Origin of the sequence: Pauljensenia sp. 20925_1_25 (assembly GCF_041433955.1) — a bacterium.
GTDB lineage: Bacteria > Actinomycetota > Actinomycetes > Actinomycetales > Actinomycetaceae > Pauljensenia.
The window spans coordinates 57,672-115,182 of record NZ_JAPWCL010000002.1 but is presented as its reverse complement, the minus strand read 5'-3'; the positions used below and the strand labels follow the sequence as shown (position 1 = coordinate 115,182).

At 64.3% G+C, this 57,511-nt stretch carries 52 protein-coding genes, 2 tRNA genes and 2 pseudogenes (2 of these 56 only partly in view); 50 read left to right on the top strand and 6 right to left on the bottom strand.

Features of this window, described 5'->3' with window-relative positions; genetic code table 11:
* The 7 genes and pseudogenes from O3932_RS01820 to O3932_RS01790 form a co-directional block, all read left to right on the top strand.
* Nucleotides 1-911, top strand: the 3' portion of a protein-coding gene (locus O3932_RS01820) for a UTP--glucose-1-phosphate uridylyltransferase (protein WP_198002824.1). Its footprint begins 13 nt before the window's first position; only the last 911 of its 924 coding nucleotides appear in the window; its start codon lies beyond the left edge, outside the window; its stop codon occupies nucleotides 909-911.
* Nucleotides 912-916: 5 nt separating this feature from the next.
* Entirely contained in the window at nucleotides 917-2,143 is a 1,227-nt protein-coding gene (glp, locus tag O3932_RS01815; RefSeq protein ID WP_314735930.1) for a gephyrin-like molybdotransferase Glp, read from the top strand.
* Nucleotides 2,140-2,838, top strand: a complete 699-nt coding sequence (locus tag O3932_RS01810) for a GNAT family protein (RefSeq protein ID WP_314567423.1) — start codon at nucleotides 2,140-2,142, stop codon at nucleotides 2,836-2,838. The genes glp and O3932_RS01810 overlap by 4 nt, the downstream gene beginning before the upstream one ends.
* Nucleotides 2,839-3,399: 561 nt before the next feature.
* Complete coding sequence (locus tag O3932_RS01805; protein WP_371535788.1) at nucleotides 3,400-4,209, top strand: hypothetical protein; 810 nt, start codon at nucleotides 3,400-3,402, stop codon at nucleotides 4,207-4,209.
* Between the two features lie 225 nt (nucleotides 4,210-4,434).
* Nucleotides 4,435-4,510: transfer RNA gene (locus O3932_RS01800), tRNA-Ala, on the top strand.
* A 331-nt stretch (nucleotides 4,511-4,841) separates the two neighbouring features.
* A pseudogene (locus tag O3932_RS01795) lies at nucleotides 4,842-5,954 on the top strand (IS1249 family transposase).
* Between the two features lie 33 nt (nucleotides 5,955-5,987).
* A pseudogene (locus O3932_RS01790) lies at nucleotides 5,988-6,440 on the top strand (NAD-dependent deacetylase); the annotation flags it as partial.
* Nucleotides 6,441-6,640: 200 nt separating this feature from the next.
* Here O3932_RS01790 and O3932_RS01785 read toward each other — a convergent pair.
* Complete coding sequence (locus O3932_RS01785; protein ID WP_048727176.1) at nucleotides 6,641-6,880, bottom strand: hypothetical protein; 240 nt, start codon at nucleotides 6,878-6,880, stop codon at nucleotides 6,641-6,643.
* A gap of 169 nt (nucleotides 6,881-7,049) precedes the next feature.
* Between O3932_RS01785 and O3932_RS01780 the strand changes: the two genes are divergently transcribed.
* From O3932_RS01780 to O3932_RS01770, 3 genes are all read left to right on the top strand, one after another.
* Nucleotides 7,050-8,789 carry a cytochrome c biogenesis protein CcdA gene (locus tag O3932_RS01780; protein ID WP_371535786.1) on the top strand — a complete coding sequence of 580 codons (1,740 nt, stop codon included), beginning with the start codon at nucleotides 7,050-7,052 and terminating at the stop codon, nucleotides 8,787-8,789.
* Between the two features lie 103 nt (nucleotides 8,790-8,892).
* Nucleotides 8,893-9,453: a sigma-70 family RNA polymerase sigma factor gene (locus O3932_RS01775; RefSeq protein ID WP_371535784.1), complete on the top strand. Its 561-nt coding sequence runs from the start codon at nucleotides 8,893-8,895 to the stop codon at nucleotides 9,451-9,453.
* Nucleotides 9,450-10,364, top strand: a complete 915-nt coding sequence (locus O3932_RS01770; RefSeq protein WP_371535781.1) for an anti-sigma factor domain-containing protein — start codon at nucleotides 9,450-9,452, stop codon at nucleotides 10,362-10,364. Before O3932_RS01775 ends, O3932_RS01770 begins: the two co-directional genes overlap by 4 nt.
* A gap of 773 nt (nucleotides 10,365-11,137) precedes the next feature.
* On the opposite strand, the gene O3932_RS01765 is transcribed toward O3932_RS01770, so the two are convergent.
* Together O3932_RS01765 and O3932_RS01760 are read right to left on the bottom strand one after the other, a co-directional pair.
* A complete protein-coding gene (locus tag O3932_RS01765) occupies nucleotides 11,138-11,998 on the bottom strand; it encodes an IS3 family transposase (RefSeq protein ID WP_371535779.1) in 861 nt (286 codons plus the stop codon).
* The gene (locus O3932_RS01760) at nucleotides 11,998-12,510 is read right to left on the bottom strand and encodes a transposase (protein ID WP_371535777.1); all 513 of its coding nucleotides are present in this window, start codon (nucleotides 12,508-12,510) and stop codon (nucleotides 11,998-12,000) included. The genes O3932_RS01765 and O3932_RS01760 overlap by 1 nt, the downstream gene beginning before the upstream one ends.
* Nucleotides 12,511-12,938: 428 nt before the next feature.
* Between O3932_RS01760 and O3932_RS01755 the strand changes: the two genes are divergently transcribed.
* The 8 genes from O3932_RS01755 (at nucleotide 12,939) to O3932_RS01720 (ending at nucleotide 24,942) form a co-directional block, all read left to right on the top strand.
* Nucleotides 12,939-13,235: a hypothetical protein gene (locus O3932_RS01755; RefSeq protein ID WP_371535774.1), complete on the top strand. Its 297-nt coding sequence runs from the start codon at nucleotides 12,939-12,941 to the stop codon at nucleotides 13,233-13,235.
* Nucleotides 13,236-14,254: 1,019 nt separating this feature from the next.
* A complete protein-coding gene (locus O3932_RS01750; RefSeq protein ID WP_371535771.1) occupies nucleotides 14,255-14,950 on the top strand; it encodes a molecular chaperone GrpE in 696 nt (231 codons plus the stop codon).
* The gene (locus tag O3932_RS01745) at nucleotides 14,947-16,551 is read left to right on the top strand and encodes an Hsp70 family protein (protein WP_371535768.1); all 1,605 of its coding nucleotides are present in this window, start codon (nucleotides 14,947-14,949) and stop codon (nucleotides 16,549-16,551) included. The genes O3932_RS01750 and O3932_RS01745 overlap by 4 nt, the downstream gene beginning before the upstream one ends.
* Before the next feature lie 31 nt (nucleotides 16,552-16,582).
* Entirely contained in the window at nucleotides 16,583-19,318 is a 2,736-nt protein-coding gene (locus O3932_RS01740) for a hypothetical protein (RefSeq protein ID WP_371535765.1), read from the top strand.
* Between the two features lie 3 nt (nucleotides 19,319-19,321).
* Nucleotides 19,322-20,533, top strand: coding sequence for a hypothetical protein (locus tag O3932_RS01735; RefSeq protein ID WP_371535762.1), 1,212 nt, complete (start codon nucleotides 19,322-19,324; stop codon nucleotides 20,531-20,533).
* Between the two features lie 4 nt (nucleotides 20,534-20,537).
* Nucleotides 20,538-22,970 (top strand): hypothetical protein, encoded by a 2,433-nt coding sequence (locus O3932_RS01730; protein ID WP_371535759.1) that lies wholly within the window; start codon nucleotides 20,538-20,540, stop codon nucleotides 22,968-22,970.
* Nucleotides 22,967-24,727 (top strand): hypothetical protein, encoded by a 1,761-nt coding sequence (locus O3932_RS01725; protein WP_371535756.1) that lies wholly within the window; start codon nucleotides 22,967-22,969, stop codon nucleotides 24,725-24,727. The genes O3932_RS01730 and O3932_RS01725 overlap by 4 nt, the downstream gene beginning before the upstream one ends.
* Nucleotides 24,724-24,942, top strand: coding sequence for a hypothetical protein (locus O3932_RS01720; RefSeq protein ID WP_371535753.1), 219 nt, complete (start codon nucleotides 24,724-24,726; stop codon nucleotides 24,940-24,942). Before O3932_RS01725 ends, O3932_RS01720 begins: the two co-directional genes overlap by 4 nt.
* A 48-nt stretch (nucleotides 24,943-24,990) precedes the next feature.
* Here O3932_RS01720 and O3932_RS01715 read toward each other — a convergent pair whose 3' ends face one another.
* Nucleotides 24,991-26,994 (bottom strand): DUF262 domain-containing protein, encoded by a 2,004-nt coding sequence (locus O3932_RS01715; protein ID WP_371535750.1) that lies wholly within the window; start codon nucleotides 26,992-26,994, stop codon nucleotides 24,991-24,993.
* 200 nt (nucleotides 26,995-27,194) lie between these two features.
* On the opposite strand from O3932_RS01715, the gene O3932_RS01710 reads away from it, so the two are divergent.
* Nucleotides 27,195-28,052, top strand: coding sequence for a fructosamine kinase family protein (locus O3932_RS01710; RefSeq protein ID WP_371535902.1), 858 nt, complete (start codon nucleotides 27,195-27,197; stop codon nucleotides 28,050-28,052).
* 77 nt (nucleotides 28,053-28,129) lie between these two features.
* Here the strand turns inward: O3932_RS01710 and O3932_RS01705 are convergent, their stop codons facing one another.
* Nucleotides 28,130-29,872, bottom strand: a complete 1,743-nt coding sequence (locus tag O3932_RS01705) for a pyruvate dehydrogenase (RefSeq protein WP_371535747.1) — start codon at nucleotides 29,870-29,872, stop codon at nucleotides 28,130-28,132.
* Between the two features lie 140 nt (nucleotides 29,873-30,012).
* On the opposite strand from O3932_RS01705, the gene O3932_RS01700 reads away from it, so the two are divergent.
* The 4 genes from O3932_RS01700 to O3932_RS01685 all read left to right on the top strand — a co-directional run bounded on the left by O3932_RS01700 (nucleotide 30,013) and on the right by O3932_RS01685 (nucleotide 38,216).
* Nucleotides 30,013-30,086, top strand: a tRNA-Ile gene (locus O3932_RS01700).
* A gap of 146 nt (nucleotides 30,087-30,232) precedes the next feature.
* Complete coding sequence (locus O3932_RS01695) at nucleotides 30,233-30,424, top strand: hypothetical protein (protein WP_371535744.1); 192 nt, start codon at nucleotides 30,233-30,235, stop codon at nucleotides 30,422-30,424.
* A gap of 397 nt (nucleotides 30,425-30,821) precedes the next feature.
* Nucleotides 30,822-34,298, top strand: coding sequence for a DNA-directed RNA polymerase subunit beta (gene rpoB / locus O3932_RS01690; protein WP_009649082.1), 3,477 nt, complete (start codon nucleotides 30,822-30,824; stop codon nucleotides 34,296-34,298).
* A 15-nt stretch (nucleotides 34,299-34,313) separates the two neighbouring features.
* Nucleotides 34,314-38,216 carry a DNA-directed RNA polymerase subunit beta' gene (locus O3932_RS01685; RefSeq protein WP_371535741.1) on the top strand — a complete coding sequence of 1,301 codons (3,903 nt, stop codon included), beginning with the start codon at nucleotides 34,314-34,316 and terminating at the stop codon, nucleotides 38,214-38,216.
* A 452-nt stretch (nucleotides 38,217-38,668) separates the two neighbouring features.
* On the opposite strand, the gene O3932_RS01680 is transcribed toward O3932_RS01685, so the two are convergent.
* Entirely contained in the window at nucleotides 38,669-39,742 is a 1,074-nt protein-coding gene (locus tag O3932_RS01680; RefSeq protein ID WP_371535740.1) for a hypothetical protein, read from the bottom strand.
* A 709-nt stretch (nucleotides 39,743-40,451) separates the two neighbouring features.
* On the opposite strand from O3932_RS01680, the gene rpsL reads away from it, so the two are divergent.
* The 27 genes from rpsL to O3932_RS01545 form a co-directional block, all read left to right on the top strand.
* Nucleotides 40,452-40,826, top strand: coding sequence for a 30S ribosomal protein S12 (rpsL, locus tag O3932_RS01675; protein ID WP_003790639.1), 375 nt, complete (start codon nucleotides 40,452-40,454; stop codon nucleotides 40,824-40,826).
* The gene (gene rpsG, locus O3932_RS01670; RefSeq protein WP_003790637.1) at nucleotides 40,826-41,296 is read left to right on the top strand and encodes a 30S ribosomal protein S7; all 471 of its coding nucleotides are present in this window, start codon (nucleotides 40,826-40,828) and stop codon (nucleotides 41,294-41,296) included. Before rpsL ends, rpsG begins: the two co-directional genes overlap by 1 nt.
* Nucleotides 41,297-41,376: 80 nt before the next feature.
* Nucleotides 41,377-43,500, top strand: a complete 2,124-nt coding sequence (gene fusA, locus O3932_RS01665) for an elongation factor G (protein ID WP_009649097.1) — start codon at nucleotides 41,377-41,379, stop codon at nucleotides 43,498-43,500.
* Between the two features lie 149 nt (nucleotides 43,501-43,649).
* On the top strand, nucleotides 43,650-44,837 hold the full coding sequence (tuf, locus tag O3932_RS01660) for an elongation factor Tu (RefSeq protein WP_009649075.1): 1,188 nt from the start codon (nucleotides 43,650-43,652) through the stop codon (nucleotides 44,835-44,837).
* 1,105 nt (nucleotides 44,838-45,942) lie between these two features.
* The gene (gene rpsJ / locus O3932_RS01655; RefSeq protein ID WP_003790631.1) at nucleotides 45,943-46,251 is read left to right on the top strand and encodes a 30S ribosomal protein S10; all 309 of its coding nucleotides are present in this window, start codon (nucleotides 45,943-45,945) and stop codon (nucleotides 46,249-46,251) included.
* Between the two features lie 11 nt (nucleotides 46,252-46,262).
* Nucleotides 46,263-46,928 (top strand): 50S ribosomal protein L3, encoded by a 666-nt coding sequence (gene rplC / locus O3932_RS01650; protein WP_009649101.1) that lies wholly within the window; start codon nucleotides 46,263-46,265, stop codon nucleotides 46,926-46,928.
* A 2-nt stretch (nucleotides 46,929-46,930) separates the two neighbouring features.
* Nucleotides 46,931-47,575, top strand: coding sequence for a 50S ribosomal protein L4 (gene rplD / locus O3932_RS01645; RefSeq protein ID WP_009649086.1), 645 nt, complete (start codon nucleotides 46,931-46,933; stop codon nucleotides 47,573-47,575).
* Nucleotides 47,572-47,877, top strand: a complete 306-nt coding sequence (gene rplW / locus O3932_RS01640; RefSeq protein WP_003790626.1) for a 50S ribosomal protein L23 — start codon at nucleotides 47,572-47,574, stop codon at nucleotides 47,875-47,877. The genes rplD and rplW overlap by 4 nt, the downstream gene beginning before the upstream one ends.
* A gap of 22 nt (nucleotides 47,878-47,899) precedes the next feature.
* Entirely contained in the window at nucleotides 47,900-48,736 is an 837-nt protein-coding gene (gene rplB, locus O3932_RS01635; protein WP_009649090.1) for a 50S ribosomal protein L2, read from the top strand.
* Nucleotides 48,737-48,752: 16 nt separating this feature from the next.
* On the top strand, nucleotides 48,753-49,034 hold the full coding sequence (rpsS, locus tag O3932_RS01630) for a 30S ribosomal protein S19 (RefSeq protein ID WP_003790621.1): 282 nt from the start codon (nucleotides 48,753-48,755) through the stop codon (nucleotides 49,032-49,034).
* Nucleotides 49,035-49,063: 29 nt separating this feature from the next.
* Complete coding sequence (gene rplV, locus O3932_RS01625; protein ID WP_003790620.1) at nucleotides 49,064-49,435, top strand: 50S ribosomal protein L22; 372 nt, start codon at nucleotides 49,064-49,066, stop codon at nucleotides 49,433-49,435.
* 1 nt (nucleotide 49,436) lies between these two features.
* Nucleotides 49,437-50,246: a 30S ribosomal protein S3 gene (gene rpsC, locus O3932_RS01620; protein ID WP_009649095.1), complete on the top strand. Its 810-nt coding sequence runs from the start codon at nucleotides 49,437-49,439 to the stop codon at nucleotides 50,244-50,246.
* Nucleotides 50,247-50,251: 5 nt separating this feature from the next.
* The gene (gene rplP / locus O3932_RS01615) at nucleotides 50,252-50,671 is read left to right on the top strand and encodes a 50S ribosomal protein L16 (protein ID WP_009649094.1); all 420 of its coding nucleotides are present in this window, start codon (nucleotides 50,252-50,254) and stop codon (nucleotides 50,669-50,671) included.
* On the top strand, nucleotides 50,671-50,904 hold the full coding sequence (gene rpmC / locus O3932_RS01610) for a 50S ribosomal protein L29 (RefSeq protein WP_009649092.1): 234 nt from the start codon (nucleotides 50,671-50,673) through the stop codon (nucleotides 50,902-50,904). Before rplP ends, rpmC begins: the two co-directional genes overlap by 1 nt.
* Before the next feature lie 5 nt (nucleotides 50,905-50,909).
* Nucleotides 50,910-51,176 (top strand): 30S ribosomal protein S17, encoded by a 267-nt coding sequence (rpsQ, locus tag O3932_RS01605; protein WP_003790611.1) that lies wholly within the window; start codon nucleotides 50,910-50,912, stop codon nucleotides 51,174-51,176.
* Between the two features lie 88 nt (nucleotides 51,177-51,264).
* Nucleotides 51,265-51,633: a 50S ribosomal protein L14 gene (rplN, locus tag O3932_RS01600; RefSeq protein ID WP_003790609.1), complete on the top strand. Its 369-nt coding sequence runs from the start codon at nucleotides 51,265-51,267 to the stop codon at nucleotides 51,631-51,633.
* A 3-nt stretch (nucleotides 51,634-51,636) separates the two neighbouring features.
* Nucleotides 51,637-52,068 (top strand): 50S ribosomal protein L24, encoded by a 432-nt coding sequence (gene rplX, locus O3932_RS01595; protein WP_009649081.1) that lies wholly within the window; start codon nucleotides 51,637-51,639, stop codon nucleotides 52,066-52,068.
* Nucleotides 52,069-52,070: 2 nt separating this feature from the next.
* On the top strand, nucleotides 52,071-52,616 hold the full coding sequence (gene rplE / locus O3932_RS01590; protein WP_009058550.1) for a 50S ribosomal protein L5: 546 nt from the start codon (nucleotides 52,071-52,073) through the stop codon (nucleotides 52,614-52,616).
* A 3-nt stretch (nucleotides 52,617-52,619) separates the two neighbouring features.
* Entirely contained in the window at nucleotides 52,620-52,805 is a 186-nt protein-coding gene (locus O3932_RS01585) for a type Z 30S ribosomal protein S14 (protein WP_003790603.1), read from the top strand.
* Nucleotides 52,806-52,867: 62 nt separating this feature from the next.
* Entirely contained in the window at nucleotides 52,868-53,266 is a 399-nt protein-coding gene (gene rpsH, locus O3932_RS01580; RefSeq protein ID WP_009649076.1) for a 30S ribosomal protein S8, read from the top strand.
* A gap of 15 nt (nucleotides 53,267-53,281) precedes the next feature.
* A complete protein-coding gene (rplF, locus tag O3932_RS01575; RefSeq protein ID WP_009649093.1) occupies nucleotides 53,282-53,824 on the top strand; it encodes a 50S ribosomal protein L6 in 543 nt (180 codons plus the stop codon).
* Complete coding sequence (gene rplR / locus O3932_RS01570; RefSeq protein WP_009649074.1) at nucleotides 53,824-54,195, top strand: 50S ribosomal protein L18; 372 nt, start codon at nucleotides 53,824-53,826, stop codon at nucleotides 54,193-54,195. The genes rplF and rplR overlap by 1 nt, the downstream gene beginning before the upstream one ends.
* A 28-nt stretch (nucleotides 54,196-54,223) precedes the next feature.
* The gene (rpsE, locus tag O3932_RS01565) at nucleotides 54,224-54,913 is read left to right on the top strand and encodes a 30S ribosomal protein S5 (protein WP_009054680.1); all 690 of its coding nucleotides are present in this window, start codon (nucleotides 54,224-54,226) and stop codon (nucleotides 54,911-54,913) included.
* A complete protein-coding gene (gene rpmD, locus O3932_RS01560; protein ID WP_034505670.1) occupies nucleotides 54,913-55,098 on the top strand; it encodes a 50S ribosomal protein L30 in 186 nt (61 codons plus the stop codon). Before rpsE ends, rpmD begins: the two co-directional genes overlap by 1 nt.
* 2 nt (nucleotides 55,099-55,100) lie before the next feature.
* On the top strand, nucleotides 55,101-55,565 hold the full coding sequence (rplO, locus tag O3932_RS01555) for a 50S ribosomal protein L15 (RefSeq protein ID WP_009649091.1): 465 nt from the start codon (nucleotides 55,101-55,103) through the stop codon (nucleotides 55,563-55,565).
* A gap of 256 nt (nucleotides 55,566-55,821) precedes the next feature.
* Complete coding sequence (secY, locus tag O3932_RS01550; RefSeq protein WP_009649087.1) at nucleotides 55,822-57,114, top strand: preprotein translocase subunit SecY; 1,293 nt, start codon at nucleotides 55,822-55,824, stop codon at nucleotides 57,112-57,114.
* Nucleotides 57,111-57,511, top strand: the 5' portion of a protein-coding gene (locus tag O3932_RS01545; RefSeq protein ID WP_009649085.1) for an adenylate kinase. The gene runs 175 nt beyond the window's last position; the window shows 401 of its 576 coding nt (coding positions 1-401); it begins with the start codon at nucleotides 57,111-57,113; its stop codon lies beyond the right edge, outside the window. Before secY ends, O3932_RS01545 begins: the two co-directional genes overlap by 4 nt.

The following is a 57,511-nucleotide window of genomic DNA, read 5'->3' as shown; positions in this document are numbered from 1 at the left end:
ACCAGCCTGTAGTGCACGCCGTTGTCCCCTCGGCCGGTCGCGGAACCCGCTTCCTGCCCATCACGAAGTCGGTCCCCAAGGAGATGCTTCCCGTCGTTGACCGCCCCTCGATCGAATACATCGTTCGTGAGGCCACCGACGCTGGCATCGAAGACGTCCTGTTTGTCACCCGCGCGGGTAAGCAGGCCATCGAAGACTACTTCGACGCTGAGCCCGGCCTCGAGGCCGACCTCGAGAAGGCAGGCAAGGAAAAGGCCCTCGAGTACGTGAACGAGTACAAGAAGTACGCGCGCGTCCACTCCGTGCGCCAAGGGCACCCCCTCGGCCTCGGCCACGCGATCCTCCAGGCGAAGTCCCACGTGGGCGACGCCCCCTTCGCGGTCCTACTGCCGGACGACCTCATGGAACCCGGCTCGCAGCTGCTGCGCAAGATGATCCAGGTCCGCGAGGCCCTGGGTGGCAGCGTTGTCGCCCTGCTGAAGGTCACGCCCGAGCAAGCCACCGCCTACGCCTCTACCGCGGTCGAAGTGCTGCCCGTGCCCGAGGGCGTCGACCTGGAGGAGGGCCAGCTCATGCGCATCACCGACGTCACCGAGAAGCCCCCGCTCGACGAGGTCAAGTCCGAGTACGCCGTCGTCGGACGCTACCTGCTGGACCCGGCCGTGTTCACTGCCCTCGAAAACATCGAACCGGGTGCCGGCGGTGAGTATCAGCTCACAGATGGGTACGCGCGCATGATCGGCCTCCCCGAAGAACAGGGTGGAGGGTTGTACGGTGTAGTCATTGACGAGCGTCGCTTCGATACCGGGGACAAACTCGGCTACCTCGAAGCGAACGTGACGCTCGCCCTTGAGGACCCGGCGCTTGGAGGGGAACTCAGGGAGTTCCTGCGCTCCAAGCTCGAGGACTAAGAACTATGCGAAGCGTTGCCGACTTCTACCAGGACTGCCAGGCCGTCGCTCACGCGGTGCCCCCGCTCGACGTCAAGCTTGCCGACGCAGTGAGCTGCGTGCTCGCGGAGGACGTGCAGGCACCCTTCAACCTTCCGGTCGCCGACCTGTCCGCGTGCGACGGGTACGCCGTGCGCGTGCGCGACTGTGAGGGAGCAACCCTGGAGACGCCGGTGACGCTTCCCGTCACCGAGGAGATCCGCGCCGGGGCCGTCGACCCCGCCGCCCTCGTGCCCGGCACTGCGATCCGTATCGCGTCCGGCGCGCCCATGCCCACGGGTGCCGAGGCCGTGGTTTCCCTCGAGTTCACCGACCATGGAGTCGCTCAGGTCGCCCTGCGCACCGCCCCCGCCAGCGGAGAGAACATCCGCCGCCGCGCCGAGGACGTCGCGCAGGGCGAGACCGTGCTGCGCGCCGGTACGCGTATCGGCGCGCGCCAAATGGCGCTCCTGGCCGGCGTGGGCCGTGACCACGTGCTCGTTCACCCGCGACCGCGCGTCGTCATCATCTCCATTGGCGACGAGATCGTCGAACCCGGCGGCGAGGCTCGCCCCGGCACCGTCTTCGACGCCAACGGTCACGCCCTGGCCACGGCCGTTGCTGACGCCGGCGCTGAAACCTTCCGCGTCGCCGCCGTCCCCGACGAGCGAGGCCGCCTGCGCGACACGATCGAGGACCAGCTAGTGCGCGCCGACCTCGTCCTGACGACCGGTGGCATCTCGTACGGCAGCGGCGACACCGTCCGCGAGGTCCTCGGCGCCCTCGGTACCGTCCGTTTCGATAGCGTCGCCGCCTGGCCCGGCCACATCATGGGCGTGGGTACCGTCGGTGGCGACGATGAGCGCCCCGGCACCCCCATCGTGTGTCTGCCCGGTGACCCGGTGTCCGCGCAGGTCTGCTTCGAGGTCTTCGTCCGCCCCGCGCTGCGCCACATGCAGGGGTGGACCACCGTCAACCGTCCGGTCGTGCGAGCCGTCATTGACCGCTCCTGGTACTCGCCGCGCGGTCGCCGCGAATTTGTGCGCGTTCGCCTCACGGGTTCCCCGCGCGCCGGGTACAACGCCTCCGTCATGGGGACCCCGGCCTCGTTGCTGCTCTCCGCGCTCGCGGACTCTAACGCGCTGGCCGTTGTCCCCGAGGACGTGACGAACGTGCGCGTGGGGGATACCCTGCAGTGCCTGGTCCTCGAATGAGGTGTCTGCTGCGGCGCTCCACGTGCGTGTGGGGGCGCGATATCGAGATGCTCACGCTGCGCGTGACGGATCCTGTGGGGCGTGGGTTTTTGCGCCCCGACCCTGCGGGTGGCCCGAATCCGCGGGAGCTGGTCATCCGCCCCGTGCGCGGCCAGGAGCACCGCGACCTTGATGCTGTGCGCCGCGCTGACGGGCACTGGCTGCGTCCGTGGGAGGCGACTCTGCCCCCGGACACGCTCGAGCATATTCCCACCTTCTCCCAGTACATGCGTCGCGCTGATCGCGACCACCGCGAGGGGACCGGCCTGATTTTTGGCGTCCGAATCGACGGTCGCTTCGTCGGGCAGTTCAGCATTTCGAATGTCCATTGGGGCGCGATGTCGTCGGGGATGCTGGGCTACTGGATTGTGTCGAATTGGGCAGGACGAGGGCTGGGGTCCCTGTGCGCGGCCCTTGTCCTTGATCTGGTGGTGGGGGAGCTGGGCCTGCATCGGGTTGAGGTGTGCGTGCGCCCCGAGAATGAGCGTTCGCTCGGCGTGTGCCGAGGCCTTGGCCTGGTCGAGGAGGGGCTGCGCCCTCGTTTCATGCACATCGCGGGCCAGTGGGCCGACCATGTTGCGTTCTTTATCGACTCCGAGTCGCTGCCTGAGGGGGGCCTCGTGCAGCGGCGGTGGGGAAGTCCCGCGATTTCCTGAGCGGAGTGGGTGCGTCTTTCCGTGCTTGACGCCGTGCGGTTGCTGCGCGCGGGCGAGTGGTGGAGGTGACGTCGTGGTCATGCGGTGTTTTCTTGCGACACCGACCAATTGTGAGGATTGCCGGGCGCGTTACTGTGGCGTTCTTCCTGTTTGACGACTGTGTGATTATGGTCGCGCTCGGGGTGTTCGCGGCGCTGATCACCACCGTCTCGCTGATGCGCATAGTGCAGGTGTTATGAACGCGACAGTTATTGCTTATTTCATACTTACCACTAGGTTTAAGAGTCCGACACGCCCGATTTCGGCGAAGTTGCTACTCGCTAACCATCCTACGTTGAAAGGGTGGAAATTGGTGGACTCGTCATCGCAGCGGTATTTGTGTCGCTTCTCGCGACCGTACCGCAGTTGGTTGAACGCAGAATGGCCATCGTTGAGTCGCGTGAGATCGACCGATTCTCCCCGAGCCTGCGCATGATTCACATGGATGCGTCAGAATTGGACATGTGTGATCGTGCCACCGGAACGATCTTGGCGCGGCGCGCACTGACGAGCGGAGGAAGCATGCATACAGTCGCCACTGGACGCACTCGGCCCGTCATTGACCGCCGCAACAATAAGGCTGTCCGAGACATCGCCCGGCTGCGCGCGCGCCGTGCTGCTCGCCTGGCCGCTGAGATCGCTGCCGGCCGTCGCCGCATGGTGATGACGGGTATTTGCGCGCTGTCCACGGTCATCCTTACCATCGTTATTGCTGCCACCTCGATCGCGTGGACCTGGATCCTTGTCCCGATTGCCGCGCTGGTGGCGTCGCTGTCCACCTCCCGCGTCGCGGCCGTGCGTTCGCAGCGTGCGTCCGAGCGTGAGTTCGAGCAGCTCACGAAGCTGCGCGCCGACGTGCGCGGTGGGCGACCCGCGTCGTTCGCCCCTCAGGCTCGCAAGGCTGAGGCCGTGAAGGCTAGCGACGAGGCTGTGGTTGCTCCGCGCGTGTCCTCGTCGTCCGCTGCCCCTGCTCCGTCTGCGTCCGCTCCTCGTGCTGACGGTGCCGAGCCTGCAACCCAGACAGGTTCCGTTCCCTCCCTCGTGTTCAACGTCGAGGTGCCAGAGGCCGTTGAGGTTGCCGACACTCCTGCTCGCGCGTGGACCGTCGCCCCGATCCCCGCGCCCACCTACGCGTCGCGTGATCGCATTCGCGGTCGCATCGTCCACGCCGACACCGACCTGCGTGGTATCCCGCGTATCACGGCCGCTATCCCGGCGCGTCCGATCGCCCAGACCGCCCAGGTGGGTGCCCGCTCCACTGAAGAGGTCGTCGCCGACCAGATCGTGGCCCTCGACCTGGACGCCGTTCTGGATGCGCGTCGGGCCCAGTAGGGCTGCTGATTGCTGTCGTTGCCGCGCCGCGAGCCCCGGGCTCGCGGCGCGGCTCTTTCGCGGCACCTTGGCGGCGCTGGGGGAGTGGGGTGTCTTGCTCGGTATCGTCTTCTGTGCGGAATCTTCGGTGCGGCTGCTACGGCGCGGGAGCTACGGCGCGAAGGCGTGCTGATTTCGGTCGGCTTGCGTGATCGTCTGAGAGGGTGCTAAGGTATATCCGTCCTTGGGGCTATGGCGCAGTTGGTAGCGCGTCTCGTTCGCAATGAGAAGGTCGGGGGTTCGAATCCCCCTAGCTCCACCACACACCGACATCCGATTGTGGATGTCGGATTTTTATTTGCCCGGACGCGCTCCGCCTCGCGGATAGGTTACGAGCATGCGGATAGGTTACGAGCATGCGGATAGGTTACGAGCATGCGGATAGCCACATAACCTATCCGCGAAAGCAGGGTTAAAGGACAAAACGTGTTGGTTTTATGGTGACTTTTCGGCTTTTTGGTGCGGAAAAATCGGTATTGAAGTTGGTGGGAGCCAACTTGAAGGATGGACTAAACGTGTTGGTTTTGTAGCGACTTTTTGGCTTGCTGGTGCGGGAAAATCCACATTGAAGTTGGTTGTTTCATCGTGGGGGTATGAATACCCCCAAATGTCCGGCGTGCGGGCGAGTGATGACCAGGTATGGGCACTCAGCGTCAGGGGCGCAGCGATGGCGCTGCTCCCTGTGCAATATCAGCCAGGTCAGCCGCATTAATTCCACGGCGAAGCATCTTGATGAGTTCTTGGCGTGGCTCCTTGGAAGGCGCCGTCAGGCGGACATGCCGGGTTGGGGTCGTTCGTTTCGTAGGCGTTGTGAGCCGTTGTGGCAGTTATGGCCGTTTAGCCCGATCGTCGATGAGGTTCATGACGTCATCTTCGTCGACGGCATCCACCTGGGTTGAGGCGCTGTGGTCCTTATCGCCCAAACACCCGATTGCGTGCTGGGCTGGTACGCGGCCAGGAGTGAGAACTCTCGGGCCTGGGGCGCGCTCATGAGCCGGATCGCGCCCCCGGCTTTGGTCGTGACCGACGGGGGCAGCGGGTTTGCGAGGGCGTGCACGAAGGTCTGGCCGACTACGCGTGTGCAACGCTGCACCTTCCACGCGTATTGCCGTATTCGCCAAGCCACTACGACGCGCCCCAAACTGGCGGCCTCACAAGGTTTATACGCTCTTGGGCAACAACTCTTGCATGTGGAGGGCCGAGAAGATGCTCAGGAATGGATCGGTGCCTACCAGGACTGGTGCGCGCGCTGGAAGGACTTCCTGGAGGAGAAAACACGCAGGCTTGACGGAGGATGGGAATACACCCACGAGAGGCTTGTTCAGGCTCGTAACAGCCGCAACAAGCTCATCAGGCAAGGTCTGTTGTTCACGTACCTGGACCCCACCTGGGACCACCCGATGCCCGCAACAACCAACCAGATCGAAAGCACGAACGCTCGCCTACGCCAGATGCTGCGCGACTACCGCGGCATGCGCCTGACCCGACGCATCAAAGCCGTGTTCTGGTGGTGCTACACCCACTCTGCGCACCCACAGCCAGCAGCCCGCATCCTCGCCACCATGCCCACCGACACATACCTCGAAAACGCCTGGCAACAAGCCGCGCAAAACCACCAAGCCACCGCCATCATCCCCGGCTGGGGCGACGCAATCTGCTTCAACGAACTCCACCACACCACCCCCTACCACAACACCTGGGACTAACCCCTCAACCAACACGTTTTGTCCTATAACCCGAAACTGAAGGCGGTGGTCACCCAAAACATCGACGGCCTCCACCAGGCCGCGGGCTCCAAGCGCGTGCTCGAGCTCCACGGGAACTGGACGAGGCTGGAGTGCACGGGGTGCGGCGCGCGCTCCACCATCGACGACTTCGACGAGGCCCGGGCCGGGCGCGTGCCCCACTGCCCGTCGTGCTCCGCCGTGGTGCGCCCGGACATCGTGTTCTACGGCGAGGCTCTGGACCCGGCGACGCTGGAGGGGGCCGTCCTGGCCATAGCGGGGGCGGACATGCTGATCGTGGGCGGCACGTCGTTGGCGGTCTACCCGGCGGCCGGGCTCATCGACTACTACCAGGGCGGGCGCCTCGTCCTCATGAACGCGACGCCCACCCCCTACGACGGGCGCGCCGACCTGATCATCCGCGAGGCCATCGGCCGCGTCTTCGCGCAGATCCAGGAGCACGTGTGAGCAGGCGCCACAGTGCGGCCAGAGTAAGTGGCGGCGTGAGGCAGTTTCGCACCCGGTGCCCACAGCGCTGACTCACGCAACAGCACCCGCTCGCCCCACTGCGCCGCCAGCGCCCATCGATAGGCCCTGGGCGGCGGGACATCACATGGATCAGCCCGCCGCCCTTGGGATTCTGGGACGCCCCGAGCCGCGGCCTACTGCTACCCCTCCTTCCCGTCGTCCATCTTGCCGTCGTCCATCTTGCCGTCGTCCATCTTGCCGTCGTCCATCCCCCCCTTCATGCCATCGCCCGACATCGAGTTCTCCATCTTCGTGTCCTGCGTCATCGACGGCGACGACGGGTTCTCCATCTTGTCGTTGGCGGAGTTCCCACAGGCCGCCAAACCAGCGGCGAAGACGACGGACAGGGCGGCTGCCAGAGCCGCGCGGCGAATACTCATTGCGTGATTCCTTCTGTTGACGGGCGCTCCGTTAGCGCCTTCACCCTCCTATTCGGCGCGAACAGCGCCACGGATCACCCAGCCATCAGTGACATGCAACACACGACATCCACTGATCCACGACTGCGACTGCGACGAATCAGGAGTAGCACCACACGAAAGGAGCATCATGACAACCCTGGTCCTCATCGGATTCCTCGGTGGCCTCATCACGGGCATCTCCCCGTGCATCCTCCCCGTCCTCCCCGTCATCTTCATGGCGGGTGGCGCCGCTTCGGCGCGCCCCTCCCCTTCCTTCGCTGTTGCTCCGGGCACCGGCATCTCCCTCGGGGGGACTTCCGGCGCACAGGAAAACCACCGCGCGACACGGCCAGTGCCCCGCGCCCCCTCGAAATGGCGGCCCTACCAGGTCGTCGCGGGACTGGTCCTCAGCTTCACAGCATTCACGCTGCTCGGCTCGACACTGCTCACGGCGCTCCACCTGCCCCAGGACTTCATCCGGTGGGCCGGGGTGGTCCTGCTGGTCCTCATCGGTGTGGGCATGATCGTCCCACGGTTCATGCACGTCCTGGAGAAGCCCTTCGCCGTGTTCTCCAAGGCCGGTAGGCGCACGGGGACCAACGGCTTCGGCCTTGGCATCGTCCTCGGCGCCGCCTACGTGCCCTGCGCGGGACCCGTACTGGCGGCGGTGATCGTCGCCGGCTCCACCGGCCGCATCGGGGCCGACACCGTGGCCCTGGCGCTCTCCTTCGCCGCGGGCACAGCGATCCCCCTCCTGGCCTTCGCCCTAGCGGGGCGCCGCCTCACCGAGCGCGTCTCCGCGTTCAGCCGCCACCAGCGGCGCGTGCGCATCGCCGCGGGCGCCACCGTCCTGGCGTTGGCCGCCGGGATCGTCACCGACTTGCCCGCCGTTCTCCAAAGGGCGCTGCCCGACTACACGTCAGCGCTGCAGCGCAGCGCCGATCCGGGTCTGAGCAGGGGCGAAGGCCAGCGCTCAGCCTGCGTCGACGGCGCGACGACCCTGGCGGACTGCGGCGCGCTCCCCTCCTTGAAACCCACCGCGTGGCTCAACACGGACGGCGGGGCGGCCCCCCAGGGCAGTGGAGCGACCCTGGTCGACTTCTGGGCGTACTCGTGCATCAACTGCCAGCGCTCCATTCCCGGGATCGAAAGGCTTTACGAGGCGTACCACCCCTACGGGCTCCAAGTCATCGGCGTCCACTCCCCCGAGTACGCCTTCGAGAAGGAGACCGCGAACGTCCAATCCGGGGGCGACAAGCTGGGCATCACCTACCCGATCGCCGTCGACTCCGACCTGGAGACCTGGACGGATTTCGACAACCACTACTGGCCCGCCCAGTACCTGGCGGACGCGCACGGGCAACTGCGCTACACGCACTTCGGAGAGGGCGGCGAGGCGACCCTGGAGTCACTGATCCGCCGGCTCCTGGCCGACCAGGGCAACGCGCTGCCCGACCCGCTCTTCACCGACGACGGCGTCGAAGGAGTGGCCTTTCACCGCACGCCCGAGACCTACTTGGGCCACGAACGTGCAGCAAGCTTCGCGGGGACGGAGGCCTACTCCGCCGGGACGCGCGACTACGCGGCCCCGGCCTCGTTGGGCGCGGACCGCTTCGCCCTGCAGGGACGGTGGACCATCGGCGCCCAGTCGATCAGCCCCGCCGACGACGAGGCGGAACTGCGCCTCATGTGGCGCGGACGCCGCGTGGACCTGGTGGTCTCGGGCGAGGGCGACCTCACCTGGGAGATGGACGGCCAGTCCCACACCCAGCATGTGAGCGGCACCCCGAACTCGATGACGCTGGTGAGCGGTGACACCGATTCCTCAGGGCTGCTCACCGTCACGGCCAGCAAGGGTTTGGCGCTCTACTCCTTCACCTTCGGGTGACGGCTTGGCCGCGGAGGAACAGGTGGCCTTCGCGGCGCCGCCCCGGCGGAGACCCCGCCCGGCGCCGGGCGTCCCCCGGCACCGGGCGCCACGGCGTTCTATCATGAGCACCGTGAATGACACCGCCGCAGGCGACCTGGGCCGCGAAGACCTGCAGTTGGTCGCCGAAGGGGACAAACGGGCGTTCGCGAGGCTCTACGACGCCTGGGCGCCCACGCTCTTCGCGCTCATCAGCTGCGTCCTCAAGGACCGCGCCCAAGCAGAAGAGGTCCTGCAGGACACGTTCCTCCACGTGTGGAGGCGCGCCCCCTCCTACGACCCCGGCCGCGGCAGCGTCCGCGCCTGGCTCACCACCATCGCCCGCAGGCGGGCCATCGACCGGGTGCGCTCGGCCCAGGCGGCGCGCGACCGCGAACTCGCCTCGCCCCCGGACGTGGACTGGGACCAGACGGCGGAGGAGGCGGAGTCCCGCATCGCGGGCGGAGACGTCCGCCGCGCGCTCGGCTCCCTGGGGGAGCCGCAGAAGACCGTCATCCTCCTGTCGTACTTCGGGGGACTGAGCCATTCGAGGATCGCCGACGCGACGGGACTGCCGCTCGGCACCGTGAAAAGCACGATCCGCCAGGCCCTCGCCCGCCTGCGCACCATCTTGGAGGAACGATGAGCGACCACATCCTCGACGACGACGAGACCGCTGCCCGCCTCGGCGCCTCCCTCGCCCCCGTCGAGCCGTCGGCGCGCGTGCGCGACGCCCTCCTGGCCGCGATCGAGGAGGTCGAGCAGGAGCGGCGGACGGGGGCCCCTGAGGAGGCCGCAGCGGAGGACGGCCCCGGCGCCGGCCCGCGCCTCGTCCGCATGGCGGCGCCCACTGCGGCGGGGGCAGGATCAGAGGCGGGCTCCGGCTCCGGGGTGGCGGCCGAGACCGGGGCGGACTCCGGATCCGGAAGCCGCGGAGGTGCCCACGGGAAGGCCCCCGCGCGCGACCGCAGGGCCATCCCCATGTTCGCGCGCGTCCTCGCCGCGGCGGCTGCGGCGGTCGCGCTCTTCGCAGCGGGGATCGGCGTGGGCCGGTGGACCACGATGACCTCAATGGAGTCCACCAGTCACTACGCCGCCCTCAACCAGGCGCAAGACGTACGGCGCTCCACCGACACCATGCCCGACGGGCACGTTGTCACCCTCACCTGGTCACCGGAAATGGGGATGACCGCGATCACCACGCCCTCGGCGCTGCGGGCACCCGAGGGACAGGTGATGCAGGTGTGGGCGCGCCACGGAAACACCGTCGAATCCTTGGGCGTTTACGAGCGGCGGGGCGGGGACTACTCCTTCGTGGACATCATGCCCCAGCCGGGCAGTGAGATCTTCTTGACCTTCGAGCCCCAGGGCGGGTCCGCCCAGCCGACGGGCGAGCCCCTGGTGGTCCTGCGCGTCGGGGCCCCGGACCCGGCCCCCACCCCGGGAGGGGCGCCCACACCGGACAGCGGACCGGCCCCGGGAGGGGCGCCCTCCCCCTCAACCGCGCCCACCTGGGACGGGGGACGATCATCTGACGGGCAATCGGGCGCAGTGTAGACGGCGCCGCGCAGCCCCGTTTTACGCACACAAGGATCGGAATTACGCAACATGCGACCGCGTACAAGGGCGGAATCAAGCCGTTGTATGCGCAGTGTGTTTCGGAAATCAGTCCCCTTACGTGCGTGCCCGACTAGGCCGTGTTGTCTGATTCCGGTCCTTTTGTGTGCGTGGTTGTGGGGAGGGGCTGCGTGTGCGGCTCGTTGTCGATGCTTTGGGCGGCTTCGTACGCTGTGCTGCGGGATTCGCTCGCGGTTGCGCGGCTTCGTGCGCCGCTTCACCACTTAGCCCGCCGTTGCACCACTTAGCGCACCGCTACACCACTTAGGGCTCCACTGCGCCACTTAGGCCCAAATGGGCCCTGGTTCTCCCGGCGTGTCGGGGGCCTAAGTGGTGCGGGCAATGCCCAAGTGGCGCAGACGCGGGCGCGCACCCGGACCCAGGCGCCCTTGGGCCAGGCGCAGCCGTGCCGCCGCACCACAGCCGCGCCCTCCAGTGCCCAGCGGACGACACTGGGGCAGGAAACCAAGCATTGGGGCAGGTTAGCCCTCATTGGGGCAGGTTACCAACCTGCCCGAATGACCTGTTTCCTACCCCAATGCGGAACAACGCTTGCAAAACAGCCCGCCGGGTCGGGTCACCTCGCCGACCGGCCACCTGGTCGGGTCGTCGGGAGCCGAGGCCGCGGCATGGCGGGCGCGAGGCCTGGCGCGGGCACCCCCGCCGGAAGTGTGAACTGCGTCCCGGAACTTGGACGCGTTTAATGGTAGCCGTTATGCGGCTTGCTGGAGGGCCTGATCTCGGTATTCTGCCGGGGTCAGGCCCTTGAGCTTTACTTGGCGTCTTTGTGTGTTCCAGTAGGTGATGTAGGCGTTGAGGTCGGCTTTGAAGCTCTCGAAGGTTTGCCAGTCTTGGCCGCGGAAGAATTCGTCCTTGAGGTGCCCGAAGACCTGTTCGGTGGCGCCGTTGTCGATGCAGTTGCCTTTGCGTGACATGCTCTGGATGAAGCCGTTGTCAGCGAGCGTTCTGATGTAGGTCTCGTGTTGGTACTGCCATCCCATGTCTGAGTGCAAGATCGGCTCGGCTCCTTGGGGCTTGGCGTCCATGAGTATCTGGAGCATCTCTTGTTGTTGGGCGAGGTTGGGGTGCATGGAGATGGAGTGGGCCACGATCTCTTTGCTGGCGAAGTCGTAGACCGGAGCGAGGTAGGCCTTACCGAAGGAGAGCGTGAACTCGGTGACATCGGTACCCAGTTTCTGCCAGGGCCCATCGGCCTTGAAGTCGCGGCCGATGATGTTGCCGAAGCTTTGCCCCACGTTCCCCTTGTAGGAGTTGTACCTGTGGTAAGCCCGCTCGCGGCGTATGCCGCAGCGCAGCCCCATCTCGCGCATCATCTTCAAGACCGTCTTGTCGGCGATGCGTGCTCCTTCTTCGGCGCGCAGGCACATGGCTACCTGCCTGTGACCGCACCCGTTGGGAGTGCGCGAAAAAATCTGAGCGACCTTGGGCCGCAGATGCGCTCTGGTTGGCAGCTGGGGGTGAGCCAGCGCGTAGTAGTAGCTCGACCTGGCAAGACCGGCCGCCTCAAGGAGATCGCACACCGCATGTCCGCGCCCTGAAAGCTCGGCGACCACTAGGGCTTTGTCCCGGTTTGGGAGCGCCTCTGCGCCTTCAGGGCAATCGATTTTTTTAGATACACCACCTGCGCCTCAAGCTTACGCACGCGCTCCTGGAGCTCCTCCTCACGCGTTGGGGCCACCGCCCGCACCGACCCCTTCGGCCTGCCCTTAGGCTTGGGCTTGAGCGCCTGCGCGCCGCCCTCGCGGTACAGCCTGCACCACCGCTTCAACGGAGTCGCACTCGCAATACCAAAACGCACCATCGCCTCAGGCTTACTCATCCCACCATCAACCACGGCCCTGGCTGCGGCGACCTTGGTCTCATAGTCGTATCTGGTCTGCTTTACTCCCATGGCAAGAAGCCCATCCTTCCCAATTGCGCGGTACGTCTTCTGCCAGTGTCGCACGGCCTCAGCAGGCACACCCAGCCTCTTGGCGGTCAAACGATAGCCAAATCCCCTCTCAAACATCTCCACCGCTTGCTCACGAAGCAAACGATCATGCCTCAACCGCAGATCCACAGGCACGAAAAGCCTCCCATTCCCAGGACTTCAATTTCGATGTCCAAGAAACGGGAGGCAGTTCACGGGGGCAGCGGGTTTGCGAGGGCGTGCACGAACATCTGGCCGACCACGCGCGTTCAACGCTGCACTTTCCATGCGTATTGCCGTATCCGCCAAGCCACCACAACGCGCCCCAAACTGGAGGCCTCACGCAGCTTATACGCTCTGGGGTGCCAGCTCACCCACGTGACAGACATTGAAGGCGCCCAGGAATGGATAGGCGCCTACCAGGGGTGGTGCACGCGCTGGAAGGACTTCTGGGAGGAGAAAACACGCAGGCCGGGAATACACCCACGAACGTCTCGTGCGGGCTCGTAACAGCCTCAACAAGCTCATCTCCCAGGGGCTCCTTTTCACCTACCTGGACCCCCTGGGCACATCAGATGCCCGCGATGACCAACCAGATCGAAAGCACGAACGCCCAATTACGCCAGATGCTGCGCGACCACCGCGGCATGCGCCTGACCCGACGCATCAAAGCCGTGTTTTGGTGGTGCTACACCCACTCAGCTCACCCGCAACCAGCAGCGACGATCCTGGCGACCATGCCCACCGACGAAGCCCTCGAAAATGCCTGGTACCACGCCAGCCAAACACACCAAGCCACCGGCATCATCCCCGGCTGGGGCGACGCAATCTGCTTCAACAAACTCCACCACACCACCCCCTACCACAACACCGGGGACTAACCCCAGCAACACGAAATGTCCTATAACCCCCGTCTCCCTCTTCTGCACGTGAATCCGGGATTATAGGACACTACGTGTTGTTGGAGGGGTAACTTTGGGTTAAAGGACAAAACGTGTTGGTTTTGTGGAGACTTTTCAGCTTGCTGGTGCGAAAAAGTCGGTGTTGAAGGTGGTGGGAGTCAACTTGGAGGGTGGACATATCGTGTTGCTGGGGTGGTGACTTGTCGGCTGTGTTGCGCGGGAAAGTCGCTGTTGTGGGTGGTCGTGTTTGCCGTGTTTCTGGATTTGCCCAAATCGCAGACCACCTCACCCAAAACAGCCCATTTTTGCCGTTTTTCGGCGAGGTGGTCTGCACTTTGGGCGACACGCTCCCGTATGAGAGTCACTCGTGCTGGTGATGTGCCGATTTGACGCTTCTCATGCCACCACGACCCCAACCACGCAGACACCGGGTACCACAGGGCACGAGAGTGTAGCTCCAGTGCCCAACGGTGGCCAGGTCCAAAGCTGATACCCCGCGGCCACAGCGCAAACAACGAGCGGAGCACCAGACCGTGCGCTGGCCTGACATCTAGCGATGCAACACGGCAACACCACGTGTCCAATAGCCTAAACCCGCTAATTGGAGCGTGGGCGAGGCTGCCCGCATACGGAATAGCGGGCCTGCGTGCGGACGAGAGGACCCAGCTTCGGAATAGCAGGCCCGCGTGCGGACGAGAGGAGTCCTTCGATAAGAGCGTGGCGGGGGTCTCTTCTCCGACCTCGAGCCGCAGCAGTCGGATCGTGTGCTAGCGGATAGGTCCAGTCTCGTGTTGCTGGGCGCGAGGGGTACGTTTCCTGGGCGCAATGGTGGGTCGGTTGTGTGTCGCTGTGGTGACTAAGGTGGCGGCGTTCGCGCCGTTGTGTCCCGCTGTCCGAGGTTTGGATGAGGTCGTCGTCACACGGAAGTCAAGAGTTAAACTGAATGGTCTGAAGAAAAGCTCAAGTCATTGCGACGATGCCGTAACTGGAGGAAAAACGTGTCTGACGTGCAAGGAGAGGCCTTCGGGGAGGTAGTACCTGCGCCCGGCGTGGCAGATGAGGTGCTCGATAGCTCCATAGCAAGTGACGGTGGGGACAAGCGCCCATCAAGCGCTCACGTGGATAAGGCGTGTGGCACTGTGACCAACGCTGAGATCGCGGAGCTGCTTGGGGGCTTGGATGAGAACGTGCGAGCATTTACCGATCGGGCTGAGTTCTACGAGAATTTGGTGCGTAAGCTGCAGAACCGTGTGGAGTCCCTGCAGGTTGACCAGGTGCAGCAGCTTCTTGGACCCGTATTGACGCGGCTTGCCATTCTCGTCACCCAGTCCGCGGACGCTGCGCAGCTCGCACGGATACACGGGGAGGGATACCGGGCCGACGTCGAGTTTGAGTATTTCCACGACGCACTCATTGAGACACTCGACCTTATCGGAGTTGAATCCGTTGGAGCAACACCCGGGGCCGCGTTCGACAGATCGGTGCATGCGTCGCGCAAGACTGTGCGGACAGGAGACCAGGCGCTGGACTGGACGGTCGCGAAGGTACTCCGACAAGGCCTCGTCCGTCCGGGTTCGGAACGTGCATTCTTACCCGCACAGGTGAGCGTCTACCGTTACGACGCGAACCTCGACAGATCGGCTGACGAACCACACACGAACCAGGAATCAGATCAGGAAGGAACCCTCGCATGAGCGACAAGGTGTATGGCATCGACCTGGGAACGACGTACTCCGCGGTGGCCATGATCAGTGACATCGGTATGGCGGAAATCGTCAAGAACTTCGTTGGGGAAGACACGACCCCCTCGGTCGTCTACTTCAACGACGATGGCACTGTCGACATCGGCAGCCAGGCCAAGCAGACACAGGTGAGCGACCCCGACAACGCCTGCTCACTCATTAAGCGTCACATAGGTGAGGAATACCCGCTCGAATTTCGCGACCAGGAGTACACACCTGAGTCTATTTCTGCGCTGATCCTCAAAGAATTGGTGAACAACGCCAACAGCCAGAACGGCCTGGACATTAACAAGGTCGTCATCACGGTTCCCGCGTACTTCGGCACGCAGGAACGCCAGGCCACCAAGCAGGCCGGCGAGATTGCCGGCCTGGAAGTCGTTGGCATTATTCCCGAACCGGTGGCAGCCGCCATCGCTCTGTGCGCGCGCCAGGAGGAAGAACAGACACTACTCGTCTTCGACCTCGGCGGCGGTACCTTCGACACGACCATTCTCAAGACGCGCGCCGGCGAGGTCGAGGTCATCGCTATCGACGGCAACCGTCTGCTCGGCGGTGCTGACTGGGACCAGTGCTTGGAGGACATTTTCCTGCAGCGTTTTATCACGCAGGCGGGCCTTGACGACGATAACGACCCCTCCATGGACGATGACTTCATGACCGAGCTGCGCGTTGCCGTTGAGGACGCCAAAAAGATGCTGACTGTGAGGCCGTCGACCAATCTGCTCTTGCGCTACGAGGACAAGAAGGAACGCGTCGAAGTGACCCGAGAGGAGTTCGAGGCGGCTACCTCGCACCTGGTGACCCAGACGGTAGATATTACGCGTCGAGTCATCGACACGGCGCGCGCCAAGTTCCCCGGTCTGACGATCGACCGCTACCTCCTGGTTGGCGGATCCTCGCGCATGCCCATGATCAGGAATGCACTGACCGGGGCTGGATTCACCGTGGAAAACACTGACTTCGATCTGTCCGTTGCGAAGGGAGCGGCAATCTTTGGGCAGGGCGAGATCCCCACGCCGGAGTTTGCCGACATGGACAGCGGAACAGAGGCGAGTGCCTCGGGATCGAGCGCCCTGCCGAGCCTCGGGCCGCGTCGCACCGTGGTGACTAACGTGTTGTCGCGCGGACTGGGGCTTGAACTCGCCAGGGAAGAATCAGCCGGTTCCTACGTGCAGTACGTGCACTTCCTCGCGCACGCGAACGAGACGCTGCCGCTGACTGCCTCGATGACGGGTGGCATTCTCTTCGATGGCCAAACGAGCGTCGAGTCTGCACTCTACGAGCAGGGCGGCGAAACAGAGTCTGAGAATCCGGCGGACAACAAGGCCATGGTGTCCGGTCCGAGCACGACCGTTGATGGCCTGCCTCCCATGCGTAAGGGTGACCCGCTCGAGATCACCCTGGAGATTTCCGAGGAAGGTGTTGCCACGCTGGTTCTCGTCGAACCGACGACGGGTAAATCCTTTAGGGCGCAGGCTGCGGTGTCCATCCTGACGCAGGAGGACGTGCAAAAAGCGAAGAAGCAGATCGCTGGGATCACGACCCGGTCATAGGATCAACGAGAAGGAGTAGGCGACGAGCACGGTGTTTGACAAAAAAGTCTATCGGGACTCTGTCCTTCAGCCCTACAAGGCTAATTCGGCCTGGCAATCCTCCGTTGCGGATGCGCTGCGAGCGCTGAGTGATACGAGCGACCGAAACGCCCAGATCCAGGCATTGGCCAAAGCGGATGCCACCGCGCTCTTCGCCCTTACTCCCGGCATGTCGAGTGCCGAGCTTACCAAGCACATCAAGAGCGTCGACATGTTCCTCAACAAATCGAGGATTCCCGTCGTACTCTCGATCAGTCAGCTCCTCAAGGCCGTGAAAACGGCACTGGGGGAGTCCTTGTACGACCCGGCGCTGTGGGCTGCTGTGTGCAAGCAGGTGTCTGTGGCGGGCAAGGAGGAACTCGACGCCTTCGTGCGGGCCCTCAAACAGGACAATCCGATCGGCGTCCTAACTGTTGAGGAACTGCGCCGCGCCGCAACCTCAAGCGGCATCGGTTCGACTCTGACGGATCGGGATTTGTCTGCGGCGGCCGCCGGGCAGGGGATCCGTGTGTGCCCGCGCGTGGATGTCTCTGAGGAACGGAAGGCTGCTCTGGCTTCGAAGATCAGGCTGCATCCCTCGTTTCGAAACGTTGTGGATGTGCTGGTGATGCACGAGCGGTCGGCGCGACCGACGGATATTCGTGTCATCGATGAGCTGAGTGCCGTCGTGGGTTCCAACAGGCGTCGCGTGATAGGTATGGCTGATGTGCGCCAGTCGAAGTCGGCTGCCAATGCGCGCTCGGATGATGCCTCAGAGAGTGCGAAAAAGACGCTCACGGCACTCGAAGAACAGTGCTCGACCGATGCGGATGTGCGTGCATGCGTCCTGGCGTGGTTCGCCGATCAAGCGGAGCAGTTGCGACGTCGGGGACTCACTCAGACCTTGGCGCTAGGCCGCCTGACGTCCATGGGACTGACCGATTTGGATGCGCGACGCCTGCTCACGCGGATTCCGACCAGCGAGCCGACGCCGGATTTCGCCAGTGTCACGGACATGATTGCCGCAGGGGCGCTCGCACGCGCGCGCAGAACCTACACCGTTCTAGCCGCCAGCCCCGGGGATGAGTCGACGAGTTCATTGGCTACCCAGGTGGGGGAGGCGCTTGCGGCTGCAGAAAGCCGCAAGAGCGCGGCGATGGACGCCTACCGCCGCGCGTTTGCGGTGAAGGATTACGCCGGTGCGAGGGCGGCGTTAGCCGACGCACGTGCGGTCGATCGTGAAGACGAGGAGATCACGGACCTCCTGTTCCATATCCCGCCTGACCCACCAACTGAGGTGAGCGCCGCGTACGATCCCGATAGGGGCGGCGTCCTCGTGTCGTGGAGGGGTGCCCGGGACGACGGCGTGTGTTTCACGGTGGTTCGCAGTGACGCGGGAGTTCCCGCGAATCCGACGTCTGGCTGTCAGGTCGCGTCAGCTGTGCGCGACCAGCAGGTTCTCGACAGGAAACCCGTGGTGGCCAGGGATGTTCTCTACGCGGTGTTTGCCTCCCAGCAGGGGGGTGAGTGTTCTGCTCCCGCGACAGCCCGGGTGACTGTGCTGCCACCCCCCTTCGAGACCGGAGTCGTTGTGACGGCGACGGAGGCGACTGTGTTTTGGCGGACACCGGATGAAGCGACCGGAGTATCGGTGGAGCTTGTTGGTGCGAACGGGTGCCGACGCACCTTCCCGGTGTCCACGAAGGGACGGCAGCGCCTCGATGGTCTGCGTCTGGGACAGACGTATACGGCGCTCCTTCAAGCCCGTTACATTGTCGGTGGGCGATCTGCGCTCTCGGAGACGGTGGCGTTGCCCGTGACTCCGCGCGGCCTCGTCCGCCCCGTGGAGGACCTGCGCTTGGGGAACACGCGGATGCCGAACGGCAAGCCCGGGATTCGCGCCGAGTGGACGGACATCCCCGGTTACACGACGGATGTGTGGGCGCTTCCCGCCGATGCTCCCGTGTCGGAAGGGGATCGGCTGACGGTGACGCGTCTCGAGGAGCTGAGCGGTACGCGGGTCGTCGGCGTGATCCGCAGCAGCGGTAACCGGCAGTCGATGGATATCCACGAGCAGCCGGGTGTGCGTCTGTATGTTCCGCTCACGTGGGATGGGGACGAGGCCGTGGCCGGCCGGGCGGTCATCGCTGGAATGGCACCTCCACCACGTGATGTCCGGGTGGAACGTTTTGGGACACAGTTGAGCGTCTCGTGGGTCTGGCCGAGTGGGGATTACCTGATGGACGTCGTGTGGTCGAGTGCCGATGGACGCACGGACCGCATGAGGGTCGACAAGTTTTCCTACAGGCGAGACGGCGGTGTTCGCATCGTCGACGCGGATACGGTGACCGAGGTGTCGGTCGGCACGGTCGTCGTCGGCGTCGGCCACGAGAGGGTGTGTTCGCCGGTTACGGTTGAGCTGGAGGCTCTGGCACCCGCAATGTCGTACGAACTCAAGCTGCCCCGGCGCTTCTTCGGAGGGCGCAACGCGACAGCGAACGTGACGAGCGAGGGCTTTCGCGGCGTGGTGGAACTGGTAGCGGTGTTGTCGACGGGTCCCTACATGTCGGCCCGAGCACAAGACGGTGAGGAGATCGCCCGACTGGAGCTGGACTTCTCGTCGGGACTGACACAGTCCTGCACGTTCCACGTCCCCTCGATCAAGGGCGCGTACTGGGTGCGTCTTTTTGCGGGTGCAACCGCGCAGATCCAGCTGAACGATCCCCCCACCTCGTCCCTGAAAGGATGACCGATGAGCCTGCTGAATGTGACAGCGCCGTGCCCGTATTGCTACACGGAGATTGATCTGCGGAAGGTGGCTTTCCGGTGTCCGGGACGAGCAGCCGTCGGCAAGAAGGAGTGCACCAAGGACATTGATCGTGTGCGCGCCACGCACTTTGGCGACCTCAAGGAGTACTATCCGGCATTCGTGCCCTCCCGCACCTCGTTGGTCAACGACATGAGGAGGACGCAGTGCCCCGATTGCTTGGGTAGCACGGGCGTGCGGCTGTGTCCGCAGTGCCACTCGCGGTTGCCGAGCGGTTTTTCTCGCGATTCCTCGCTGTTTGGCTTGGTTGGCGCGCGCTCGTCGGGCAAGACTGTCATGCTGGCTGTCCTCATGCGTGAACTCGCCATGAACGGGCCGGTTGGCCGACGGTTTAGGGACACGATTCGCCTGTGCAAAGCTGGGGATAACAATGGTCAGGAGGTGCGGCTGGAGCGCCTGCTCAAGCAGATGGAGTCCCCGTCGGGGCAGCTGCCGGCGCAGACTCAACAGGCGGACGGTGATAAGACCAGCCCCGTCGTCTTCGAGTGGCAGCGGGCGCGACGCGGAATCGCGAAGACGGTGTTCGGCGACTTCACATCGACGGTGTTTTCTTTCTACGACACGGCCGGCGAGGACCTCGCGGTTGATGAACGCGCGCTCAGCATGACCTACCTGCTGGCGACCAACGGGATCATCCTCCTCTTGGATCCCTTCAGCTTCCCCGGGAACGCGGGGCGAGGAACGGCTGCGAAAGACCAGCGCGTCGAGACAGCGCCAGAAAACGTGTTGCACGCCATCACGGAGGTTATGCGTCAGAACGAGGCCACCAAGCACAACCGAAAAATCAAGCAGCCGGTCGCCATCGTCATTTCAAAGATCGACGCATTCTGGTCGGATATCCCGGAAAACAACCCGATCCGACATCCCTCTTCGACTCTCGGGTATTACGACGAGGCGGAGGGGGCGTCCGTGCACGATCACATTGCCTCAATGGTGTCGCACTGGGGAGGTGACGGGTTGCTGACGATGCTCGACACGAACTACGAAAACTACCGGTTCTTTGGAATGTCGGCGTTGGGATCGGAACCGGATTACGCGATGCAGCGCGTGGATGAACGCGGCCTCACGCCCCACAGGGTAGCCGAGCCTCTCCTCTGGCTGATGGCGCAGCGCGGCTTCCTGCCGAAGCAGGGGTGAGGTAATGTTTGACGTTGCGCTCTACACCGACACACGGGCCAACGAAGCCATTGACGGGATCGACGGTTTCAACTTCCAGGCGATCTCCGAGGGGATGAATGCGCAGGACCGTCAGGTCATCCGCGACACCATGCTTCACCGCGTTGTCGTGGGATGGAACGCTGATCACGATCCGCTGGAACACCCACCCTCTTTTGCGTACTGCGGGCACGCCGGTAGGTACTATCTGTCGCGCGGTATTTCCACGGGGGTCACGAATAACGGTCGTCCGGGTAATCTACTGACTCAAGCGATCGCGACCTCCGATCCGGATGATTTCGGGATGATGCGACCGGCGCAGCTGTTCGGTGCCCTCAACTGGTGCCTCGAGAAGGCACCTGGCCAGATGATCGACAGGTGGCCGTCCCCGCTCGCAATTGCCCCCGACTACCAGGCCGATGCTTTGCGCGACATGGTCCGAGCCGACGTGTGGGCAGCCGAGCACTTCGCGCAGTTCCTTACGATGGTCGAGGAAGTGACCGCTGACAACCCCAAGCGCCTTGTTCTCATCACCGCCGACGAGGCCGTGGCAACCAGGTGGATCGCCTTGGGTACGCTCTTCGTGGAGACCAAGCGCGCCCTGTCGCTTTCGATCCGAGGCCTCGTCCCTGATCCGATGACGACGAAGGCGGACATTGTCGCTGCAAGCCCCGAGTTTGGGCCTCAGCCCGACCCGACCGTGGTGCGCGCCGGCGTCACCATCATCGACCTCGACCGCCGTCTCCTCACACCGATCACCCCGACGGAGTCCGCACTCACCCAGGCGGACTGGTTCCTCCACGAGGACCCCGCCGACGCGCTCGCGGCAATCGAGGTTGCACGTCGATGGGAGGAGTTCCTCGGACGCGACCTGGCCACGCGAGCCTCGGCCCTAGCATCGTTGACGAAGGAACGGGGCAGTGTCGGCGACTGGGCAACCGTGATGGAAGCCTTACGAGGCCTCGCGCAGGCCGGACAGGACGAGGAGCTGTTCTTCTACGGGGACCCGCTGCTGGATGTGGCCGTCACCTGCGCGGTTGCGACTCCCGCCGATGCGGAAGCTGCAGGCGCGGCGGTCGTGGCGCTGCTGGACACTGACAGTCACGACTTGGCGGGTGGCGTCCTCATGTCGGCGCTTGAGTCCTCGCGTGACGTCCCGGGGGCCAGTGAAGCACTGGTATCGGCGCTCGCCGCCGCACCCGCCCAGGTGCGCCTCCAGTGGGAGGATGATGACGCGCGGAAGCAGGCCGGTGTCCTGCTGACGCAGGCCGCGCAGCATTGCCCAACAGACCTCCTGCCTGCCGTAGCTTCGGCAGCTCGCACGCTGGACACCCCACTGGTTGTCCCCGGTCGTGCCGACATCGTGGGCCGTCTAGCACGCGCGTGGGCAGCTAACCCTGCCGTAGGACGCGACCGCGAGAGGTGGGCGCATGGCGACCAGATCGACCAGGCGCTCGCGGACGAGCTCTTGCGCCGCTGGAGTGGGGGAGCACCGGGCGACCTGTCACTGTTGTCGCGGGGAACGTGGGAGTGGCTGGGGCAGCGTTCCGGCCTCGAACCGGCGACGCGCCGCACCGTGGAGGCGTGGCACGAAGCTGTGCGGATCGCCTCGCTGCCCGTCGAACAACGCGCCGATCAACTCACCCGCGCCAAGAAACTACCTGCGGACAGCTGGCGCCTCGTGTGGAATCGCGCGGTGCTGCCGAACGATTGTGCGCTGATCAAGGCGTGGGCGCAGACTCAGCGCGAACTCACGGGGGCAGCATGCCAGTGGATTGCGCGCCAGATCAACGCGGTGCTCGCAATGCAGGAACCGGCGATTCCTCTGCGTCAGCTGCTGACAGGCCTGCACCGGGCGGCAATCGTGATGCGCGACGAGCGACTGGCGACCTACGTAGCACAGGTTTGTGCGACGGAGCAGTGCTGCCGAGAGGCGATCACTGATACGAGCCCGGACAACCCTCATCTCTCAACGCTCATATCCTCCGTCCCCGCGATGTCGGCGTTGATGGCGGACTACCTCGGCCGGATCATCCTGACCTGCGCCGACACCAGCGCGGTGACGCGCCTCGTCGCAGCCGATGAGGAGTGGGCCCGGCGGTGCGTGCATGTCGCTCTGACCGGTCGGGCATCCACGAGGCGGGGACTCGCTCAAGCGGTCACGCTTGCCATGAGAGTTCGCCGCAGCTATCTGATCCCCGCACGTTCGCTGGGAGCTGAGGATTTCCTGATCGACGTGTGTGATGACCGTGTACGCAGAAACGAGGTGAGCCAGGCCGCTAAAGAAGGCCTGATCGACGCGGATTCATTCGCGGAGTTCGAGACCTTTGCAGCGGAGGCGAAGAAAGGTCGTTTGAAGAGACGCCTGGGACGAGCGGCGAGCGGCTTGCTCGGAGGATATGGAAAGGGCGTGCGGTGAGCTACAGATCATCAGGTGGCGACGGCGGATTGGCGCTGCTCGCAATTGCTGCGGTCATCATTATCGTCATGGCGTGGATCATCATCGCCATGATTATGAGGTTGATCGCCTGGATCGTCTGCTACTGGCTTGCATCCGGTGCCCTGGCACTTGTCGTCGGCCTGATTGCGGGCTTTGTGGCTCCGCTTCTGGTCCTGACTGGACGATCAGTGAGCAAGCCGGATATTGCGACACCAGAGAAGGTGGTTGCACGAGCGGTTATCCGACATCAGCCTGTCGGTTTCACGAAGCACTGTGGGTGGGACGAAGCATGGCCTGAATATAATCCGTACCAGGCTGTACGCGACGCGATCGCTGTCTACAGGGAGATCACGCTGGTGCGCGGTTGGGTCTGGGAGAAGGTCCGGTTGCGCCCGCACCGGGAGGTTGTTCGCTCTGACGCGTATGGGAACCTGATGCCCGTTGAACCCACGGTGGGGGCCTTCTCGAAGCTTACCTGGGGAGTTTTCGTTCCCGTGCCGTTCGCTGGTTTCATCGGTGGAATGTACGGCTCGTACGCCTCGTGGCTCTTCATCATGGGCGTTGTGGGAGGGGCCGTCTACGCCTGTCAGCAGGCATGGACGCTTGCGTACCGCTGGTGGGATCGCGCCGTGATGGCGCGCGTTCGAGCTCAGGTGAAGTGCCCGCACTGTTATGAGACGAATCCGCGGCCGAGTTACTGCTGCCCTAATCAGGCGTGCACTATCGTTCACCATGACATCTCCCCAGGGCCGCTGGGGATTATTCGGCGTCGGTGCGGGTGCGGGACAACCATGCCGACGACGATCAGGGCCGCCTCGAAAATCCTTGTCGCGCTGTGCCCGAGCTGCGGGGAACCCTTGGTCACGGGCAGTGGTGCGCGTCGGACTGTTCAGCTGCCCGCCTTCGGCTCTGTCGGTGCAGGTAAGACGCGTTTTTTCGCAGCAGCGATGACGGCGGCACACAGAGAGCTGTCCTCCTCCAATGGCTCTCTGAAGGGACTCAACACAGAAGCGAGGGGCTTCCTGAAGGCCTCGGCTCAGGCGATGGAGTCCGAACAGTCCACTGAGAAGACGATTCACACCATGCGTCCAGAAGGACGCCCCTTCATACTGGCGCAAGCCTCGGGCAGGGTTTTCGAGCTGCAGATCATGGATGCCGCCGGAGAGAGTTTCACGACCTTCGATGGAACCGAGGAACTGACGTACGTGAACTCGGCACGCACGATGATCTTTGTTCTTGACCCCCTCGCTTTGCCTCGCGTGAACGAAGAGATAGGTAACGCCGACCATATTTCCGGCACACTCATCGCGACGGGGAATCAAGAGGAAGCTTACGCTTCAGTGGTGGATAGGCTCAGGTCGGAGGCCATCGATCTGTCCAAGAGGAACCTTGCGGTGGTTCTCACGAAGACGGAGGTATTGCGCCAGTTCCGCTCGGGGAGCAACCTGGATCCCGCGACTTCCAGTGGCGTGCGCGACTGGCTCGTCGGCATCGACCAGGATGGCTTTGTGCGACGCATGGAGGGTGATTTCGGGACTGTCCGCTACTTTGCCGTCGATTCTCTGGCCTTGCGCGAGCCGGATGACCCCCTCAATCCTCTACGCGTCATGAGCTGGGCACTGACGTCGCAGAAGGTGTCGATTGCCCTGCTTCCTCCGAAGGGTAAGCAGCGGCGTGCCCAGACGGATGACACGCCGGAAACTGTGGATGATGACGAGAAAGTGAGCCTGGCGTGAAAGAAGGACTCCCCGCCCTGTACTGGGGCTTCCGCTGGTTCTGGAGCGCGGCCCACCTGATGATGCTCCTCGCGTTCCTGGGGTTTTTCCTCTGGTGGGCGCTGACGGACAACCACGCTGTGGATGCGTTTGTCACGTTGATGAATGATCTTAATGGCGTTCGTCGCTCGCTCAGCAGCATCGTTCCCTTCCCCTGGGAAGTGTGGCGCAGGTAGGCGACGGGGCCGCCCACGCGTCGCGCGGGCGGCCCCAGCCGTCACAACTCACGAGGCGAAGCGGCTCCTGTATTTGTCCCACAGGTCGCGCAGCTTCTTGCCGTCAGACTCGCGCACGAAGACGTCGAGGGCGGCGGCAGAGCTGTTGCCGGTCAACTCCTTGACGGCCGCGGAAGGAGAGGCAACGTCCGTGCCGTCGGGCAGGACCATGGTGCCTTCGGCTGAGATGGTCACGACGTAGACGTTGCCGAGGTTGCGGCGTCGCCACACGAAAGTGTCACCGGGGGAGATGATGCCGGTTGCGACGACGTCGGCCAGGCGCACTTGGCGGCCGCGCGCGGCGGAACGCTTGTCGACGGCGGCCTCCAGCTCGGAGCTGGACAAGAGAGACAGATCCACGCCATCGGAATCGCGGCGAATGTCCCAATAGTCCAGGATGCTGCGCGTCAGGTAGGTCTGACGCAGCTCGAGGGCGGCATTGCTGATCTCGCCCCTGTCGGAGGGGAGTGTACCGACGATGAGCGCGCCGACCGTCGGTGCTTCGTGGAGTGCGCGTGACACGGTGTCCCAGTCGGGTGCCTGGTTGACGGTGCGTGATTTGATTGTCGTCAGAACCAGGCCTCCCAGACGCCTGTTCCAAATACGAGGATCCACGTCGGCTGCGACGCCGCGGATCGCGGTGGCGGGCAGCCCCGCCAGGACTCCCAGGCTGCGTGGCAGACGAGCCGGGAATCCACCCTGGTCGGCGACCATCGCGTGGTAGAGCAACACCTTGCGGAGAGAGGACTGAGGCAGGGCGCTCGACAGTGTCTTGGCCGCCCGGTGGAGAGTATCGTCAGAGACCGCGCAGGCGGCAGTGATGGACTCGCCGTCCTCGACGGCGGCGATGAACTTGGCGATGATCGACTCTCGGGAACTCGGGACCAAGCGCGCGGCGACTGCCGTGCCGTACAGGCGCTCAAGCGAGGACATGAGAGAGGCGACTTCCTCGTCACTGCGCTCCACGCTCAAGATCGCCATGGCCGCGGGCTTCCAGTCGGATGCCTCGTACAGGCGCAGCAGCTGTAGGGATGTGGCGGCCGGGTGCCCGGCGAGGGATCCCAGCGTCGCCAGAGAGTACGCGCGAGCGTTGGGAACCACGACCTCGTCGATGAACTCCTCGCCGCTCTTGGACGCGAGGAAGGGGGTGAGGACCTGCTCGCCGAACGCGTCGATGAGGGCGCGCTTGGCGGGCGAGCGCAGGGCGAGGGTGAGCAGGTGCCCGAAAAAGGCGTCCGGGTTCTCCGTGCCCAGCGAGTCGATGCTCTGCTCCCACAGGGCCGCGTAGCGCGCCCGGGCGTCGGGCTCGACGTGGGCGAGGACGCGCGCCTTGAAGATGTCGGCGGCCGACAGGGGGACGCCGCGCGTGTTGAGCACCGCGAAAATGCGGTGCGCGGCCTGGTAGGAGTCGGTCGACACCTCGATGAGGGAGACCTGCAGCATGAGGTACTGGACGAAACTCTGGATCTCGTCCGGTGCCAGCACATCCGGGTCGCTCAGCACGTCGAGCATCGCCCGCGCGTTGTCGTTGATGCGGCGCACCGAGGCCGGGGTCAGCGCACTCGCGTCGACGTCAAGCAGAGAATCGATATTGTCGCCGACGATGAACGTGTCGAAGAACTCGCGGTCGCATTCGCGCACGAGCAGGCGCGGCCGCTCGTCCAAGCCCTTGAAGGTCGACTCAGCGATACTCAGGCGTTTACTGAGGTCGCCGTGCAGTCCGGAACCGACGCCCGCCAGGTGACGCAGGAGCGCCAAGAGGATGCACAGCGTCGTCATGCGCTGCTGCCCGTCGATGATATCCACGTCGTCGCCGCTGGGGTGCTGCACGAGCACAACCGAACCCAGGAAATAGTCGCCGTCGTTCGTGCGCCACGCGCCCAGCAGGTCATTGACCAGGGCGATTGCCTGCGGCTCCTCCCACACGTAGGGGCGCTGGAAGTCGGGGATCTGGTACTGCCTGTCTCCGGTCAGCAGGGCGTCGATGGACTTCTGTGTCGTCGTGAGGGTCATGGAGGCCTACATCCTCGTCGGGGGACTTTACTCTAATCGGAAGTATAACGATGTTTATTTGGTATGTGTCTAAGCGGGCCGAGGCCTGGGCACCCCTCGCTCCTCCGCGCGCCCTGTGCGTGGCAGGGTGGGGATAGCATGGTGCGTACGTGGCGGGAGCCTCTCGCGCGGTGGCAGTGGAACGGAACGGGGACGAGTCGATGGAGACGATAAGAAAGACGGATAGCCGTCGCGGGCGGATCGCCTATGAGGTTGCGGGCCTCGCATGGCTCGCCGAGGCCTCGGACCCTGGGGCGGCGGTCGTGCCCGTGCTCGATCACGGGGCGACGTGGCTGGAGGAACCTCGCGTGGTCTCGGTATCACCATCGGCGCAGGATGCCGAAACATTCGGCCGCGCCCTCGCCCACACGCACGCCGCCGGTGCTACGCACCTGGGTGCCGCCCCCGACGGGTACTCGGGTGACGGCTGGATGGGAGAGGCTCACCTCTCCCTCCCCGAACGCCCGAGCGCTCGCGGCGAAGCGGGCGGCGCGAACCGCGCGAATTCTGCCGAGGCCGCCCCGGCCTCGTCCCCTCGCGAGTCGTGGGGAGCGTTCTATGCGCGTGAGCGAATCGCGCCGTACCTGGACACGCGCGTCTTCACCGCCTCCGAGCGGCACCTCATCGAGCGGCTGTGCGAGCTCCTCGACTCCGGCGACCTCGACCACGGCCAGCCGCGCTTGGTCGCGGACGCGATCGCTCGGCGCGAGGACGTCGGTGCCGCGCGCACCCACGGCGACCTGTGGAACGGCAACGTCATGTGGACGCCCGGCGGAGCCGTCCTCATCGACCCCGCCGCGCAGGGCGGGCACGCCGAGGAGGACCTCGCTGCCCTCGCCGTCTTCGGCTGCCCGCACTATGAGCGCATCCTCGCCGCCTACGACGAGGCCTCGCCCCTGGAGGACGGCTGGTGCGAGCGCATCGCCCTGCACCAGGCGCACATCATCATGATCCACTGCGCCGTCTTCGGGCGCACCTACGTGCCCGACGCGGTGGCAATCGCCCGGCGGTACGCCTAAACCACGAGGCCGGGGCCAGGCCGCGTCGCGCGACTCAGCCCCGGCCTCGTCCCCTGAGAGCCTCCCGAGGGGGGACCCTACAGGCGCGGGATGTTGCGCATGTTGGAGGTCGCCATCGAGAAGGCTTCGGCGATCCCACGGTTGAGGACGATCTTGCTCATCGCGGTCGCGAAACCGACGACCTGGCCGCCCGTGATGGCCGGCGGGAGGGAGAGGGCGTTCGGGTCCGTGATGACCTCGACGAGGGCCGGGCCAGGCGCTGCGAAGGCCTCGCGGTACGCGGCCTCCAGGCGAGACGCATCCTCGACACGCTCCGCGTGGAAGCCAATTGCGCGAGCGATCTCCGCGTAATTCGTATCCGGGACATCCGTCTGGAAGTCCGGGAGACCGTTGACCAGCATCTCCAGCTTCACCATGCCCAGCGTCGAGTTGTTGAAGACAACCACCTTGACGGGCAGGTTGTACATCGTCGCGGTGATCAGCTCGCCGAGCAGCATCGACAGGCCGCCGTCACCCGATACCGACACGACCTGGCGATCCGGGTAGGCGACCTGGGCGCCCAGGGCCATCGGCAGGGCGTTGGCCATCGAGCCGTGCAGGAGCGAACCGATGATGCGGCGCGTGCCGAGCGGATCGATGTAGCGGGCGGTCCACACGTTGCACATGCCCGTATCCGCCGTAACAATCGCGTCCTTCGCAGCCGTCTCGTTGAGCAGATGCGCGGCGTACTCGGGGTGGATCGGACGCATCTTCTCCACGTTGCGCGTGTAGGCGCCCACGGGAGCGTGCATGATCTCCGAGTGCTTCTTGATCTTGGCTTTCAGGAAAGAATCGGAGCGACCTGCGCGCAGGTGGGGGAGGAGCGCCTCGATGAAGGGCTTGACCTGAGCGTGAATCGCGAGGCCAACGTCCGTGCGGCGACCCAGCTTCTCCGCGTGCGTGTCCACCTGAATGGTCGGGGTGCCGGGCAGGAACTGGTCGTAGGGGAAGTCGGTGCCCAGCAGAACCAACACATCGGCGTCGTTCATGCCCTCCGCGGCCGCACCGTAGCCCAGCAGGCCCGTCATGCCCACGTCGAAGGGGTTGTCGTACTGGATGAAGTGCTTGCCGCGCAGCGAGTGGCCGATCGGGGCCTTGAGCGCGTCGGCCAGGGCGATAACCTCGTCGTGGGCGCCCTCGACGCCCGCGCCGGCGAAGATCGCGACCTTGTCCGCCTTATTCAGGAGGGCTGCGGCCTCGTCGATATCCGCCGGGTTCGGGGCCAGCGTCGCCGGGCGCGCGGGCGCATAGGTGGGAACGTGCTCGACGGCCTTGAGGTCGGAGACGTCACCGGGCAGAGTGATGACCGACACGCCGCCCAGACCGACCGCGTGGCGGATCGCCGAGTTCACGGTGCGCGGCGACTGTGCCGCGGAGGAGATGAGTTCGTTGTAAACCGAGCACTCCTCGAAGATACGGTCCGGGTGCGTTTCCTGGAAGTAGGTGGAGCCGATCTGGACGCTCGGGATGTGCGAGGCAATGGCCAGGACAGGCGCGCCCGTGCGGTTCGCGTCGTACAGACCGTTGATGAGGTGCAGGTTGCCCGGGCCGCATGAACCCGCGCACACGGCGAGTTTGCCAGTCAGCTGAGCCTCGGCCGAAGCAGCGAACGCCGCCGCCTCCTCGTGGCGGACGTGAATCCAGTCGATGCCGCCCTTCTTCGAGCCGCCGGTCTTGCGCACGGCGTCGACGATGGGGTTGAGCGAATCGCCGACAATGCCGTAGATCCGATGGACTCCCGCGTCGACGAGCTGGGCCACGATCTGTTCCGCGACGTTCATGCCATCTCCTTAAAATTATTGGCTGTGACCTTGTCAAATCACCATAGGCATGACTAAGGTCCTATGTCGCTGTGGCGTGACCGACGGATCAGGGAGGGTGTCGGTGGAAGAGCGGCGTCTTCCTCCGCTAAGATGGCCACGCCCCAATAGCTCAGTCGGTCAGAGCAGCGGACTCATAATCCGTGGGTCGTCGGTTCAAGCCCGACTTGGGGCACCGTTAGCCACAACTGGGAGCCGCACCCGCCGCACCTGACGGGCAAGTCGGCCACGGCCTCGTCGATGGCGCTGGCCTCGGATTGTGCCTTGTGGTGCTGTTGATCCCCGTATGGTGGATTGTGAGGTCGTTGAGCGGAGGACCGTATGAGCGACGAAATTCCCGATGGTTTCTATGGCTGTGACGAGGTGGTGCGCGAAGTGCGCGCCACATACACGCCCGAGGAACTGGCGCGGGAGCGCGAGTTGGAGGAGCGCGCTGAGGAGCAGCTTGAACTCGCTGAACTCGTCTACGCGATGCGCACGGGCGCCCCTAGCAGCGTTGTTCATAAACCGTGAAACGATTGTCCAGCCTGTCTCGCGTGGTGGCAGCACCTGTAGTCCGTCGTTAACATAGTGACCCGCGACCAATTGCAAGCGTAGTGATCGGTCGTCAGTCGCCCTGATGCCGGTCGTCGGTTCACGCCCGACTTGGGGCACCGCCAGCCACAACTGGGAGCCGCACCCGCCGCGCCTGACGGGCAAGCCGACCACGGCCTCGTCGTCGTGAATCCCTGCACATAACACACTCAGCCTTGACTCGCGATGGGAGTCACGGTAGGCTGAGTATTTGCGCCTTATCATGCCCGAGGTGACCCGTATCCAGCCGTCGTAACAGGCGCTTGACGGACCAGGACGCGTCAGATAATGGGTGATAAGGAAGCGTGCGCACCGTAACAGCAGGGAAGGACCCCCTTTGGCTGCCAACAGCACCGCCAAACAGCCCAGCCACCGCATTTCGTTCGCGAAGCTCCGTGAACCCCTCCAGGCCCCTAATCTGCTGGGCCTGCAGGTCGAGAGCTTCGACTGGCTGCTGGGCAACGACGCGTGGAAGGCCCGCGTCGAAGCCGCACAGGCATCCGGCCGAGGTGACGTCCCCGACGTCTCCGGCCTCGAAGAAATCTTCCACGAGATTTCCCCCATCGAGGACGTCGCAGGCACCATGAGCCTGTCGTTCCACGACCACCGCCTCGAATCCCCCAAGTACTCCATGGAGGAAGCCAAGGCGAAGGACTACACGTACTCGGCACCCATGTACGTGACCGCCGAGTTCATGAACTACGAGACCGGTGAAATCAAGTCTCAGACCGTGTTCATGGGCGACTTCCCGCTCATGACCCCCCGCGGTACCTTCATCATCAACGGCACCGAGCGTGTCGTCGTCTCTCAGCTCGTGCGTTCCCCCGGCGTGTACTTCGAGAAGCTCTCGGACCGCTCGACCGACAAGGAAACCTTCGGCGCGAAGATCATCCCCTCGCGCGGCGCGTGGCTCGAGTTCGAGATCGACAAGCGCGACGCCGTCGGCGTGCGTATCGACCGCAAGCGTAAGCAGTCGGTCACCCACTTCCTCAAGGCCGTCGGCATGACCGAATCCGAGATTCGCGACACCTTCGCCGCCTACCCGGTCCTCCTCGAAACCCTCGAAAAGGACACGGTTGCCACGCAGGAAGAGGCCCTGCTCGACATCTACCGCAAGTTGCGCCCCGGCGAGCCCGCGAACGTCGACGCCGCCCAGACGCTGCTCAACAACTTCTACTTCGACTCTCGTCGCTACGACCTGGCAAAGGTCGGTCGCTACAAGATCAACAAGAAGCTGGCCATCGAAGCCGACCCCAAGGCCTCGACCCTGTCCCTCGAGGACATCGTCGCCACCGTCAAGTACCTGCTCGCCCTCCACCAGGGCGACAAGACCTTCGCCGGCACCCGAAATGGCGAACCCGTCGAGGTCCGCGTCGAGGTCGACGACATCGACAACTTCGCGAACCGTCGCATCCGCGCCGTCGGCGAACTCATCCAGGGCCAGGTCCGCACCGGCCTCGCCCGCATGGAACGCACCGTGCGCGAGCGCATGACCACCCAGGAGACGGACTCGATCACGCCCCAGACGCTGATCAACATCCGCCCCGTCGTGGCCGCGATCAAGGAGTTCTTCGGAACCTCCCAGCTCTCGCAGTTCATGGACCAGAACAACCCGCTCGCCGGCCTGACCCACAAGCGCCGCCTGTCGGCCCTGGGCCCCGGCGGCCTGTCCCGCGACCGCGCGGGCATGGAAGTTCGAGACGTCCACCCCTCGCACTACGGCCGCATGTGCCCGATCGAGTCCCCTGAAGGCCCGAACATCGGCCTCATCGGCTCGCTCGCAACCTTCGCGCGCATCAACCCCTTCGGCTTCATCGAGACGCCCTACCGCGTCGTCGAAAACGGCCGCGTCACCGACGAAATCCGCTACCTCACCGCGGACGACGAGAAGGGGCACTTCATCGCCCAGGCCTCGTCGCCCCTCGAGGCCGACGGATCCTTCGCCGAGCACGACGTCCTGTGCCGTGTCGCCGGCGAAGACCCGACCTTGATCGCCCGCGATCGCGTCGACTACATGGACGTCTCCGCCCGCCAGATGGTGTCCGTTGCCGCGGCCTTCATTCCGTTCCTCGAGCACGACGACGCGAACCGAGCCCTCATGGGCGCGAACATGCAGCGTCAGGCCGTGCCGCTGCTCACCACGGAAGCCCCGCTGGTCGGCACCGGCATGGAGCTGCGCGCCGCGCACGACTCCGGCGAAATGATCCTCGCTGCCCACTCCGGCGTCGTCTCCGAGGTCTCTGCGGACCTGATCGTCGTCTCCACGGACGAGGGCGGCCGCGACTCCTACCGCCTCGAGAAGTTCGAGCGCTCCAACCCCGGTAACTGCACCAACCAGCGCGTTATCGTGGACGAGGGCGACCGCGTCGAGGCCGGCGACGTCCTGGCCGACGGCCCCGCCACCTCCAACGGCGAGATCGCACTCGGCAAGAACCTGCTCGTCGCCTACATGTCGTGGGAAGGCCTCAACTACGAGGACGCCATCATCCTCAGCCGCCGCGTCGTGGAAGAGGACATCCTCACCTCGATCCACATCGAGGAGTACGAGGTCGACGCCCGCGAAACCAAGCTCGGTGAGGAAGAAATCACCCGCGACATCCCCAACGTCTCCGAGGAATCCCTCGCTGACCTGGACGAGCGCGGCATCATCCGCATCGGTGCCGAAGTCACCGCCGGCGACATTCTCGTCGGCAAGGTCACCCCGAAGGGCGAGACCGAGCTGACCTCCGAAGAGCGCCTGCTGCGCGCCATCTTCGGCGAGAAGGCCCGCGAGGTGCGTGACACCTCCCTGCGCGTCCCCCACGGCGAAGAGGGTATCGTCATCGGCGTCCGCGAGTTCAACGATGACGACGACGACCTCAACCCCGGCGTCCGCCAGACCGTGCGCGTCTACGTCGCCCAGCGACGCAAGATCACGATCGGCGACAAGATGGCCGGCCGCCACGGCAACAAGGGCGTCGTCTCCAAGATCCTCCCCGTCGAGGACATGCCCTTCCTCGCCGACGGCACCCCCGTCGACATCATCCTCAACCCGCTGGGCGTCCCCGGTCGAATGAACGTCGGCCAGGTGCTCGAGTACCACCTCGGGTGGCTCGCCCACCAGGGCTGGGATGCCTCGGCCGCTGTCGAGGCCGGCGAAGAGTGGGCGGCGCACCTGCCCGCTGACGGCATCAAGACCGGCCCGTGCACGCACGTGGCCACCCCCGTGTTCGACGGCCTTGAAGCCGACGAACTCGCCGGCCTGCTGCGCAACGTCAACCCGAACCGCGACGGCGACGTCCTCACCAACTACGAGGGCAAGGCGCGCCTGTTCGACGGCCGCTCCGGCGAACCGTTCCCGTACCCGATCTCGGTGGGCTACACCTACATGCTCAAGCTCCACCACCTGGTCGACGACAAGATCCACGCCCGCTCCACGGGTCCGTACTCGATGATCACGCAGCAGCCGCTGGGCGGTAAGGCCCAGTTCGGCGGCCAGCGCTTCGGCGAGATGGAGGTGTGGGCCCTGGAAGCCTACGGTGCCGCCTACGCCCTCCAGGAGCTGCTGACCATCAAGTCCGACGACACCACCGGCCGAGTCAAGGTGTACGAGGCCATCGTCAAGGGCGAGGACATCCCCGAGCCCGGCATCCCCGAGTCCTTCCGAGTCCTCATCCAGGAAATGCGCTCGCTGTGCCTGAACGTCGAAGCCCTCGACGCGGCCGGCAACGTCATTGACCTGCGTGAGCAGGACGAAGACTTCAATGCGCGTGAGGACCTGGGCATCACCCTCGATGCTCGTCCGAACGCTGCGGCGACCATCGATGCGATCTGATAGGGAGAGATAACTTTGCTGGACGCCAAAACGTTCGACAGCCTGAAGATCACCCTGGCCACCGGCGACGACATCGCCGTCTGGAGCCACGGTGAAGTGAAGAAGCCGGAGACCATCAACTACCGTACGCTCAAGCCCGAGCGCGACGGCCTGTTCGGTGAGCAGATCTTCGGCCCCACCCGCGACTGGGAATGCGCGTGTGGCAAGTACAAGCGCGTGCGCTACAAGGGCATCATCTGCGAGAAGTGCGGAGTTGAGGTCACTCGCTCCCGCGTCCGCCGTGAGCGCATGGGTCACATCGACCTCGCCGCCCCCGTCACGCACATCTGGTACTTCAAGGGTGTTCCCTCGCGCCTGGGCTACGTGCTCAACCTCGCGCCCAAGGACCTCGAGAAGGTCATCTACTTCGCTGCCTACATGATCACCGAGGTCGACGAAAAGGGTCGCCACGAGGATCTGGCTGAACTGCGCGCCGAACTCGAAGTGCAGAAGAAGCAGATGGAGAACAACCGCGACGCCACGATCAACGACTTCGCGGAGCAGCTCGAGTCCGACATCGCTGCCCTTGAACGCGACGGTGCCTCGCAGGCGGAGCGCGAGCGCGCACGCAAGCAGGGCGAGCGCGAGATGGCTAAGATCCGTCGCCGCTTCGACGGCGATATCGACGGCCTCGAGGCCGTGTGGGAGCGCTTCAAGGACCTCAAGGTCGGCGACCTCGAGGGCGACGAGCGCCTCTACCGCGCCATGGTGGCCCGCTACGGCACCTACTTCAAGGGTGACATGGGCGCGTCCGCCATCCAGAAGCGCCTGGAGACCTTCGACCTGGTGGCCGAGGTGGCCGCCCTGCGTCAGACCATCTCCTCCGACTCCGGCCCGCGCAAGGCCCGCGCCATCAAGCGCCTGAAGGTCATCAACGCCTTCGTCGCCACCGGCAACTCGCCGGCCTCGATGGTGCTGACCAAGATCCCCGTGATCCCGCCGGACCTGCGCCCCATGGTTCAGCTGGACGGCGGCCGCTTCGCGACCTCCGACCTCAACGACCTGTACCGTCGCGTCATCAACCGCAACACTCGACTCAAGCGCCTGCTCGAGCTGGGTGCCCCCGAGATCATCGTCAACAACGAGAAGCGCATGCTTCAGGAGTCCGTTGACGCCCTCTTCGACAACGGTCGCCGTGGTCGCCCCGTCGCGGGTCCGGGCAACCGTCCGCTGAAGTCGATCTCGGACATGCTCAAGGGCAAGCAGGGTCGTTTCCGTCAGAACCTGCTCGGCAAGCGCGTCGACTACTCGGGTCGTTCCGTTATCGTCGTCGGCCCGCAGCTGCAGCTGCACCAGTGCGGTCTGCCCAAGCAGATGGCCCTGGAGCTGTTCAAGCCCTTCGTCATGAAGCGCCTGGTTGAGAAGAACTACGCACAGAACGTCAAGGCCGCCAAGCGTAAGGTCGAGCGTCAGCGCCCCGAGGTGTGGGACGTCCTCGACGACGTCATCCGCGAGCACCCCGTGCTCCTCAACCGCGCACCTACGCTCCACCGCCTCGGCATCCAGGCGTTCGAGCCCCAGCTGATTGAGGGTAAGGCCATCCAGCTGCACCCCCTGGCCTGTGGCGCGTTCAACGCCGACTTCGACGGCGACCAGATGGCTGTCCACCTGCCGCTGGGCGCTGAGGCGCAGGCCGAGGCCCGCATCCTCATGCTGTCGACGAACAACATCCTCAAGCCCTCCGACGGTCGCCCCGTGGCCATGCCGTCGCAGGACATGATTATTGGTCTGTTCCACCTGACCTCGAACCCCGACCCGTCGATCCCGGTCGAGACGGACGAAGACGGCAACCCCGTGGTCCCGTACTTCTCCAGCCAGGCGGAGGCCCAGATGGCGTTCGACGCCGGCAACCTGGACCTGAACGCGACCGCGCGCATCCGCTTCGCCGACGGCACCGTGCCCCCCGAGGGCTGGGAAGCCCCCGAGGGTTGGGAGAGCGGCGACGAGCTGATCCTCGAGACCAGCCTCGGCCGTGCGATCTTCAACGAACTGCTGCCCACCGACTACCCGTTCGTCAACGAGGTCGTCGGCAAGAAGCAGCTCGGCAACATCGTGAACACGCTGACGCAGCGCTACCCGAACGTGCTCGTCGCGGACTGCCTCGACGCCCTGAAGTCGGCCGGCTTCCACTGGTCGACCTGGTCGGGCATCACGATTGCGTTCTCCGACATTCAGGCATCGCCGCGCAAGCGCGAGATCCTGGCCCGCTACGAGGCCAAGGCCGCCGAGATCGTCGAACAGTTCGAGACGGGTATCATCCTCGAGGAGACCCGCTACGAGGAACTCGTGAAGCTGTGGCTGCAGTGCACCGAAGAGGTCGCCGAGGACATGCGCGCGAACTTCTCCGAGCGCAACACCGTGTACCGCATGGTGAACTCGGGCGCCCGTGGTAACTGGTCGCAGGTTCAGCAGATCGCCGGTATGCGTGGCCTCGTGTCCGACCCGAAGCAGAAGCTGATCGAGCAGCCCATTAAGGCAAACTACCGAGAGGGCCTGACGGTTCTCGAGTACTTCATTGCCACGCACGGCGCCCGTAAGGGCCTGGTCGATACGGCTCTGCGTACCGCCGAGTCGGGCTACCTGACCCGTCGTCTGGTCGACGTCTCCCAGGACGTCATCGTCCGCGAGGCCGACTGTGGCACCCGCGCCGGCCTGAAGATCGACATCGCGAAGAAGAACGAGTTCGGTGAGTGGGAGGCGTCCGACACCATCGAGACGACCGCCTACGCCCGTAACCTCGCCCGCGACGCCGTGAACGAGGCCGGAGAGGTCGTCATGCCCGCGGGCACCGACCTCGGTGACGATCAGCTCGCCGAGCTGGTTGCCGCCGGCGTCTCGCAGATCGTGTGCCGTTCCGTCCTCACCTGTGAGTCCCAGGTCGGCACCTGCGCGAAGTGCTACGGCCGCTCGCTGGCCACCGGCAAGCAGGTCGACATCGGCGAGGCGGTCGGCATTATCGCCGCCCAGTCGATTGGCGAACCCGGCACGCAGCTGACGATGCGTACGTTCCACACCGGTGGTGCCGCCTCCGCTGCGGACATTACGCAGGGTCTGCCCCGTGTTCAGGAGCTCTTCGAGGCGCGTAGCCCGAAGGTCGAAGCCAAGATGAACGAGGCGGCCGGTCGCGTCCACATCGACGACGAGGATCCCAGTGCTCGTAAGGTGATCATCACCCGCGACGATGGCAAGGAAGACCTGGTCATCGAGGTGTCTCGTCGCCAGAAGCTCCTCGTGTCCGAGGGCCAGCACATCGCCGCCGGCACCCCGCTGACCGAGGGCCAGCTGGACCCCAAGGAAATCCTGCGCATCATGGGCCGTAACGTGGCCCAGAAGATGCTCGTGGACGAGGTCCAGAAGGTGTACCGCGACCAGGGCGTGGGCATCCACGCCAAGCACATCGAGGTCATCGTTCGTCAGATGCTGCGCCGCGTCACCATCCTGGAGCCCGGCGACACCACGTTCATGCCCGGCGAGCTCGTCGACCGTATGGCGTACCTGACGCAGAACCGCCGCGTCGCGTCCGAGGGCGGCCAGCCCGCCTCCGGCCGCCAGATGCTGATGGGTATCACGAAGGCGTCGCTGGCCACGGATTCGTGGCTGAGTGCCGCGTCCTTCCAGGAGACCACCAAGGTCCTGACCGAGGCCGCCATGAACGGCAAGTCGGACTCCCTGGTGGGCCTCAAGGAGAACGTCATCCTCGGTAAGCTCATCCCGGCTGGCACCGGCCTGTCGCGCTACAACGACGTCATCGTCGAGCCGACGGCTGAGGCCATGGCGAACTCGAACTACTCCGAGGCCGACTTCGGTGACGGCTCCGTGTCCGAGGACTTCCTCGACGCGCTGGGTGCCATCGACTTCGGCATGAACTTCCGCGAGTAGTCCGGTTCGTGACCGCTTGGGCCCCGGCCTCGTCCGTACACACGTGACGAGGCCGGGGTCCTGTGCGTGGGCACAGCGGCGGGTGCACGGCAGGGGAGGGGCTGGTGGGTGTCAAGTCTTGGGTTGTGTGGAGGCTTGTTGAGGTCGTTTCCTTTTGTGTTGTTGCGTGTTGGTTTTCTGCTTGTTGTGTTGTGATGCCGCTCGGGGTGAGCTGGGGGCATCCTGACTGGCCGCCTTCGTGGTGGTGGTCACCTGTTTGTCGAACCCCTCACCCGAGCCTTGGCCGCCTATTCCGCACGTGAACCCGCTCATCTGAGTGTGGGCAACCGCGCCCACGTGCGGGTTAGGGGGTCGGCGTGCGGAAAAGACGGTTGAAATGCAGGTGGCGGGTTAGCATGCGGAGACACGTCGCACGAGAGTTTGGGGCGGCGTCGGAGGCGAAGGCCCACTTGTCAAGGACGATTGCTCGAGCCGTGCCGCTGCGGCTGAGACCGATGCTTTCGGGATACATGAGGTTGCCGAGGCTTCGCCCACAGGCGTAGAGACTCCTGAGTGACGGGAAGATGTTGAATTCCTAAAAGCGTCGCCATGCTGGATCGGAAAGAAGCCATGTCATCAGTGTCGTGCCAGCGTGCGCGGATCACTCTCCAGCCCGCATTAGCCAGGTCGTGCTGGCGGCTGAGCCACTTCCCAGTGTTCTCACGTACCTCCTGCTCGTTATCGCCGAACTTCGTACGGCCATCAGGTTCGACAATGATCTTCAGGTCAGGAAGGACGATGTCCCCGAAATAGGTGTTGTTTCCTATGATGATCGGACACTGCGTGACGACGCGCCCCGAGTACAGGCTTTTGATAATCCATAGAACCGAGGCCTCGAAAACATTGTCGCAGCCACCGTCAGCAGCTTTGATGAGCGCTTGAGCGCGCAGATAGCCCGAGTGGTTCGGGCATCTGCCGAGTTCAGCGAGCATGTCACGTCGGATATGCTCGCACTTTTCCCGCGAGTCCTCAAGGTTGAACCTGTCGAAACCTGACAGTGAGTGCATCACCATGCATGCTGCGACAAACGCGTCGCGGGGTTGCTCGTTGAGGGTAAGACGAATGACGGCTTCAACCGGTGATTCGGCTTCGAGACCGTCGATCTGTGAGATGCTCTGAGGAGCTTTGTGTCGGCAAATCACGGGAACACCGGGCACGACCGTGTGTCGGTGCTGTACTGCAGGATAGGGACGGAGCTGGAAATCAGACTTACTTGGCCACGCCTCGACACAGGAGTTGGTTGACCATGTTGGGATTCCATGGAGAAGTAATGCGCTGTTACCAGTAAAAACCAGGCGCTGCGACGACTGATAGTCGAGTGCATGCAGACGCGCGATGTTGATACTTTGCCAGATCTCCCATGGTCGTGCGTCCTGATCACCGTGCAGGCGAACGCGGTAGCCACGTCTGATAAGGAGAATGTCGGGGTCTGCAAGGATCGCGGCACGGCTGTGCCGATGGGTTCGAAGAGTTTCAATGCTGATCATGCTCTAGGTCTATCCCTGGGAAGACCCGAGTTCCAGACGCAATGGGACACCTGTGGATAGTCATCGTGCTGGCGAGTCGCCTGTGCATAGAGGCGCGTAAAGAAGAGCCTGTGGACAGCGTGGCTGTCCTCTGCTTCGTGATGCGCAGTCTCCGCTATTGCGAACCTCGGCCCTCTAATCCGCACGTAAACCCTCTAATCGGAGTGTGGGCAAGGGCGCCCACGTGCGGAATAGCGGGTTAACGTGCGGACAAGAGACAGGGTGTCGGCACAGGATGACAGCAAATGCGTGGAAACACTGGCGAGTGAGAACCGTCAGCAGTGCAGATGCGAAATCTCGGCACCGCAGGGATCGTTGCGGATAACAGGAAACCTCAGCACTACGCATGGGAGACGAGCCCCGGAAACCAGCCCCGACCTCGTCGATGAGGGACGAAACACAAGGCGCACCCTTTGACGCCCGACGAGGTTCCCCGCTATCCTTGAGGGTGGTTCCCGCCTCTGTGGAACCTCTGTGCCCGGGAAACCGGGAGCGGGCTCCGTCCGTCGGAGCTCCGGGCGTCATCCTCTGACCCGCGTGGTTATCATGGCGCACCGGCCCCCTGCGGACACGTGTGCCCACACGGGGGTTTACGGTCGCGGAAGACTGACAATCAGGGCAGCCCCTCGACGTGAGGGGAGGCCGCCGACGGAAAGAAACTGGAGACCCAGTGCCTACCATTCAGCAGCTCGTCCGCAAGGGACGTGTCTCGAAGCGCGCGAAGGTGAAGACCCCCGCGCTGAAGGGCTCCCCCCAGCGTCGCGGCGTGTGCACCCGCGTGTACACCACCACGCCGAAGAAGCCGAACTCGGCTCTGCGAAAGGTCGCTCGTGTGCGCCTTTCGTCCGGCATCGAAGTCACCGCGTACATCCCCGGTGAGGGCCACAACCTGCAGGAGCACTCGATCGTGCTCGTGCGCGGTGGTCGTGTGAAGGACCTGCCCGGCGTGCGTTACCGCATCGTCCGCGGTTCGCTGGACACCCAGGGTGTCCGCGGCCGTCAGCAGGCCCGTTCCCGTTACGGCGCGAAGAAGGAGAAGAAGTAATGCCTCGTAAGGGCCCCGCTCCCCGCCGCCCCCTCGTCGATGACCCGGTCTACGGCTCCAAGGTCGTGACCCAGCTGGTCAACCGCGTCCTCCTCGACGGCAAGAAGACCGTCGCCGAGCGCATCGTCTACGGCGCACTTGAGACCGTTCGCGAGCGCACTGAGCAGGAGCCCGTCTCCGTGCTCAAGCGCGCCCTCGAGAACATCCGCCCGGCCCTCGAGGTCCGCTCCCGCCGCGTCGGCGGCGCGACCTACCAGGTCCCCGTCGAGGTTCGCCCCGCGCGCGCCACGACTCTCGCCCTGCGCTGGCTGGTCGACTTCTCGCGTCAGCGTCGCGAGAAGACCATGACCGAGCGTCTCGCCAACGAGATCCTCGACGCCTCCAACGGCCTCGGTGCCGCTGTGAAGCGCCGTGAGGACATGCACAAGATGGCTGAGTCCAACCGCGCGTTCGCGCACTACCGCTGGTGATGTAAAGACGAGGCCTGGGCAACCGGGCCTCGTCTCACGCAGCAATAACACCTATCACTTCGAACGAAGGAACCACACTCGTGGCACTAGAGGTGCTGACGGATCTCAACAAGGTCCGCAACATTGGCATCATGGCTCACATCGATGCCGGCAAGACGACCGTGACGGAACGCATCCTGTTCTACACGGGCATCAACTACAAGATCGGCGAGACGCACGACGGTGCCTCGACGACCGACTGGATGGAACAGGAAAAGGAACGCGGCATCACGATTACGTCCGCCGCAGTCACCTCTTTCTGGAACGGTAACCAGATCAACATTATTGACACCCCCGGTCACGTTGACTTCACCGTTGAGGTTGAGCGCTCGCTGCGCGTCCTCGACGGCGCTGTCGCCGTGTTCGACGGCAAGGAGGGCGTTGAGCCCCAGTCCGAGACCGTGTGGCGTCAGGCCGACAAGTACGACGTCCCGCGTATCTGCTTCATCAACAAGATGGACAAGATGGGTGCCGACTTCTACTTCTCGGTTGGCACGATTAAGGATCGTCTCCACGCGACCCCGATCGTCATGCAGCTCCCGATGGGCGCCGAGAACGACTTCGTTGGCAACATCGACCTGCTGACCATGGAGGCGCTGACCTACCCGGCCAAGGACGACAAGGGCAACGACACGCTCGGCTCCCTCGTTGTGCGCGGCCCCATCCCGGAGGAGTACCAGGAGCAGGCCGAGGAGTACCGTGAGGCCCTCGTCGAGGCCGCCGCTGAGGGCTCCGACGAGCTGACCGAGGCCTACCTGGAGAACGGCGACCTGACGCTCGAGCAGATCAAGGAAGGCATCCGCCTCCTGACCATCTCCTCTCGCGCCTTCCCCGTCTACTGTGGCACCGCTCTGCGCAACATGGGCGTGCAGCCCGTCCTCGACGCCGTCGTGGACTTCCTGCCCTCCCCGCTCGACATCGGCGACGTTCGCGGCTTCCTCCCCGGCTCTGAGACCGAGGAAGAGACCGAGGTTCGTAAGCCCGACGAGAAGGAACCCTTCTCCGCTCTGGCCTTCAAGATCGCCGCGCACCCCTTCTACGGCAAGCTCACCTTCATCCGCGTGTACTCCGGCAAGGTTGAGTCCGGTTCCCAGGTCCTCAACTCGACCAAGGGCAAGAAGGAGCGCATCGGCAAGATCTTCCAGATGCACTCCAACAAGGAGAACCCCGTCGACGTGGCGCACGCTGGCCACATCTACGCGGTCATCGGCCTGAAGGACACGACCACGGGTGACACGCTTGCCGCTATCGACAAGCCGATCGTCCTCGAGTCGATGACCTTCCCCGCCCCCGTTATCCAGGTCGCCGTCGAGCCTAAGTCGAAGGCTGACCAGGAGAAGATGGGCGTTGCCATCCAGAAGCTCGCGGAAGAAGATCCGACGTTCACCGTCGAGCTCGATCCCGAGACCGGCCAGACCATCATCGGTGGTATGGGCGAGCTGCACCTCGACATCATCGTCGACCGTATGCGTCGCGAGTTCAAGGTCGAGGCCAACGTGGGTAACCCGATGGTTGCCTACCGTGAGACCATCCGCAAGGCGGTCGAGAAGTACGAGTACACGCACAAGAAGCAGACCGGTGGTTCCGGTCAGTTCGCGCGTGTCATCATCGCCCTTGAACCCCTCCCGGCTGACTCCGAGGAAGAGTACATGTTCGAGGACAAGGTCACCGGTGGCCGCGTCCCGCGCGAGTACATCCCCTCGGTCGATGCGGGCATCAAGGACGCCATGCAGTCCGGCGTTCTCGCCGGCTACCCGATGGTTGACATCAAGGCCACGCTGCTCGATGGCGCCTACCACGAGGTTGACTCCTCCGAAATGGCGTTCAAGGTTGCTGGCTCGATGGCGCTGAAGGAAGCCGCCAAGAAGGCGAACCCCGTCCTCCTCGAGCCGATCATGGCTGTCGAGGTCCGTACTCCCGAGGAGTACATGGGCGACGTCATCGGTGACCTGAACTCCCGTCGTGGCCAGATCTCCTCGATGGATGAGCAGCACGGCGTCCGCGTCGTCAAGGCTCAGGTGCCGCTGTCCGAGATGTTCGGATACGTGGGCGACCTGCGTTCCAAGACGCAGGGCCGCGCTGTCTACTCCATGGAGTTCGACAGCTACGCCGAGGTTCCGCGCGCCGTCGCGGATGAGATCGTCGGCAAGTCTCGGGGCAACTGAGTCCCACCGGGGGTTCGTGGGGGCAGGGTGACCTGCCCCTGCGAGCCGCCTCACACACAAGTAAACCCAGTAGGTCTCAAGCCCTAGGGGTGTTAAGCTGACACCTAGCCGTAGGCTGAGAATATCTACCCGAGTCCAGGAGGACACAAGTGGCGAAGGCCAAGTTTGAGCGCACCAAGCCGCACGTCAACATCGGCACGATTGGTCACGTTGACCACGGCAAGACGACGCTGACGGCAGCTATCACGAAGGTGCTGCACGACAAGTACCCCGATCTGAACGAGTACACCCCCTTCGATCAGGTCGACAACGCTCCCGAGGAGCGCGATCGTGGTATCACGATCAACGTCTCCCACGTCGAGTACCAGACCGAGGCGCGTCACTACGCTCACGTTGACGCCCCCGGCCACGCCGACTACGTCAAGAACATGATCACCGGCGCTGCCCAGATGGACGGCGCGATCCTCGTGGTCGCCGCCACCGACGGCCCCATGGCCCAGACCCGCGAGCACGTTCTGCTCGCCCGTCAGGTCGGCGTTCCCACCATCCTCATCGCCCTCAACAAGTCCGACATGGTCGACGACGAGGAAATGATGGAACTGGTCGAGGAAGAGTGCCGCGACCTGCTCGAGTCCCAGGACTTCGATCGCGACGCCCCGATCATCCAGGTCTCCGCTCTGAAGGCCCTCGAGGGCGACCCGGAGTGGGTTGCCAAGGTCGAGGAGCTCATGGACGCGGTGGATTCCTACATCCCCACCCCCGAGCGTGACATGGACAAGCCCTTCCTCATGCCGATCGAGGACGTCTTCACGATCACCGGTCGTGGCACCGTCGTCACCGGTCGTGTTGAGCGTGGCAAGCTGCCCATCAACTCCGAGGTCGAGATCCTCGGTATCCGTGAGCCCCAGAAGACCACGGTTACCGGCATCGAGATGTTCCACAAGTCCATGGACGAGGCCTGGGCTGGCGAGAACTGTGGTCTGCTGCTCCGTGGCACCAAGCGCGACGAGGTCGAGCGCGGCCAGGTTGTGGCCCGCCCCGGCTCCATCACGCCCCACACCGAGTTCGAGGGCCAGGTCTACATCCTCAAGAAGGAAGAGGGCGGCCGCCACAACCCCTTCTTCTCGAACTACCGTCCGCAGTTCTACTTCCGTACCACGGACGTGACCGGCGTCATCACCCTCCCCGAGGGCACCGACATGGTCATGCCTGGCGACACCACCGAGATCTCCGTTGAGCTGATCCAGCCCATCGCCATGGAGCCCGGCCTCGGTTTCGCTATCCGTGAGGGTGGCCGCACCGTTGGTTCCGGTCGTGTCACCAAGATCATCAAGTGAATCACCCTCTGAGTTTGTCTCAGATCTGATTCGCTGCTGATCCAGCGGCATTGAGGGTCCCACCTCCGTGAGGAGGTGGGACCCTTCGCTATGCTAGCGCGGGTGGGTGCCTCGTACCTATGGTGTGGGTACGAGGCCGGGGTGCGGGTACGAGGCCGGGGTGCGTGGCGCGCGGGAGGCCAGCGCAGCCTCGGCCTCGTAGCGGATTGCCTCGCGTCGGGCTTATTGGACACGACGTGTTGCTGGGGTGTTGATTTTTCGGCTTTGTTGCGCGGAAAAATCGGTGTTTTAGTTGGTCGTGTGTACCTCGCTTCTGTGAATGCTGAAGCGCCGTGGGCGTGCGGCTGCCCAATGATTCGTGGTGGATCATCCGCGTGTGATAGCTACTCCAACGTGTCCTGCGTGTGAACCAGCTGACCCGTATGGGGGCCGCCTGTTGCGCACGTTAACCCGCTGTTCCGTACGTGGGCGGGGTTGCCCAGGCTCGGAATAGCGGGCCCACGTGCGGATGAGAAGGCCCAGGCTCGGAATAGCGGGCCCACGTGCGGATGAGAAGGACACGCCAGGGAACGCAAGACGCGAACCTCAGCAACATGGCACGTCCTATAGCCCTCGCGTCGTGTGGTCGTCGAGTCGAGCCGTCTACGGGGGAATGGGTAGCCAGTGGCGGAGGGCGGGGGAGTGGGCGTGAGGATGGTGCATTCGCGCACACCACCCCTTGTCACCGCAGGCCATAACGCTGATTTTCGTGACGCTGTGACGCATCCCCAGTTGCGACACGCCCGAGTGCGGGGTACGGTAGTTTCTTGGTGACGGTCAAGGCTGTATCTGCGGATTTGATCGTCGCGTGCGCCACTCTGTCGGTGGTTTCACATGCGAGAACGCCCCCTTGGGTTTGTACCCGTGGGTGGAACTCTGACAGAATGGCACGGTTGCCCCAGCGTATCTGGGGTGGCCCATGCGTGCCATCACGTATGGGTCGGGCAATATGCCCAAGATCTTTGGACAAGACGTCGGTCTGCGCGAGGGATCGCGAGCACAACGGCTGCGACACGCCCGAGTGCGGGGACCGGCGGCGAATCTGTACGAGAAGAGGTAAGACGGCATGGCGGGACAGAAGATCCGCATCCGGCTCAAGTCGTATGACCACGAGGTCATCGACAGCTCCGCGCGCAAGATCGTGGACACCGTACAGCGTGCTGGCGCCACGGTCGTGGGCCCGGTGCCGCTGCCGACCGAGAAGAACGTGTTCGTCGTTATTCGGTCGCCCCACAAGTACAAGGACAGCCGCGAGCACTTTGAAATGCGCACGCACAAGCGGCTCATCGACATCATCGACCCGACCCCCAAGGCCGTCGACTCGCTTATGCGCCTCGACCTGCCTGCGGACGTCAACATCGAGATCAAGCTCTGAGGACATCTGCAATGACTAACAAGAAGCAGCACGCTGGCGCGCCCATCAAGGCGCTGCTCGGCCGCAAGCTCGGCATGACCCAGGTCTGGGATGCCGACGGCCACCTCGTGCCCCTGACTGTCGTGCAGGTCGGCACCAACGTCGTGACCCAGGTTCGTACCGAAGAGGTCGACGGCTACTCCGCTATTCAGCTTGGCTTCGGTGAGATTGACTCCCGTAAGGTCACCAAGCCCCTGCAGGGCCACTTCGAGAAGGCTGGGGTTGCCCCCCGCCGTCACCTCGCTGAGGTCCGCACGTCCGAGCAAGACTCTTACGAGCTCGGTCAGGAACTCGACGCCGCCACCTTCGAGGCTGGCCAGTCCGTCGACGTTTCCGGCACCACCAAGGGCAAGGGCTTTGCCGGCGTTATGAAGCGTCACGGCTTCGCCGGTGTCTCCGCCTCCCACGGTGCGCACCGCAACCACCGCAAGCCCGGCTCCATCGGCGCTTGCGCGACCCCCGGTCGCATCTTCAAGGGCCTGCGCATGGCCGGCCGCATGGGTGGCAACCGTCGTACTGTTCAGAACCTGACGATCCAGGCCGTGGACACCGAGAAGGGTCTGCTGCTCATCAGCGGCGCTATCCCGGGTCCGAAGAACGGCGTGGTCCTGGTTCGCTCCTCCGTGAAGGGTGCGTGATCATGGCTGACGATCGTAACGTTGACGTCATCGACCTCGAGGGCAAGAAGGCGGGTACCGTCGTTCTCCCCGGTTCGACCTTTGACGTCCCCACCAACATTCCGCTGATGCACCAGGTTGTCGTCGCTCAGCTTGCGGCCGCTCGTCAGGGCACGCACGCGACGAAGACCCGCGGTGACGTCGCTGGCGGCGGCAAGAAGCCGTTCCGCCAGAAGGGCACCGGTAACGCTCGCCAGGGCTCCATCCGTGCGCCTCACTTCACCGGCGGCGGCGTCGTCCACGGCCCTCAGCCGCGTGACTACGACCAGCGCACCCCCAAGAAGATGAAGCAGGGCGCGCTGCGCTCCGCTCTGTCCGACCGTGCGCGCGCCGACCGCATCCACGTTGTCACCGCTCTGTTCGAAGGTGAGAAGCCCTCGACCAAGGCTGCTCTGGCCGCCCTGCGCGCCATCGTCGAGGACCGCCAGGCTCTCGTCGTCCTCGAGCGTGGCAACGAACTGACCGCGCTGTCCCTGCGCAACGTTCCCGAGGTTCACGTCCTGTGGGCCGACCAGCTGAACACGTACGACGTCCTGGACGCCGATGACATCGTCTTCACGCAGGCCGCCCTTGAGTCCTTCCTCGGTACCAAGGAGGAGACCAAGTGAGCACGATTGAAGCGGGCAAGAACCCCCGCGACATCATCCTGAAGCCGGTCACCACCGAGAAGTCGCTCGCCCTGATGGACCTGGGCAAGTACACCTTCGAGGTTGACCCCCGCGCGAACAAGACCGAGATCAAGATTGCCCTGGAGCGCATCTTCGGCGTCAAGATCGGTTCCATCGCGACCCAGAACCGCAAGGGCAAGACCTACCGCACCCGCAACGGGATCGGTAAGCGCAAGGACGTCAAGCGTGCCATCGTCACCGTGCGTGAGGGCACCATCGACATCTTCGGCGATCAGGCCTGAGGACCGAAGGGACATTTGAACAATGGGAATTCGCAAGTACAAGCCCACGACTCCGGGCCGTCGCTTCTCGTCTGTCTCTGACTTTGTCGAGATCACGCGCGACACCCCCGAGAAGTCGCTGCTGCGCCCGCTGCACAAGACCGGTGGCCGTAACAACAACGGTCGCGTGACCTCCCGCCACCGCGGCGGCGGCCACAAGCGCCAGTACCGCGTGATTGACTTCCGTCGTCACGACAAGGACGGCGTTCCTGCGACGGTCGCTCACATCGAGTACGACCCCAACCGAACCGCTCGCATCGCTCTCCTGCACTACGCGGACGGCGAGAAGCGCTACATCCTCGCTCCGTCCGGCCTCAAGCAGGGCGATCACATCGAGGCCGGCGTTGGTGCCGACATCAAGCCCGGCAACTCGCTGCAGCTGCGCAACATCCCCCTGGGTACCGTTGTGCACGCCGTCGAACTCTACCCGGGTGGCGGCGCCAAGATCGCTCGCTCCGCTGGCACCTCCGTGCAGCTCGTCGCTAAGGAAGGCCGCTTCGCCCAGCTGCGTATGCCCTCCGGCGAGATCCGCAACGTCGAGGCCACCTGCCGCGCCACCATCGGCGAGGTGGGCAACGCTGAGCAGTCGAACATCAACTGGGGCAAGGCCGGCCGCATGCGCTGGAAGGGCAAGCGCCCGCACGTCCGTGGTGTCGTCATGAACCCGGTTGATCACCCGCACGGCGGTGGTGAAGGCCGTACGTCCGGTGGTCGTCACCCCGTGTCGCCTTGGGGCAAGCCCGAGGGCCGTACGCGTCGTCCGAAGAAGGCGTCCGATCGTCTGATCGTCCGCCGTCGCAAGACCGGCAAGAACCGCTGAGTAGGAGTCGATTGAAATGCCGCGTAGTTTGAAGAAGGGCCCGTTCGTCGACGACCACCTGCTCAAGAAGGTCGACGCCGCGAACGAATCCGGCTCGAAGAACGTCATCAAGACCTGGTCGCGTCGCTCGGTCATCACCCCGGACTTCCTGGGTCTGACCATCGCCGTCCACGACGGCCGTAAGCATGTGCCCGTTTTCGTCACCGAGTCGATGGTGGGCCACAAGCTCGGCGAGTTCGCTCCCACGCGCACTTTCCGCAGCCACGACAAGGACGATCGTAAGGGACGTCGGCGCTGAGCCGGCCCCACGGAAGAAGAGGCAGATACATGGAAGCCAAGGCGCAGGCGCGATTCATCCGCGTCACGCCCCAGAAGTCCCGCCGTGTTGTGAACGAGGTTCGCGGCAAGCGTGTTCTGGAGGCCGCCGACATTCTGCGGTTCGCCCCGCAGGCCGTCGCCACCGATGTCCGCAAGGTGCTGCTGAGCGCAGTCGCCAACTCGAAGGTCAAGGCTGAGAACGCCGGAGAGACCTTCAACGAGGCCGATCTGCTCGTGCTTGAGGCATACGTGGACGAGGGTCCGACCATGAAGCGCATCCGTCCCCGTGCTCAGGGACGCGCCGGTCGTATTCTCAAGCGCACCTCCCACATCACCATCGTGGTGGGGACCAAGGAAGACAAGAAGAAGGGAGACCGCTGATATGGGTCAGAAGGTCAACCCCCGCGGGTTCCGTCTGGGAATCACGACTGACCACCGGTCTCGCTGGTTCTCCGACTCCACCACCAAGGGACAGCGCTACGCGGACTACGTGGCCGAAGACGTCGCGATCCGCAAGTTCCTGACCGACAACCTCGAGCGCGCCGGCATCGCCGAGGTGGCAATCGAGCGTACGCGTGACCGCGTTCGCGTCGACCTGCACACCGCCCGCCCGGGCATCGTCATCGGTCGCCGTGGTGCCGAGGCCGACCGCCTGCGCGTTCAGCTCGAGAAGCTGACGGGCAAGCAGGTTCAGCTGAACATCCTCGAGGTCAAGAACCCCGACCTCGAAGCGCAGCTCGTTGCGCAGGGCATCGCCGAGCAGCTCGCTGCCCGCGTGTCCTTCCGTCGTGCGATGCGTAAGGGCATTCAGTCCGCGCAGCGCGCTGGCGCCAAGGGCATTCGTGTCCAGGTGTCCGGCCGTCTGGGTGGCGCCGAAATGTCCCGCTCCGAGTTCTACCGCGAGGGCCGCGTGCCGCTGCACACCCTCCGCGCGAACATCGACTACGGATTCCACGAGGCCCGCACGACCTTCGGTCGCATCGGCGTCAAGGTGTGGATCTACAAGGGCGATATCACCGAGCGCGAGTTCGCTCGCCAGCAGGCCGAGCAGGCCCAGCGTGGCGGACGCCGCGATGGCCGCCGTGGCCCCCGCCGCGGTGGACGCCCCAACCAGGAGACCGCTGCGCAGCAGACCCCCCGTGAGGCTTCCGCCTCCGAGGCCGCTGCGCCCACGACCGGATCGGAGGCCTGAGCCCAATGCTCATTCCCCGTCGGACTAAGTACCGCAAGCAGCACCGTCCTCACCGCACTGGCTTCGCGTCCGGTGGCACCGAACTGGCGTTCGGCGACTACGGCATCCAGGCTCTCGAGGGTGCGTACATCACCAACCGTCAGATTGAGGCGGCTCGTATTGCCGTGACCCGTCACATCAAGCGTGGCGGTAAGGTCTGGATCAACATCTTCCCGGACCGCCCGCTGACCAAGAAGCCCGCCGAAACACGAATGGGTTCCGGTAAGGGTGCTCCGGAGTGGTGGGTTGCCCCCGTCAAGCCCGGACGTGTCATGTTCGAGCTGGCAGGCGTCCCCGAGGAGCTCGCTCGCGAGGCCCTCAGCCGTGCCCAGCACAAGCTTCCTATCAAGACCCGTTTCGTGGTCCGAGAGGGTGGTGACATCTGATGGCAGATAAGGGTCTGACCACCGAGGCGCTCGACGCCATGGACAATGCCCAGCTCACCAAGGAGCTGGAGAAGGCCAAGGCCGAGCTGTTCAACCTGCGTTTCGCGCAGGCCGTTGGCAACCTCGAGGATCACGGTCGCATGAAGACCGTGCGCCGCGACATTGCCCGGATCTATACCATCGCGCGTGAGCGGGAGCTTGGCTACCGCACCGCCCCGAGCACTGAGGAGTGAGCCTGATGGCAGAAACCACCGCTCGTAACGAGCGTAAGGTCCGTCGCGGCTACGTCGTCAGCGACAAGATGGACAAGACCGTTGTCGTCCAGATCGAGGACCGCGTCAAGCACGCCCTCTACGGCAAGGTCATGCGCAAGAACAAGAAGGTCAAGGTTCACGACGAGCACAACGAGTGCGGCGTCGGCGATCTCGTCCTCATCATGGAGACCCGCCCGCTGTCGGCCACCAAGCGCTGGCGCGTTGTGGAGATCCTCGAAAAGGCGAAGTGACCTTCGCTCACAGACCGAAATCCGTTCGGCAAGGCTCGACCGGTACAACCCGGGAGAGAACCGGCACGACGACAGGAGTCAATAGAAAATGATCCAGCAGGAGTCGCGACTGAAGGTCGCCGACAACACAGGGGCCAAGGAGATCCTGACCATCCGTGTTCTCGGTGGCTCGGGTCGGCGCTACGCGGGTATCGGCGACACGATCGTCGCCACCGTGAAGGACGCCATCCCCGGCGGCAACGTCAAGAAGGGCGAAGTCGTCAAGGCAGTGATCGTTCGCACGCGTAAGGAAACCCGCCGCCCCGACGGTTCCTACATTCGTTTCGACGAGAATGCGGCCGTCATCATCAACAACAATGGCGAGCCGCGTGGCACGCGTATCTTCGGCCCCGTGGGCCGTGAGCTGCGCGACAAGAAGTTCATGCGTATCGTCTCCCTCGCTCCGGAGGTGATCTGATCCATGGCAGCCAAGATTCGTAAGAATGACCTCGTGGAGGTCGTTCGCGGACGCACGTCCGACGAGCAGGCGCTGGCCAAGCGCAACGCCCGCCGCGCCGAGGAGGGCCTCGAGCCCTTGAAGCCCGGCGACAAGGGCAAGCAGGGCCGCGTCATCCAGGTGTTCCCGGCCGAGGGCAAGGTCCTCGTCGAGGGCGTCAACCTCAAGACGCGCCACGTGCGCCAGGGCCAGCAGGGTAGCGCTGGCGGCATCGAGACCATCGAAGCCCCCATCTCGCTGTCCAAGGTCGCTCTGGTCGACCCCGAGACCAAGAAGCGCGTTCGCGTCGGTTTCCGCGAGGACACCGTTGAGCGCGGCGGCCGCACCCGCACCGTCCGAGTCCGCGTGACCCGTGGCGGCGCGAAGCGCGGCGTTGAGCAGGGCAAGGAGATCTGAGCATGGCCCCGCGTCTGAAGGAAAAGTACGTCTCCGAGATCCGCGAGGCGCTCCGTGCTGAGTTCAAGCACGAGAACGTCATGCAGGTCGGCGGACTGACGAAGATCGTCGTCAACATGGGTGTCGGCGAGGCCGCTCGCGATTCGAAGGCACTCGAGGGCGCGATCCGCGACCTCACCGCTATCACCGGCCAGAAGCCCGTGACCACCCGCGCCAAGAAGTCCATCGCGCAGTTCAAGCTGCGTGAGGGCCAGGCGATCGGTGCGCACGTCACGCTTCGCGGTGACCGCATGTGGGAGTTCCTGGACCGCCTCCTCTCGACGGCGCTTCCCCGTATCCGTGACTTCCGCGGACTGTCCTCCAAGCAGTTCGACGGTCACGGTAACTACACCTTCGGTCTCACGGAGCAGTCGATGTTCCACGAGATCGACCAGGACTCGATCGACCGAGTGCGCGGCATGGACATCACGGTTGTCACCTCGGCCACCACCGACGAAGAGGGTCGCGCCCTTCTCCGTCACCTCGGCTTCCCGTTCAAGGAGGACTGACCCATGGCCAAGACATCCCTGAAGGTCAAGGCTGCCCGCAAGCCGAAGTTCGGCGTGCGTGCCTACACCCGGTGCAACCGTTGCGGTCGTCCGCACTCGGTGTACCGCAAGTTCGGACTGTGCCGCGTGTGCCTGCGCGAGCTCGCCCACCGTGGCGAACTCCCCGGTGTCACCAAGAGCAGCTGGTAAAACGAACGTCGCAGGTCCCGGGTGACCGGAGAAACCGCGACGAGGAAGGGGAATAAACCCCCATGACAATGACAGACCCGATTGCAGACATGCTGACGCGTCTGCGCAACGCGAATCGTGCGCACCACGATACGGTCTCCATGCCGTACTCGAAGCTCAAGAACGCGATTGCGAACATCCTGGTCGAGGAAGGCTACATTGCCTCGACCACCGTCGAGGATGCCCGCGTGGGCAAGACCCTGACGATCAACCTGAAGTACGGCTCGCACCGTGAGGCTGCGATCCAGGGGCTCAAGCGCGTGTCCAAGCCCGGTCTGCGCGTGTACGCCAAGTCCACCAACCTGCCCAAGGTCCGCGGCGGCCTCGGCGTGGCTATCCTGTCCACGTCCTCCGGCCTGCTCACCGACCGTCAGGCAGCCGAGAAGGGTGTGGGTGGGGAAGTCCTCGCCTACATCTGGTGATGAGGAGGCTGAACAATGTCGCGAATTGGTAAGAACCCCATCGCTATCCCCGCCGGCGTCGACGTCGTGATCGACGGCCAGAACGTGACCGTGAAGGGCCCCAAGGGCACCCTCTCTCACGTTGTTGCCGAGCCGATTACCGCGAAGATCGAGGACGGCCAGGTTGTCGTCGAGCGTCCGAACGACGAGCGCACCTCGCGTTCGCTCCACGGACTGTCCCGCACCCTGATCGCCAACATGATCGTTGGCGTGACTGAAGGCTACAAGAAGGATCTCGAGATCACGGGTACCGGTTACCGCGTGGTTGCCAAGGGCAAGGACCTTGAGTTCTCCCTGGGCTTCTCCCACACGATCACCATTACCCCGCCCGAGGGCATCGAGTTCACGATTGCGCCGAAGTCCCAGACGCTGTTCTCGGTGTCCGGTATCGACAAGCAGCTCGTCGGCGAGACTGCTGCTCGCATCCGCAAGCTGAAGAAGCCTGAACCCTACAAGGGCAAGGGCATCCACTACGTGGGCGAGACCATCCGTCGCAAGGTCGGAAAGGCTGGTAAGTGATGGCTTACTCGATCAAGGGCAAGGGCAAGTTCGTCGCTCGCAAGCGCCGTCACCTCCGCCTCCGCAAGAAGATCAACGGCACGCCCGAGCGTCCCCGTCTGGTCGTCACCCGTTCGAACCGCCACATGGTGGCTCAGGTCATCGACGATACGGTTGGCCACACCCTGGTGTCGGCTTCCGACATCGAGGCCGACGTCGCCGGTGCCGAGGGTACGAAGACCGACAAGGCTCGCAAGGTCGGCGCGCTGATCGCCGAGCGTGCGAAGGCCGCCGGTATCTCCGCCGTCGTCTTCGACCGTGGTGGTAACAAGTACGCAGGTCGCGTTGCGGCCGTTGCCGAGGCCGCCCGTGAGGGCGGACTCGAGCTGTGAACGAGCCGAAAGAAAGAGAGATCATCTGATGGCTGCACAGCAGCGAGACAGGAACGGTTCGGGCGCGGGCGAGAACAACGATCGCCGTGAGCGCCGCTCCGGCCGCGGCAACGATCGCGATAACCGCCGGAACAACGAGAACAAGAACGAGTACATCGAGCGCGTCGTTACGATCAACCGCGTGTCCAAGGTCGTGAAGGGTGGACGTCGTTTCTCCTTCACCGCCCTGGTTGTCGTGGGTGACGGCGAAGGCACGGTGGGCGTCGGCTACGGAAAGGCCAAGGAAGTTCCACAGGCTATTTCCAAGGGCGTCGAGGAGGCGAAGAAGAACTTCTTCCGCGTCCCGATGATCCGCCGCACGATCACGCACGTGGTGCAGGGTCGCGATACCGCCGGTATCGTCCTGCTCCGACCGGCTGCCCCCGGTACCGGCGTTATCGCCGGCGGCCCGGTGCGCGCCGTCCTGGAAGCCGCGGGCGTCCACGACGTGCTCACCAAGTCGCTGGGCTCGTCCAACGCGATCAACATCGTCCACGCGACGGTTGACGCACTCAAGCAGCTCGAGCAGCCCGAGGCTGTCGCCGCTCGACGCGGCCTGCCCCTCGAGCGCGTTGCTCCCGCGTCCATGCTGCGCGCTCGCGCAGAGGGCGAGGCCGAGAAGCGCGCGGCTGCCGAGGCCGCCGAGGCCGACAAGGCCGCTGCAGGGGAGGCTAAGTGATGGCGAAGAACATCAAGATCACGCAGGTCAAGTCCTCTGCTCACGCGAAGCAGAACATGAAGGACACGCTGCGCACCCTCGGGCTGCGCAAGATCGGCCAGAGTGTCGTGCGTGAGCAGACGGAAGCCGTTCTGGGCGCCGTTCGCACCGTGCGTCACCTGGTGACCGCTGAGGAGGTCGACTGACAATGGCGGACTCCACGAAGAAGACGCAGATCGTTAAGCTGCACCACCTGCGTCCTGCCCCGGGAGCCAAGACCGCGAAGACCCGCGTGGGTCGCGGTGAGGGTTCGAAGGGTAAGACCGCTGGCCGTGGCACCAAGGGCACGAAGGCCCGTTACCAGGTTGCTGCCGGCTTCGAGGGTGGCCAGATGCCGATTCACATGCGTCTGCCGAAGCTTCGCGGCTTCAAGAACCCCTTCCGCGTTGAGTACCAGGTCGTGAACGTTGGCAAGCTCGGGGAACTCTTCCCCGAGGGCGGCAAGGTCACGGTCGAGGATCTCATCGCCAAGCACGCTGTTCGCGATTCCGCGCCCGTTAAGGTGCTCGGTTCCGGCGAACTCAGCGTGAAGCTCGAGGTTGAGGTCGACTCCTGGTCGTCCTCCGCCGAGGCGAAGATCACTGCCGCCGGCGGGTCCATCTCGGCCCGCTGAGGTCAGACGGGGGTGGTCCTTCACAGGACCACCCCCGTTATCTTTGCCCGCTCGCGCCGGAAGAAGGTTGTCAAACGATCTCTCACGCGCGAACGCATAGCCCCGGGCCTCCGGGGCGCACGCACGCCGAGTTTCGTTAAATACACGGACGTGCGTTCTGTTTAATGATTGGATCTCGCCATTTCTCACCCCTGTCGGGTAAGCTAAGTCAGTCTAGGGGCTGTGCCCCGCTGCCCATCATTCGTAGGAGGAAGCCTTGCTCGGTGCATTTGCCCAGGCGTTCCGTACCCCCGACTTGCGTCGGAAACTGCTCTTTACTCTGTTCATCATGGCCGCGTTCCGGCTCGGGTCGTTTATTCCGACGCCCGGTGTCGACTCGCAGGCTGTACAGCGCTGCATGGCGCAGGAGTCTCAGGCGTCGCTGCTTGACCTCGTGAACCTGTTCTCGGGCGGTGCTCTGCTGCAGCTCTCGATCTTCGCGCTGGGCATCATGCCCTACATCACCGCGTCGATTATCATCCAGCTGCTGCGGGTCGTGATTCCCCGATTCGACGACCTGCATAAGGAAGGACAGACGGGACAGGCGAAGCTGACACAGTACACGCGCTACCTGACGATCTTCCTCGGCATCCTTCAGGCGACGACGACGATTTCGCTGGCGCGTAGCGGCCAGCTCTTCCAGTCGTGCTCGGAGCCGGTCATTCGTGACCAGACTGTGCTGACCTTCATCATGATGATCATCGTCATGATGGCTGGCACCGGCGTCATCATGTGGCTGGGCGAACTCATCACGGAGCGCGGCATCGGCAACGGCATGTCCCTCCTGATCTTCACCTCGATTGCGGCCCGTCTGCCCGAGCAGCTGCTGTCGATCGGCCAGGCCGGCAAATGGGGTTCGGTCGCCGCTATCGTCGCGCTTCTGCTCGTCGTGGCCATCGCCGTTGTCTATGTTGAGCAGGCGCAGCGCCGAATCCCGGTGCAGTACGCCAAGCGTATGATCGGTCGCCGCCAGTACGGCGGGACGACGACGTACATCCCGCTGAAGATCAACATGGCGGGCGTTATCCCCGTCATTTTCGCCTCCTCGATCCTGGCTCTGCCCCCGATGATTGCCCAGTTCGGCAAGCCTCAGGACGCGTGGGTCCAGTGGATCTCCGGCCACTTCACGCAGGGCAGCACGTTCTACCTGACGATCTACTCCCTTATGACCCTCTTCTTCGCCTTCTTCTACACGGCGATTACGTTCAACCCGGACGAGGTCGCGGACAACATGAAGAAGTACGGAGGCTTTATCCCCGGGTATCGTGCGGGTCGCCCCACGGCCGAGTACCTGCGCTACGTGATTAATCGGATCACGTCCGCTGGCGCCCTCTACCTGGTGATTATCGCGCTCTTGCCGTCGCTGGCTATCATCCCGCTGAAGCTGTCGAGCTCGCAGATGCCCTTCGGTGGCACGACGCTCCTCATCATCATCGGCGTTGGTCTGCAGACGGTGAAGGAAATCAACACCCAGCTGCAGCAGCATCACTACGAAGGATTCCTGAAATGACAGTCGTCATCCTCCTTGGCCCTCCCGGAGCTGGCAAGGGCACCCAGGCCTCGCGCATCGCTGAGCGCCTGGATATCCCCGCCATTTCGACGGGTGACATCTTCCGCGCGAACATGGCGGAGGGCACGGAGATCGGCAAGCAGGCGCAGGCCTACATGGACCGCGGCGAGTTCGTTCCGGACTCGGTCACGAACGCCATGGTCAAGGCCCGCCTGGCAGCCCCCGACACCGCGAAGGGCTTCCTGCTAGATGGCTACCCGCGTTCCGTGGAGCAGGCTCACGTGCTGCGCGACATGCTCCTGGATCTGGGCACATCCATCGACGTCGTCCTGGAGATCCAGGTGGACGAAGACGAGGTCGTGGAGCGTATGCTCAAGCGCGCGCAGGAACAGCACCG

Excerpts from the sequence above, each read along its gene's own strand:
- glp (WP_314735930.1), top strand. The coding sequence starts at position 917 with ATGCGAAGCGTTGCCGACTTCTACCAGGACTGCCAGGCCGTCGCTCAC.
- O3932_RS01810 (WP_314567423.1), top strand. The coding sequence starts at position 2,140 with ATGAGGTGTCTGCTGCGGCGCTCCACGTGCGTGTGGGGGCGCGATATC.
- O3932_RS01805 (WP_371535788.1), top strand. The coding sequence starts at position 3,400 with ATGCATACAGTCGCCACTGGACGCACTCGGCCCGTCATTGACCGCCGC.
- O3932_RS01785 (WP_048727176.1), bottom strand. The coding sequence starts at position 6,880 with ATGAGTATTCGCCGCGCGGCTCTGGCAGCCGCCCTGTCCGTCGTCTTC.
- O3932_RS01780 (WP_371535786.1), top strand. The coding sequence starts at position 7,050 with ATGACAACCCTGGTCCTCATCGGATTCCTCGGTGGCCTCATCACGGGC.
- O3932_RS01775 (WP_371535784.1), top strand. The coding sequence starts at position 8,893 with ATGAGCACCGTGAATGACACCGCCGCAGGCGACCTGGGCCGCGAAGAC.
- O3932_RS01770 (WP_371535781.1), top strand. The coding sequence starts at position 9,450 with ATGAGCGACCACATCCTCGACGACGACGAGACCGCTGCCCGCCTCGGC.
- O3932_RS01755 (WP_371535774.1), top strand. The coding sequence starts at position 12,939 with ATGACCAACCAGATCGAAAGCACGAACGCCCAATTACGCCAGATGCTG.
- O3932_RS01745 (WP_371535768.1), top strand. The coding sequence starts at position 14,947 with ATGAGCGACAAGGTGTATGGCATCGACCTGGGAACGACGTACTCCGCG.
- O3932_RS01735 (WP_371535762.1), top strand. The coding sequence starts at position 19,322 with ATGAGCCTGCTGAATGTGACAGCGCCGTGCCCGTATTGCTACACGGAG.
- O3932_RS01730 (WP_371535759.1), top strand. The coding sequence starts at position 20,538 with ATGTTTGACGTTGCGCTCTACACCGACACACGGGCCAACGAAGCCATT.
- O3932_RS01715 (WP_371535750.1), bottom strand. The coding sequence starts at position 26,994 with ATGACCCTCACGACGACACAGAAGTCCATCGACGCCCTGCTGACCGGA.
- O3932_RS01710 (WP_371535902.1), top strand. The coding sequence starts at position 27,195 with ATGGAGACGATAAGAAAGACGGATAGCCGTCGCGGGCGGATCGCCTAT.
- O3932_RS01705 (WP_371535747.1), bottom strand. The coding sequence starts at position 29,872 with ATGAACGTCGCGGAACAGATCGTGGCCCAGCTCGTCGACGCGGGAGTC.
- O3932_RS01695 (WP_371535744.1), top strand. The coding sequence starts at position 30,233 with ATGAGCGACGAAATTCCCGATGGTTTCTATGGCTGTGACGAGGTGGTG.
- O3932_RS01680 (WP_371535740.1), bottom strand. The coding sequence starts at position 39,742 with ATGATCAGCATTGAAACTCTTCGAACCCATCGGCACAGCCGTGCCGCG.
- rpsG (WP_003790637.1), top strand. The coding sequence starts at position 40,826 with ATGCCTCGTAAGGGCCCCGCTCCCCGCCGCCCCCTCGTCGATGACCCG.
- rpsJ (WP_003790631.1), top strand. The coding sequence starts at position 45,943 with ATGGCGGGACAGAAGATCCGCATCCGGCTCAAGTCGTATGACCACGAG.
- rplC (WP_009649101.1), top strand. The coding sequence starts at position 46,263 with ATGACTAACAAGAAGCAGCACGCTGGCGCGCCCATCAAGGCGCTGCTC.
- rplD (WP_009649086.1), top strand. The coding sequence starts at position 46,931 with ATGGCTGACGATCGTAACGTTGACGTCATCGACCTCGAGGGCAAGAAG.
- rplB (WP_009649090.1), top strand. The coding sequence starts at position 47,900 with ATGGGAATTCGCAAGTACAAGCCCACGACTCCGGGCCGTCGCTTCTCG.
- rpsS (WP_003790621.1), top strand. The coding sequence starts at position 48,753 with ATGCCGCGTAGTTTGAAGAAGGGCCCGTTCGTCGACGACCACCTGCTC.
- rplV (WP_003790620.1), top strand. The coding sequence starts at position 49,064 with ATGGAAGCCAAGGCGCAGGCGCGATTCATCCGCGTCACGCCCCAGAAG.
- rpsC (WP_009649095.1), top strand. The coding sequence starts at position 49,437 with ATGGGTCAGAAGGTCAACCCCCGCGGGTTCCGTCTGGGAATCACGACT.
- rplP (WP_009649094.1), top strand. The coding sequence starts at position 50,252 with ATGCTCATTCCCCGTCGGACTAAGTACCGCAAGCAGCACCGTCCTCAC.
- rpmC (WP_009649092.1), top strand. The coding sequence starts at position 50,671 with ATGGCAGATAAGGGTCTGACCACCGAGGCGCTCGACGCCATGGACAAT.
- rpsQ (WP_003790611.1), top strand. The coding sequence starts at position 50,910 with ATGGCAGAAACCACCGCTCGTAACGAGCGTAAGGTCCGTCGCGGCTAC.
- rplN (WP_003790609.1), top strand. The coding sequence starts at position 51,265 with ATGATCCAGCAGGAGTCGCGACTGAAGGTCGCCGACAACACAGGGGCC.
- rplX (WP_009649081.1), top strand. The coding sequence starts at position 51,637 with ATGGCAGCCAAGATTCGTAAGAATGACCTCGTGGAGGTCGTTCGCGGA.
- rplE (WP_009058550.1), top strand. The coding sequence starts at position 52,071 with ATGGCCCCGCGTCTGAAGGAAAAGTACGTCTCCGAGATCCGCGAGGCG.
- O3932_RS01585 (WP_003790603.1), top strand. The coding sequence starts at position 52,620 with ATGGCCAAGACATCCCTGAAGGTCAAGGCTGCCCGCAAGCCGAAGTTC.
- rpsH (WP_009649076.1), top strand. The coding sequence starts at position 52,868 with ATGACAATGACAGACCCGATTGCAGACATGCTGACGCGTCTGCGCAAC.
- rplF (WP_009649093.1), top strand. The coding sequence starts at position 53,282 with ATGTCGCGAATTGGTAAGAACCCCATCGCTATCCCCGCCGGCGTCGAC.
- rplR (WP_009649074.1), top strand. The coding sequence starts at position 53,824 with ATGGCTTACTCGATCAAGGGCAAGGGCAAGTTCGTCGCTCGCAAGCGC.
- rpsE (WP_009054680.1), top strand. The coding sequence starts at position 54,224 with ATGGCTGCACAGCAGCGAGACAGGAACGGTTCGGGCGCGGGCGAGAAC.
- rpmD (WP_034505670.1), top strand. The coding sequence starts at position 54,913 with ATGGCGAAGAACATCAAGATCACGCAGGTCAAGTCCTCTGCTCACGCG.
- rplO (WP_009649091.1), top strand. The coding sequence starts at position 55,101 with ATGGCGGACTCCACGAAGAAGACGCAGATCGTTAAGCTGCACCACCTG.